General features: G+C 71.6%; 51 protein-coding genes and 1 pseudogene (1 of these 52 running past the window's edge). 36 read left to right on the top strand and 16 right to left on the bottom strand.

What is annotated here, in order from left to right:
- Nucleotides 1–984 carry the 3' portion of a hypothetical protein gene (locus ACWGPF_RS09255; protein WP_452332547.1) on the top strand. 252 nt of this gene lie to the left of the window's left edge, so 984 of the gene's 1236 nt are visible here — the last part of the coding sequence; its start codon lies beyond the left edge, outside the window; it ends in the stop codon at nt 982–984.
- Nucleotides 985–1319: 335 nt separating this feature from the next.
- Here the strand turns inward: ACWGPF_RS09255 and ACWGPF_RS09250 are convergent, their stop codons facing one another.
- Both ACWGPF_RS09250 and ACWGPF_RS09245 read right to left on the bottom strand, forming a co-directional pair.
- Nucleotides 1320–2552, bottom strand: coding sequence for a hypothetical protein (locus ACWGPF_RS09250; RefSeq protein ID WP_452332546.1), 1233 nt, complete (start codon nt 2550–2552; stop codon nt 1320–1322).
- Between the two features lie 34 nt (nt 2553–2586).
- A complete protein-coding gene (locus ACWGPF_RS09245) occupies nt 2587–4023 on the bottom strand; it encodes a polysaccharide biosynthesis tyrosine autokinase (protein WP_452332545.1) in 1437 nt (478 codons plus the stop codon).
- Between the two features lie 233 nt (nt 4024–4256).
- On the opposite strand from ACWGPF_RS09245, the gene ACWGPF_RS09240 reads away from it, so the two are divergent.
- The 4 genes from ACWGPF_RS09240 to ACWGPF_RS09225 all read left to right on the top strand — a co-directional run bounded on the left by ACWGPF_RS09240 (nt 4257) and on the right by ACWGPF_RS09225 (nt 7837).
- The gene (locus ACWGPF_RS09240) at nt 4257–5087 is read left to right on the top strand and encodes an HAD hydrolase family protein (RefSeq protein ID WP_452332544.1); all 831 of its coding nucleotides are present in this window, start codon (nt 4257–4259) and stop codon (nt 5085–5087) included.
- A gap of 17 nt (nt 5088–5104) precedes the next feature.
- Entirely contained in the window at nt 5105–5623 is a 519-nt protein-coding gene (locus ACWGPF_RS09235) for a hypothetical protein (RefSeq protein WP_452332543.1), read from the top strand.
- Between the two features lie 568 nt (nt 5624–6191).
- Entirely contained in the window at nt 6192–6314 is a 123-nt protein-coding gene (locus tag ACWGPF_RS09230) for a hypothetical protein (RefSeq protein WP_452332542.1), read from the top strand.
- Entirely contained in the window at nt 6311–7837 is a 1527-nt protein-coding gene (locus tag ACWGPF_RS09225) for a DUF222 domain-containing protein (protein WP_452332541.1), read from the top strand. Before ACWGPF_RS09230 ends, ACWGPF_RS09225 begins: the two co-directional genes overlap by 4 nt.
- 974 nt (nt 7838–8811) lie before the next feature.
- Here ACWGPF_RS09225 and ACWGPF_RS09220 read toward each other — a convergent pair.
- The gene (locus ACWGPF_RS09220) at nt 8812–9408 is read right to left on the bottom strand and encodes an arsenate reductase/protein-tyrosine-phosphatase family protein (protein ID WP_452332557.1); all 597 of its coding nucleotides are present in this window, start codon (nt 9406–9408) and stop codon (nt 8812–8814) included.
- 29 nt (nt 9409–9437) lie between these two features.
- Between ACWGPF_RS09220 and ACWGPF_RS09215 the strand changes: the two genes are divergently transcribed.
- On the top strand, nt 9438–10256 hold the full coding sequence (locus ACWGPF_RS09215; RefSeq protein ID WP_452332540.1) for a CPBP family intramembrane glutamic endopeptidase: 819 nt from the start codon (nt 9438–9440) through the stop codon (nt 10254–10256).
- 535 nt (nt 10257–10791) lie between these two features.
- Here ACWGPF_RS09215 and ACWGPF_RS09210 read toward each other — a convergent pair.
- A complete protein-coding gene (locus ACWGPF_RS09210; RefSeq protein ID WP_452332539.1) occupies nt 10792–12348 on the bottom strand; it encodes a sugar transferase in 1557 nt (518 codons plus the stop codon).
- Nucleotides 12349–12600: 252 nt separating this feature from the next.
- A complete protein-coding gene (locus ACWGPF_RS09205) occupies nt 12601–13956 on the bottom strand; it encodes an NtaA/DmoA family FMN-dependent monooxygenase (protein WP_452332538.1) in 1356 nt (451 codons plus the stop codon).
- A 200-nt stretch (nt 13957–14156) separates the two neighbouring features.
- Here ACWGPF_RS09205 and ACWGPF_RS09200 point away from each other — a divergent pair, with 200 nt between their 5' ends.
- The 15 genes from ACWGPF_RS09200 to ACWGPF_RS09130 all read left to right on the top strand — a co-directional run bounded on the left by ACWGPF_RS09200 (nt 14157) and on the right by ACWGPF_RS09130 (nt 33078).
- Nucleotides 14157–15770, top strand: coding sequence for an ABC transporter substrate-binding protein (locus ACWGPF_RS09200; RefSeq protein WP_452332537.1), 1614 nt, complete (start codon nt 14157–14159; stop codon nt 15768–15770).
- Between the two features lie 519 nt (nt 15771–16289).
- Nucleotides 16290–16736, top strand: a complete 447-nt coding sequence (gene rplM, locus ACWGPF_RS09195) for a 50S ribosomal protein L13 (RefSeq protein WP_345439350.1) — start codon at nt 16290–16292, stop codon at nt 16734–16736.
- Nucleotides 16737–16771: 35 nt separating this feature from the next.
- A complete protein-coding gene (gene rpsI / locus ACWGPF_RS09190) occupies nt 16772–17239 on the top strand; it encodes a 30S ribosomal protein S9 (RefSeq protein ID WP_425562981.1) in 468 nt (155 codons plus the stop codon).
- 15 nt (nt 17240–17254) lie between these two features.
- A complete protein-coding gene (gene glmM / locus ACWGPF_RS09185; RefSeq protein ID WP_452332536.1) occupies nt 17255–18610 on the top strand; it encodes a phosphoglucosamine mutase in 1356 nt (451 codons plus the stop codon).
- Nucleotides 18611–18636: 26 nt separating this feature from the next.
- Nucleotides 18637–19692, top strand: a complete 1056-nt coding sequence (locus ACWGPF_RS09180; RefSeq protein WP_452332535.1) for a hypothetical protein — start codon at nt 18637–18639, stop codon at nt 19690–19692.
- Nucleotides 19693–20091: 399 nt separating this feature from the next.
- A complete protein-coding gene (locus ACWGPF_RS09175; protein ID WP_452332534.1) occupies nt 20092–20727 on the top strand; it encodes an alpha/beta hydrolase in 636 nt (211 codons plus the stop codon).
- A gap of 77 nt (nt 20728–20804) precedes the next feature.
- On the top strand, nt 20805–22190 hold the full coding sequence (locus ACWGPF_RS09170) for an ABC transporter substrate-binding protein (protein ID WP_452332533.1): 1386 nt from the start codon (nt 20805–20807) through the stop codon (nt 22188–22190).
- Entirely contained in the window at nt 22187–23161 is a 975-nt protein-coding gene (locus ACWGPF_RS09165; RefSeq protein ID WP_452332532.1) for a carbohydrate ABC transporter permease, read from the top strand. Before ACWGPF_RS09170 ends, ACWGPF_RS09165 begins: the two co-directional genes overlap by 4 nt.
- Before the next feature lie 5 nt (nt 23162–23166).
- Complete coding sequence (locus ACWGPF_RS09160; RefSeq protein WP_452332531.1) at nt 23167–24096, top strand: carbohydrate ABC transporter permease; 930 nt, start codon at nt 23167–23169, stop codon at nt 24094–24096.
- Between the two features lie 30 nt (nt 24097–24126).
- Nucleotides 24127–27258: a sugar-binding protein gene (locus ACWGPF_RS09155; protein WP_452332530.1), complete on the top strand. Its 3132-nt coding sequence runs from the start codon at nt 24127–24129 to the stop codon at nt 27256–27258.
- Nucleotides 27255–28634 carry a Gfo/Idh/MocA family protein gene (locus ACWGPF_RS09150; protein ID WP_452332529.1) on the top strand — a complete coding sequence of 460 codons (1380 nt, stop codon included), beginning with the start codon at nt 27255–27257 and terminating at the stop codon, nt 28632–28634. The genes ACWGPF_RS09155 and ACWGPF_RS09150 overlap by 4 nt, the downstream gene beginning before the upstream one ends.
- Before the next feature lie 9 nt (nt 28635–28643).
- Complete coding sequence (locus ACWGPF_RS09145) at nt 28644–29639, top strand: LacI family DNA-binding transcriptional regulator (protein ID WP_452332528.1); 996 nt, start codon at nt 28644–28646, stop codon at nt 29637–29639.
- 154 nt (nt 29640–29793) lie between these two features.
- On the top strand, nt 29794–30408 hold the full coding sequence (locus ACWGPF_RS09140; RefSeq protein ID WP_452332527.1) for a GTP cyclohydrolase II: 615 nt from the start codon (nt 29794–29796) through the stop codon (nt 30406–30408).
- The gene (locus ACWGPF_RS09135) at nt 30405–30875 is read left to right on the top strand and encodes a MarR family winged helix-turn-helix transcriptional regulator (RefSeq protein ID WP_452332526.1); all 471 of its coding nucleotides are present in this window, start codon (nt 30405–30407) and stop codon (nt 30873–30875) included. Before ACWGPF_RS09140 ends, ACWGPF_RS09135 begins: the two co-directional genes overlap by 4 nt.
- Nucleotides 30876–31113: 238 nt before the next feature.
- Entirely contained in the window at nt 31114–33078 is a 1965-nt protein-coding gene (locus ACWGPF_RS09130) for a hypothetical protein (protein ID WP_452332525.1), read from the top strand.
- Nucleotides 33079–33242: 164 nt separating this feature from the next.
- Here the strand turns inward: ACWGPF_RS09130 and ACWGPF_RS09125 are convergent, their stop codons facing one another.
- The 4 genes from ACWGPF_RS09125 to ACWGPF_RS09110 form a co-directional block, all read right to left on the bottom strand.
- The gene (locus tag ACWGPF_RS09125; RefSeq protein WP_452332524.1) at nt 33243–33581 is read right to left on the bottom strand and encodes a DUF202 domain-containing protein; all 339 of its coding nucleotides are present in this window, start codon (nt 33579–33581) and stop codon (nt 33243–33245) included.
- Entirely contained in the window at nt 33578–33931 is a 354-nt protein-coding gene (locus ACWGPF_RS09120; protein ID WP_452332523.1) for a YidH family protein, read from the bottom strand. Before ACWGPF_RS09120 ends, ACWGPF_RS09125 begins: the two co-directional genes overlap by 4 nt.
- 52 nt (nt 33932–33983) lie before the next feature.
- On the bottom strand, nt 33984–34913 hold the full coding sequence (locus tag ACWGPF_RS09115) for a Ppx/GppA phosphatase family protein (protein ID WP_452332522.1): 930 nt from the start codon (nt 34911–34913) through the stop codon (nt 33984–33986).
- A 294-nt stretch (nt 34914–35207) separates the two neighbouring features.
- Nucleotides 35208–35618, bottom strand: coding sequence for an arsenate reductase ArsC (locus tag ACWGPF_RS09110; RefSeq protein WP_452332521.1), 411 nt, complete (start codon nt 35616–35618; stop codon nt 35208–35210).
- 106 nt (nt 35619–35724) lie between these two features.
- On the opposite strand from ACWGPF_RS09110, the gene coaA reads away from it, so the two are divergent.
- On the top strand, nt 35725–36669 hold the full coding sequence (gene coaA / locus ACWGPF_RS09105) for a type I pantothenate kinase (protein ID WP_452332520.1): 945 nt from the start codon (nt 35725–35727) through the stop codon (nt 36667–36669).
- A gap of 48 nt (nt 36670–36717) precedes the next feature.
- Here the strand turns inward: coaA and ACWGPF_RS09100 are convergent, their stop codons facing one another.
- The 6 genes from ACWGPF_RS09100 to ACWGPF_RS09075 form a co-directional block, all read right to left on the bottom strand.
- Nucleotides 36718–37395, bottom strand: coding sequence for a FadR/GntR family transcriptional regulator (locus ACWGPF_RS09100; protein WP_452332519.1), 678 nt, complete (start codon nt 37393–37395; stop codon nt 36718–36720).
- A gap of 91 nt (nt 37396–37486) precedes the next feature.
- Nucleotides 37487–38617, bottom strand: coding sequence for an L-talarate/galactarate dehydratase (locus tag ACWGPF_RS09095; RefSeq protein ID WP_452332518.1), 1131 nt, complete (start codon nt 38615–38617; stop codon nt 37487–37489).
- A gap of 106 nt (nt 38618–38723) precedes the next feature.
- Nucleotides 38724–40046 carry an enolase C-terminal domain-like protein gene (locus ACWGPF_RS09090; protein ID WP_452332517.1) on the bottom strand — a complete coding sequence of 441 codons (1323 nt, stop codon included), beginning with the start codon at nt 40044–40046 and terminating at the stop codon, nt 38724–38726.
- A complete protein-coding gene (locus tag ACWGPF_RS09085; RefSeq protein WP_452332516.1) occupies nt 40043–41629 on the bottom strand; it encodes an aldehyde dehydrogenase (NADP(+)) in 1587 nt (528 codons plus the stop codon). The genes ACWGPF_RS09090 and ACWGPF_RS09085 overlap by 4 nt, the downstream gene beginning before the upstream one ends.
- Nucleotides 41626–42564, bottom strand: a complete 939-nt coding sequence (kdgD, locus tag ACWGPF_RS09080; RefSeq protein ID WP_452332515.1) for a 5-dehydro-4-deoxyglucarate dehydratase — start codon at nt 42562–42564, stop codon at nt 41626–41628. The genes ACWGPF_RS09085 and kdgD overlap by 4 nt, the downstream gene beginning before the upstream one ends.
- Nucleotides 42565–42666: 102 nt before the next feature.
- The gene (locus ACWGPF_RS09075) at nt 42667–43539 is read right to left on the bottom strand and encodes a LysR substrate-binding domain-containing protein (protein WP_452332514.1); all 873 of its coding nucleotides are present in this window, start codon (nt 43537–43539) and stop codon (nt 42667–42669) included.
- Between the two features lie 140 nt (nt 43540–43679).
- On the opposite strand from ACWGPF_RS09075, the gene ACWGPF_RS09070 reads away from it, so the two are divergent.
- The 13 genes and pseudogenes from ACWGPF_RS09070 to ACWGPF_RS09010 all read left to right on the top strand — a co-directional run bounded on the left by ACWGPF_RS09070 (nt 43680) and on the right by ACWGPF_RS09010 (nt 55880).
- Nucleotides 43680–44663, top strand: coding sequence for a tripartite tricarboxylate transporter substrate binding protein (locus tag ACWGPF_RS09070; protein WP_452332513.1), 984 nt, complete (start codon nt 43680–43682; stop codon nt 44661–44663).
- A 47-nt stretch (nt 44664–44710) separates the two neighbouring features.
- The gene (locus tag ACWGPF_RS09065; RefSeq protein WP_452332512.1) at nt 44711–45229 is read left to right on the top strand and encodes a tripartite tricarboxylate transporter TctB family protein; all 519 of its coding nucleotides are present in this window, start codon (nt 44711–44713) and stop codon (nt 45227–45229) included.
- Nucleotides 45230–45242: 13 nt separating this feature from the next.
- Nucleotides 45243–46745: a tripartite tricarboxylate transporter permease gene (locus tag ACWGPF_RS09060; protein ID WP_452332511.1), complete on the top strand. Its 1503-nt coding sequence runs from the start codon at nt 45243–45245 to the stop codon at nt 46743–46745.
- Nucleotides 46742–47062 carry a universal stress protein gene (locus ACWGPF_RS09055; protein ID WP_452332510.1) on the top strand — a complete coding sequence of 107 codons (321 nt, stop codon included), beginning with the start codon at nt 46742–46744 and terminating at the stop codon, nt 47060–47062. Before ACWGPF_RS09060 ends, ACWGPF_RS09055 begins: the two co-directional genes overlap by 4 nt.
- A 144-nt stretch (nt 47063–47206) precedes the next feature.
- Nucleotides 47207–49060: a glutamine--fructose-6-phosphate transaminase (isomerizing) gene (gene glmS / locus ACWGPF_RS09050; protein WP_452332509.1), complete on the top strand. Its 1854-nt coding sequence runs from the start codon at nt 47207–47209 to the stop codon at nt 49058–49060.
- A gap of 251 nt (nt 49061–49311) precedes the next feature.
- A pseudogene (locus ACWGPF_RS09045) lies at nt 49312–49662 on the top strand (holo-ACP synthase); the annotation flags it as partial.
- A 158-nt stretch (nt 49663–49820) separates the two neighbouring features.
- Nucleotides 49821–51098: an alanine racemase gene (alr, locus tag ACWGPF_RS09040; protein WP_452332508.1), complete on the top strand. Its 1278-nt coding sequence runs from the start codon at nt 49821–49823 to the stop codon at nt 51096–51098.
- Nucleotides 51095–51598, top strand: a complete 504-nt coding sequence (gene tsaE / locus ACWGPF_RS09035; protein WP_452332507.1) for a tRNA (adenosine(37)-N6)-threonylcarbamoyltransferase complex ATPase subunit type 1 TsaE — start codon at nt 51095–51097, stop codon at nt 51596–51598. Before alr ends, tsaE begins: the two co-directional genes overlap by 4 nt.
- Nucleotides 51595–53046, top strand: coding sequence for an APC family permease (locus ACWGPF_RS09030; protein ID WP_452332506.1), 1452 nt, complete (start codon nt 51595–51597; stop codon nt 53044–53046). The genes tsaE and ACWGPF_RS09030 overlap by 4 nt, the downstream gene beginning before the upstream one ends.
- 185 nt (nt 53047–53231) lie before the next feature.
- Complete coding sequence (gene tsaB, locus ACWGPF_RS09025) at nt 53232–53984, top strand: tRNA (adenosine(37)-N6)-threonylcarbamoyltransferase complex dimerization subunit type 1 TsaB (protein ID WP_452332505.1); 753 nt, start codon at nt 53232–53234, stop codon at nt 53982–53984.
- Nucleotides 53981–54469 carry a ribosomal protein S18-alanine N-acetyltransferase gene (rimI, locus tag ACWGPF_RS09020; RefSeq protein ID WP_452332504.1) on the top strand — a complete coding sequence of 163 codons (489 nt, stop codon included), beginning with the start codon at nt 53981–53983 and terminating at the stop codon, nt 54467–54469. The genes tsaB and rimI overlap by 4 nt, the downstream gene beginning before the upstream one ends.
- A complete protein-coding gene (tsaD, locus tag ACWGPF_RS09015; protein ID WP_452332503.1) occupies nt 54469–55536 on the top strand; it encodes a tRNA (adenosine(37)-N6)-threonylcarbamoyltransferase complex transferase subunit TsaD in 1068 nt (355 codons plus the stop codon). The genes rimI and tsaD overlap by 1 nt, the downstream gene beginning before the upstream one ends.
- On the top strand, nt 55533–55880 hold the full coding sequence (locus ACWGPF_RS09010; RefSeq protein ID WP_452332502.1) for a hypothetical protein: 348 nt from the start codon (nt 55533–55535) through the stop codon (nt 55878–55880). Before tsaD ends, ACWGPF_RS09010 begins: the two co-directional genes overlap by 4 nt.
- Nucleotides 55881–55978: 98 nt before the next feature.
- Here ACWGPF_RS09010 and ACWGPF_RS09005 read toward each other — a convergent pair whose 3' ends face one another.
- A complete protein-coding gene (locus ACWGPF_RS09005; RefSeq protein ID WP_452332501.1) occupies nt 55979–57166 on the bottom strand; it encodes a class I SAM-dependent methyltransferase in 1188 nt (395 codons plus the stop codon).
- Between the two features lie 172 nt (nt 57167–57338).
- On the opposite strand from ACWGPF_RS09005, the gene groES reads away from it, so the two are divergent.
- The gene (groES, locus tag ACWGPF_RS09000; protein WP_067242196.1) at nt 57339–57635 is read left to right on the top strand and encodes a co-chaperone GroES; all 297 of its coding nucleotides are present in this window, start codon (nt 57339–57341) and stop codon (nt 57633–57635) included.
- Nucleotides 57636–57671: the final 36 nt, after the last annotated feature.

Raw genomic sequence — 57671 nt, 5'->3', positions numbered from 1 at the left:
TATGCGCTCCTGTCGGCGGCGGGTAGTGTTCCGATCTTCTTCGCGGTGTCGTTTCCTCTGCAAGCCGTGAACCCCTGGACCTTGGCTGCGGTCTCCATCGCGATCATCATTCCGGTTCTGTTCGAGTGGGCGAAGCACAGGCAGATGAGTGCGGGTTCCAATGTTCGCGTCGCTGTGGCCGAAGCGGCCCGGCTGGTCATCGTGCCGGGCGCGCTCGCCGCGGGTCCTTCCGGCGTCGGCGGCGGGATCGTCGTTGTCCTCCTCGTGCTGATCGTCGGCTACGCGCTCGGACTGCTGATCCTTCTCGGGGCGTTCCCGCGCATCGCGACCGGGGGCACGCGGGTCGGATTCGCCCGGTACCGGCGTGAGGCGTTCGCGCAAGCCGGAGATTTCGGAGTAGCGCAGATGCTGTCCAGCGTTCCTCTGCTCATCGCAGGAATGCTGATGCCGGGTGCCCCGCTGATCGGCGCGATCCGACTCGCGCAGACGATCTTCGGCCCGCTCAACGTGCTGTTCGGAGCGATCACGAACGTCCTCATGGTGCGTGGTGCGCGTGACGGCGCCGAGACGAGCGACGCTCAGCTTCGCGGCGAAGGCCGGAGGCTGGGGTTCGTGTCTCTCGCCCTGGCCCTCATGGTGACGGCTATCGCCTTCGCGCTCGTCGCCACCGGTGCGATTCCCCCAGGAGTGGCGGTGCAAAGCATGCCGATCGCCGTCGGCCTCGTCGGCGCCGTCGCGGTCGCTGCCAGTTGGGCCGGTATGCAGATGATGGTGATGCGACTGATGGGTCATGCGGGCGCGGTGTTCCGACGACGCCTCGTCGTCGTTGTCGCGACCACGATCGGCTACCTGGTCGGATGGATGGTGGGAGGGCTCGAGACCTCGCTCATCGCCGGCTTCCTCCTGCAAGCTGTCGCGCTGCTTGCTGCCTTCCCTCTCCTGAAGCACTCCCGAAGGCCCGGTCACCGGGAGGGAAAGCACTGACACGTCGATCATGGAACGTCTCGTCGGGCTACGGAGGTTCCGTTGGGCTCGGGAGCTTCTTCTGCTCTACGGGATCGAGGTTCAGCCTCGGACGACGATCGGCGCCGGCCTCGTCCTCACCCATCGCGGCATGGGGACGGTCATCTACCCTGATGCTCATATCGGCGACCGGGTGACGATCTACCACCAGGTGACTTTCGGACGCGCGGACGCACACGTCCCGCGCGGGATGAGCCCGATGGAGAGGATCGAGATCGGTGATGAAGCCATCCTCTACCCAGGCTGCAAGGTGCTTGGCGGTCCGGGGGGGGTGACCCGTGTCGGGCGCGGAACGATCATCGCCGCGAATGCTGTTTATCTACTCGGAATTCGGTCGGCGGGGCCGTCAGTGAGGAAGAGCCAGCGACGGATATGGATATCAGGACGGCAACAGCGACGTACGGGCTGTTGAAGCCGCTCACTGAGAAGCTGTTCGCAATTGCTATGCCGACCACCGCGAGCGTTGTTGCCAGTGAACTTCCGCTGCCACGTAACGTTGACCACGCAATGAACAGCGTCAAGAAGAGTCCGAGGAGTCCTGCGTCGAAGATGACGCGCATCATGAACGCATGGAATATGACTGAGTAGCAGCTACCATCACCTGTTGATGAAAACAGATAAACATAGTACGCGAGAGTGTTGCAGCCTTCAGGGCTGAGGGGCGTGATCGGCACGGTTCCGACCATCCACTCGATGAGGTTCCAATCGCTGGTTTCCCGGAGGAAGACGTTCAGGAAGTTGATGCGATCGACCCCACCGCTCTCGGCTCGTGAGACGAAGATCTCGATGATCGCGTAGACGGCGAGAGGGATGATCAGCACCACGAGGTAGCGGAACACAAGCGACGCTTGCCGAGCCTGGCTGATGGCGAAGATGAGGACGACGGCGAAGGCTATCGTGCCGCTTCGCGAACCCGAGAGCACGACAACGGCCGCCAGCAGCGCCAAGGTCCAGCGTCGTTCTCGAGACGAAAGGTGGGGCCAGATCGCAATCGCCGCGGCGCAGTAGAGCGCCAGCTCGAAATTGTTCTCCGTCAACAGCCCTGAGCGCGCCGACAACCCGCGCACGAACAGTGTTGCTACGGCTTTAGCGAATGAGAGTGCCAGGAGCGTCCAGAGCACACGCTTGAGAGGTGTGACGCTGCCCCAGCTCTTTCCGACGGCGAAGCAGAAGGCCGCGAGGTAGAAGACCCATCGGTATGCCTGGAAGAAGTCGCCAAGGGGTGCGCCGATGTAGAGAGCGGGGACGACTCTGGTGAGGAAGTACGCCCCGAGAAGCAGGATCGTTCCGGTCGTTCGCGTCCTGCCCTTGACGATGCAGTATGCGACAAACAGGGCGATCCACGCGTCAAGAAGAGTGCCGACGGGGAGCAACGAATAGCTGCCGATGTTGGGCAGGCTCGCGAGGCCTCCGATGGTGAGTATCGCGTAGAGCAATGTGCTCAGCCATCCGGGGATCACATCGACGTCGCCGAGATCTTCTCGCCGGGGGCGCTCCGCAGCGCCATTTCGGCGGGAACTGGTCTTCATAGGCGTATGTGGAGCACGTCGACGTCGCCTCGGGTTACGCGGCTTGAGCAGAACGTGACGATCGCCGGGGGCCAGCCTTCGGGGGCCGTGCCGGGCGTTCGTCCTCTTCCTCCACGCCGTACCCGTACCCGTACCCGTATCCGTAGTCGTATGCGTCGGGGCCGCGGGTCGGGACCATCGTCACGACCATCCCCGCGATGCGGGCGTCGACGGTCTCGAGGGCGTCCACCGCGGCATCCAGCTGACGGCGATGCGTCTTGCCGGCCGCGACGACGAGGAGTGCGCCGCTCGTGTGCTTCGCGACCACCGCGGCATCCGTCACCGGGAGCAGCGGGGGAGCGTCGAGGATGATGATGTCGGCATCCATGCCGAGGTCGCGCAGCAGCTGAGCCATCTTCTTCGAGCCGAGCAGCTCGCTCGGGTTCGGCGGGATCTTGCCGGCAGGCAGCACGTACAGCGAACGACGGCCCCATCGCTGGATCACGTCGGAGAGCTCGGCACGGCCGATCAGTACGTCGGTGAGCCCGACCCCGCCCTCGATGCTGAGGTACTCGGCCACCTTCGGCTTGCGGAGATCCGCATCGATCAGCACCACTCGCTGGCCGGCGTCGGCGAGCGCGATGGCGAGGTTCGCCGCCGTCGTCGACTTGCCCTCGCTCGGAACGCTCGACGTGATCACGAAGCTGTGCGCGCCGCCCTCGACATCGACGAACTGCAGGTTCGTGCGCAACATGCGGAACGCCTCGCTGCGAGGATTGCGCGGATCGGCCTGCAGGATGATCGGCCGCTCCTTCGCCTTCGGATCGAGCGGGATGGTGCCGATGATGGGGCGATCCGTGATCCCTTCGACATCCTTCGACGACCGGATGCGCGTGTCGAGCACGGTGCGCATCACAGCGAACCCGATGCCGAGCGCGAGGCCGATGAGCCCGCCGAGCGCGAGGTTCAGCGGGATGTTCGGGCTCACGGGATCATCCGACGCGATCGCGGGCGTGATCGTCGTCACCTGGACGGGCGCGCCATCCGTGCCGGGGAGCGTCTCGACGTCGTAGATCGCCTCCGTGAGGCTTGCCGCGACCGCATTCGAGATGTCGGCGGCGAGAGCGGGATCCGCATCCGTCACCGTGACACGCACCACCGTGGTGTTGAGTGTGCTCGCCACATTCACCTCACCGGCGAGGGACGCGGCCGTCTGCGTGAGCCCGAGCTGCTCGATGACGGGATCGAGGACGCGCGGCGACGTCGCGAGCTGCACATACGAGGCCACGCGCGCGAGCGTGTAGGTGTTGCCCTGCTGCTGCTCGGCGATCGTCGTGCCCGCCTGCGACGAGACGAACACCTCGCTCGTCGACTCGTAGAGAGGGGTGCGCGTGAAGGAGTACGCCGCGGCAGCGCCCACACCGACCAGCAGGATCACGGTGATGACGAGCCAGTTCTTGCGCAGGATGCGCAGGTAGTCGCTGAGTTCCACGGCTTCCCTTCGGATTCTGGAATTATCCTCCCACAGCGCACCCCGGGCACCCTGCCCATGCGACGAGACGTAACGAGAGCTTCAAACAAGCGGTGGATGGCGCGGGCGGGGCTGCGAGGGGAGGCTCCTGCTTTCCGACTCGCTGCGCTCGCTCAATGACCTGAGGGTTCCGCGAACGCGAGGTGGCGCGCGGTCCGCGGCCGTGGCCATCCGCTGTGGTGTTCGATAGGAACGTGACGAACACTCCCGCGGCGATCGCGCTCGACATCGACGGAACCCTCATCGGCTCGGACAAGCGCATCCCGGCGTTCACGCGCTCCGAGATCCAGCGGGCGGTCGACGAGTACGGCGTGCGCATCTTCTTCGTCACGGCCCGCGGGCCGCAGTCGACGGCCGTCATCGAGGAGCACCTCGGGGTCGCGGGCTCGTACGCGACGTTCGGCGGCTCGCTCGTGTGGGCACGGACATCCGATGGCGCCTTCGAGACGCTCAGCGAGACGTCGCTCGACGACGACATCGTGCGCGGCATCCTCGCCGCCGCGGCGGACGCCCCCGTGCACAAGGGCATCTACACGCACGAGACCTGGTACGTCAGCGCGCTCGACTACTGGGGTCTGCGCGAAGCGCGCAACACCGCCGTGTGGCCCGAGGTCGCTCCGATCGACGCGGCGCTCGTCGACGCGATCGGGCCCGTGTACAAGATCATGTTCCGTGGCGAGCCGGCCGACCTGGCCATCCTTGCCGACGCGCTCGTGCCGTTTGCCGACCGCGCCTACGCCCACTTCGCCGGACGCGTGCTCGAGATCGTGTCGGCAAGCGCGGTGAAGCTGCCCGCGCTCGAGACCCTCAGTGCTCACTTCGGCATCGACATGGCGGACGTCCTCGCGTTCGGCGACACGTCCGCCGACCTCGGGATGCTCGAAGCCGCCGGCAGAGGAGTGCTCATGGGCAACGCGGTCATCGACGCCGCGCCGCACGTCGAACGCACCCTGACCAACGACGAGGACGGCGTCGGGATGATCGTGCGCAAGTACTTCCCGACGGAACGGCCCTTCCGGCCGTGACACCGTTGCGTCGGCGGATGGCCGTTGCCGCCCTGCTGCCCGCTTTCGCCCTGCTCGCCGGGTGCGCGCCGTTCCCTGCGCTGCCCGACGAGGTCTCCTACCCGGCGGGAGGCATCCCCTCTGACGTCGCATGGCCATCCGACTGGCTGGAGGGCTTCACAAGCGAGTCGGACGCCGTCGGCGGCGACATCGTGGGGATGCGACTCGAGTACGTCGACGACGCGTGGTTCTGGCGGATCCGCAGCCACGACCCCGGGCGGGACGTCTTCGACGAATCGGTGACCGAACCCGATCGCGGGCGCGAGGCGCTCGTCGACGCGGCGACCCTCGAGCTCGTCGTGCAACGGCACGTGACGCTCACCGAGGCGGAGATGGCCGAGAGCGGCGTATCCGCGTACGACGCGGCGCAGCGCTCGGGCGAGGAATGGCCGGCACCGCGCCTCATCGAACTCGAACGGCGGATGGCCGACGGCCGCGCCGTGTGGGACGTCACCGTCTCCGACGAGGGACGGATCACGATGCTGACACTGGAGTGAGGCGCGGGATGGCGGGGCGGCGCGGGGTGGTGCGGCGCGGGGTGCCTCGCTTCGATGGCCGGGGCCATCCACCGTCTCATGTCGCGTCGACGAGGCGACGTCCCCGTGGCGGCGGAGCGTCTGACCGGGTGCCGGCGTCGTAGACGATGGTGAGCCATCGGGCGATGGTCAGTGAGAGCTGTCCAGGGATCTCAGGAAGACGCAAGCGCCCCATTGCTCGCGACGAGTCTGGCTCATCGCGCCGCGCGGGGAGCTGAGTCTCGCCGACGAATCCGACCGGATCCGACTCGGCTGAACCGCTCTCCACGCGCTCGCACGGTCGCAGGTGGCGGTGGTCGGGAGAACGCTGAGGGCATGAGCCTCGTGGCCGGGGCGGCGAGAGGGCGATGCGCCTGGTGCGCGGATGGTGCGGCACGCGAGGGCGCGGGCAGTGTCGGTGGTCGGAAGGATGCTGAAGTCATGGGTTCTTCGCCGGTGTCGACGGGTGGGCGCGGGTCGCGTCGCGGCTCGTGTCGTGCTGCGCGGGCGGGCGCGGAGCAGTGTCGGTGGTCGGGAGGATGCTGAGGTCATGAGCTTCTTCGCCGACGTCGACGCGTGCGCCGAGTGCGCCGCGCGGCTCTGCGCATACGCGGTCGGCGCTGCCGCGGTCCGCGGAGGAGTGTCGGTGGTCGGGAGGATGCTGAGGTCATGAGCTTCTTCGCCGACGTCGACGAGCGGATCTGCGCCATGCGCGGGCTGCTCGGGGCCGTCGTCGAGGCGGTGGACATCCCTCGTGAGATCGGCGCGCTCGACGACGCCGACGTCGTCGCCCTGCTGAACGAGGCGACAGCGGCTGCTCGTGCGATCGAGCGGATCACGACCGTGGCTTCCGCGATCGTCTCGCGTCGATCGAACCGCGACGCGGGGCACGGCGGCATCGCGCAGTCGCGAGGGCACCGCAACGGAGCGGCCTACGTGCAGAGCGTGACGGGCGGCACGCGAGCGGAGGCCGCGAAGCAGATCCGCGTCGGCGAAGACCTGCTCGACACATTCGGGTCGTCGGATGAGCCCGAAGCGGGGGCCGACCGTCCCGAGGCCGATGACGCCGATTCCCCGGACGTCGATGCCGACTCCTCAGACGCCGGCTCCGGCTCCTCAGATGCCGGCTCCGGCGAGCCGAAGTCGCCGCCCCCGCCGTGGCACGCGTCGCTCTCGCGGGCGCTGTTGGATGGCCGCCTCACCGCCGCGCAGCACGACGCCATCCGGCGCGGGCTCGGCGAGCCACCCGACGGCGCCGAAGAGGCGTGGGAGCTCGCGGCGAGCGCACTCGTCGCCGAGGCCGCCTCTCTGCCGCTGGAGGAACTCGCGAAGTCGGCCAGGACCATCCGCGACCGCCTCGATGAAGACGGCGCACTGGCCCGGTTCCGTGCGCGGCACGAGGCGCGGTCGTTCCGGATGTGGACCGATGCAGACGGGGTGCAGCACGCGCACATGGCCTTCGACGATGACGGCGCCCTCTGGATGCGGGCGATCATCGACGCGGCGCTCCGTCCGCGACGCGGCGGCCCCCGGTTCGTCGATTCCGCGGAGCGGGCTGCGGCGCGGTCGTTGACCGACGATCCGCGAACCAACGACCAGCTCGCATACGACCTCGTGATGGACCTCCTGCGGGCAGGGGCCCTCGCCGAGGCCGCGGACGTCTTCGGCGCGCGACAGCCCGGAGTGCGGATCGTGCACGTCGTCGACCGCGACGGCGCAGCGGCTGGTCTCTTTCCGCACGCGGAGGAAGACGGCGTGCCCGTGCCGCCGTGGATCGCGGCCGCAGCCCGCTGCCACGCCGGTACGCGCGAATGCACGGTCAACGGATATGGCAATCCGCTCGACGTCGGACGCGAGCACCGTCTCTTCACGCCGAAGCAGCGTGTGGCGCTCGCGGTGCGCGACGCGGGATGCCGGTGGACCGGGTGCGGCAGACCCGCGTCATACTGCGAAGCGCATCACATCGACGAGTACGCGTCCGGCGGCCGCACCGACATCGATCGGGGCGTCCTCCTGTGCCGGTTCCACCACATGACGCTGCACAACGGCGGATGGACCGTCACCCGTGAGGGGCTCGGCGACTTCCTGCTCCACCCGCCCGGCGGGGGCCCACCTGGCGTGCTTCATCAGCCGCTCGCCACCCGCTACCTCTGGGGCGTCGACCCGCCGCCCCGTCGGTTCCGCCCCGCGGCGTGAGCTCGCGCCGGCGGGTATCGGAGCCATGCGTGCCGGGGATGGATGTGGGATGCATCCGGGGCGGCACGCACCGAGTGCACGGCGGAACCGAGCTTGCACGGATCAGAGGCGGGGGTCCGACGCGGATGGACAGTGCGGCGAGGTGAGGTACGGGGCGAGCGCGCGCCGGCGTGCGTCGGGAAGGCGTCGGGCTGTCTCCCGAGGCGAGCGCGGCCGAGTTGCGGCTGGGGCGGGAGGGTGCCGGGCGCGCGCCTGGAGCGGAGTGCTTCGCGCTTGCGGCTGGGCTGCGGGCGTCGGGGTTGCGGCTGGGCCGGAGGCTTCGGGCTTACGGCTGGGCGGAGCGTGCCGGGCTTACGGCTGGGCGGAGGGTGCCGGGTATACGGCTGGGCGGAGGGTGCCGGGTATACGGCTGGGCGGAGGGTGCCGGGCTTACGTCTGGGCGGAGGACTCGAGCTTGCGCCTCGGGCGGAAGCCACCGGGCTTGCGCATGGGGCGGAGTGCGTTGGGCTCGCGTTTGGGGCGGAGTGCGTTGGGCTCGCGTTTGGGGCGGAGTGCGTCGGGCTCGGGCTTGGGGGCGGAGTGCGTCGGGCTCGCGCCTGGGGCGGAGAACGTCGGGCGCTCGCTCGCGATGCGAGTGTGCCGTGCACGCCTCGGGCGGAGTGCACCGGGCTTGACCGTGGAGCGGAAGCCACCGGGCTTGCGCCTGTGGCGGAGGGCGTCGGGCGCTCTCCCCGGATGCAACTGCGCCGGGCGCGCCCCTGGAGCGGACTGCGCCGGGCGCGCCCCTGGAACGGACTGCGCCGGGCGCGCCCCCGGAGCGGAGTCGGCCGGGCGCGCCGCGGAGGGCGTACTTCGGAAGCGGAGAGCACCCGACGTGAGTCGGAACGAGCGTCGTTGGATTCCCCCCCGGAGAGGCGCGGCAGACTCGCCCACCGCAGCAGAACGCGTCTGGGTGCACCGTCAGCCGAGCCCGATCACGTGCGCCCCGTCGCCATCCGGATCACGCGCGCGGCCTCCTCGACAGCGGGAACCAGCACCGAAGCGGACTTCTCATACGCATCCCAACCGCGTCCGTACGGGTCGGGGATGTCGTCGTCGAACGGGTTGCGCGGCGGCCCCACCTCGCCCCGCAACCCCGCGATGAACGCAGCCGCCCGCTTCACCCGCTGACGCGAACCGCGCGTTTCGCCCATCGCCTCAAGCAGCTCCGCATCACTCGCCTCGCGAGCCAGCCGCGCGAACTCACGCAACGTGAACGTCGACCTCAGCGCCGACGGCACCGCCTCGACAATGGAACTGCGATGCTCCCGCGACATCGCCAACACCAGATCGGCATCCTTCACGACCGGCTCGCTGATCTGGCGCGCACGATGGCCCGCCACGATCTCATCGGCGACGCCGAGCCCCTCCGCCAGGCGCACCGTCTCCGCCGTCATCGGGCGGCCCGTCATCGCCCGCACACCCACACTCTCCACCTGCAGACGGATGTCCGACAGGCGCGTCCGCAGCAGCACCTCCGCCAGCGGCGACCGGCAGATGTTGCCCGTGCACACCGTCAGAATCCTCAACATCTCGTCCACACTCCCGATACTCTGTCCGCGTGCCCCTGGATGCCCGCTTCGACACCAACCTGCCCGGGGAGTCGGACGAGCATTCCGCCCTCCTCGACGAGACGTCGGTCGCGCACCTGACACCGCGCCGCTCCCGCGAACGCCGCGATGCGCGATCCTGGCTCGAGAGCAGCCGCACCACGCGCCGGTGGAACACCGACCTGATCGCCTGGACGGCCGTGTCGCTCGGCGTCGGCGTGCTCGCCTCCCTCAGCGCGAGCCTTCTGCTGCCTGCCGCCACGGCGGCGATCGTGGGCCCGCTCGCCCTCTGGGCGGGGATGGTCGTGCCCATCGTCCTCGCCCTCCGACGCGGACGCCCGACCGGACTGTTCGCTTTCCGCCCCACGGACATCCTCTGGGGCGTCGCACTCGGCCTCCTCCTGCGCACGGTGCAGGGATGGCTCGCGGTCGCCGCCGGTGACAGCGGGGCACTGCCCAGCTATCCGACGCTGGATGGGCAGCTGCCCGCGCTCTGGTGGCTGACGGCCATCGTCCTGCCGGTCGCCGTCGCGCCCCTCGTCGAAGAGCTGCTCTTCCGCGGCGTGATCCTGGTCGCCGTCTACCGCATCGCGCGCCGAGGTCTCGAAGGAGCGGTGCTCGCCGTCATCACCTCCACCGCCCTGTTCGTCGCCCTCCATGCCATCAGCGGCATGGCCCGATGGGATGAGCCCTTCGTGCTCGCCCTCGTGGGAATCGCCTGCAGTGTCGTCGTCCTGCTGACCGGTCGCATCTGGGGTGCGGTGCTCGTGCACGTCGTGTTCAACGGCAGCTGGGTGGTGCTCTCGCTCGCCGGCACGCTGCTCGGCTGACCACGGCGCCTTCTCCCGCGGCAGGGCGATGAGGCGAGGCCTGCGAGAGCACGGGACGCCGGCGCGCGGGATGCCGGTGTGACCCGCAATGCCGAGAGGCTGGATGGCGTGCGGCGACGGCGGCGTGGGGCGTTTCATCTCGCTTCGCTCGCTCTGCGCCCGGGGAGAGAGCGGGTGGCTCTGCGGCCCGGGAGGGAGCGGGGCGTTCGACGATCGGAGGGGGAGTGACTGGCCGGACGGGTGCTGGAAGGGAACACTCGACGGGCCGGGTGCGGTGCAGCGGGCGCCGGTCGGGATCGCCGCAGGACGCACACCGGCGAAGAGGGAGCGGGACGTCGGGAGAGGCAGGGCGGGGCAGTTCGTCTCGCTGCGCTCGCTCAACCGGAGAAGGGGCGGGTCGCTCTGCGGCCGGGGAAGGAACGGCGCGTTGGGCCGGCCGAGACGACGAGCAAGATCCGACGGATGTCGAGACGGCGCGACTGACGTCGATGACGCGAGCCGCGCCATCCGTCTCGCAGGCGACATGCCCGGCGCCTCAGGACGCCGTGTCGCCGGGAGCGAGCGCAGCCCGCGCCGTCTTCGCGATGATGATGAGGTCGCCGACGAGATTCCAGTTCTCGACATAGGAGAGATCGAGACGCACCGTGTCCTCCCACGACAGCGTCGACCGACCCGACACCTGCCACAGCCCCGTGATGCCGGGCTTCACGAGGAACCGGCGATGCACGTGCGTCGCATACTGCTCCACCTCACGCGGGAGCGGAGGACGCGGGCCCACGAGCGACATGCTCCCGCCGATCACGTTGAACAGCTGAGGGAGCTCATCGATGCTGAAACGCCGCATGAAGCGTCCGACGGGGGTGACACGCGGATCGTCCTTCATCTTGAACATCACCGCGTTGCCGTGGTCCTGCTGAGTGCGCAGCGTCTCCAGCCGCGCCTCGGCATCGACCACCATGGAGCGGAACTTGAGCATCTCGAAGGTGCGTCCGCCACGCCCCACACGCGTCTGGCGGAAGAGCACCGGGCCGGGAGACGTCAGTCGCACGCTCGCGGCGACGAAGAGCATCACCGGGCTGAAGATCAGGACGGCGACGGTGCTTCCGAACAGGTCGAGTGCCCGCTTCGCGACGCGCTGACCCGCCGAGAAGCGCGGCGTCTCGACATGGATGAGCGGCAGCCCCGCCACGGGCCGGGTGTGGATGCGGGGCCCCGCGATGTCGGTGATGCTCGGCGCGAGGACGAGGTGCTGACGCCCCGCCTCGAGAGCCCACGAGATGCGCTTCACCTTGTCGGCGGGCAGCTCGTCGGTGCTCGTCACGACGACCGTGTCGGCCTGCACGGAGGCGAGGGCGCGTTCGACGGAGTCGACCGAACCCATGACGGGGATGTCGGTTCCCGCGACGACGTCGGCGATGCGGCCCGTGGGGATGCACGCGCCGACGACGCGGTACCCCGACGACGGGCTGCTGCGCAGCGTCGCCGCCACCTGCGCGACCGACGCGGCGGACCCGACGAGCAGCGCGCGCGACACATAGCCGCCGCGGCGCCGCTGGGCGCGCAGCCACTTCCGCCACGCGAACCGCTCGGCGATCAGGGCGGCGACGCCGATCGGCAGCGACAGCAGCAGATAGCCCCCCTGCAGGTCGAGGCCCAGCGGCAGGCACGCGATCGCGAGCAGACCGAAGAGCGAGACGCTCGCGCTCGTGAGCCGGCGGTACTCCTCGAGCCCCTGTCCGACGATGCGAGGACTGCGCGAGTCGCTGAACGCGAGCGCCGAGAGCCACAGCAGCGTCAGACCGAGGGTGAAGGTCGTGAAGAGGCCGTCGACGCCCGGGACGAGGCGGCTGACGTCGTCGAGCGTCGGCCCGTACGGCGAGAGCAGCTGCACGGCGACGGTCGTGATCACGATGATGAGCGCATCCGTGACGAGCAGGCGCCTCGCGTAGGCGCGCTGCCACGACCGGCGTGCCGGGATCTTCTTGGCGACGGTCGCCACGGGGGCCGTGGCGACGCGCACGCCCGACAGGTCGCCGGAGGAAGCCAGGGCTGTCGCAGGGGAGGTCGAGGGGAGGAACTGCTCCACGGGCATGGGGCCGCCTTGGGGGAGAGACGGAAGAGCGGAGGGTGAAGCAGACGAGCGCATCGCGCCGGAGGTTGGTCGGAGCAATGCGTCGTCAGAGTGCTGTGCGTCGTCGGGATCGCCTGTCGGCGCGCAGCACCCGGTCAGAATATCGGAGTAACACCGGGTACCCGGATACTGCCGTATCGGAATTTCCGTTCTGTGACATCCGGCGAAACGAACATCACATCTTCGGAGACGCCCGGGCCGGCGCGAAACCGATCAGCCCAGGTGTGCGCCCCCACGGTACCTCGCGCCCCAGTGCCCGTCCGGAAGACGGTCGCCCCGGCCGAACAGGCGCTCCCGCAGCGTCGTCGGCTCCCCGTCCTCACGCAGACGACCGCGGCGACGCAGCTCCGGCATCACGAGCTCGGCGAAATCGCGCGCGGTCCCGAACGAGTGGTACTGGCGCAGGTTGATGCCGTCGATTCCCGCGACGTCGAGCCAGGTCTCGATCTCGTCGGCGACGACCGACGGCGTGCCCGCGACGAAGAACCGGTCCTCCCGCGATTCCACGATGCGGTCGACCGTCTCGCCCACGGTCGGCGCCGCGAACGGCAGCGTGAAGCCGGTCTCGGCGGTCACGTCGGCCATGAGCGTCTCGCGCGGGTAGGCGAGCAGGTCGACCGGCACACTGAGATGCGCGAGGATCCCCTCCACGCTCCGCAGCTCCCTCGTCGCGCGCAGCTTGTCGGCCGCCTCCTCTTCGGTGCGGCCGACGATGACGCCCGCCTGCACGATGAACTTCAGGTCGTCGGCGGCGCGGCCCTGCTGCACGGCCGCGTCCTGCATCGCGCGCGCGTTCCGCTGGAAGTCCTCCAGGGTGCGGCCGCCCGTGAAGACGACCTCCGCGTGCTTGCCGGCCATGGCCATCCCCGCCGGCGACCCCGTGGCCTGGTAGAGCACGGGCGTGCGCTGCGGCGACGGCTGCGACAGGTGCGGGCCCTTCACGCGGAACGTCTCGCCGACGTGGTCGATGTAGCGCACCTTCGACGGATCGGTGTAGACGCCGCGCTCGCGGTCGACGACGACCGCGTCGTCGTCCCACGAACCCTCCCACAGCTTGTACAGCACATCGAGGTACTCGTCGGCCATCGCGTACCGGCGGTCCTTCGGGATCTCTCCGTCCAGGCCGAAGTTCTGCGCCGCGTTCGGCAGGTACGACGTGACGATGTTCCAGCCGACGCGACCCTTCGTCAGGTGGTCGAGCGTCGACATCCGCCGCGCGAACGCGAACGGCGGCTCGTACGTCGTCGAAAACGTGACGCCGAAGCCGAGCCGCTTCGTCACCGCCGCCATCGCGGGGATGACGAGCATCGGGTCGTTGCCCGGGATCTGCACGCCCTCGCGCAGCGCCGTCTCGATGCCCCCGCGGAACACGTCGTACGCCCCGACGACATCGGCGAGGAAGATCCCGTCGAACCCGCCGTGCTCGAGCAGCTGCGCCAGCTCCACCCAGTAGTCGAGGTCGTTGAACCGCTCCCGGTTGTTCTCGGGCAGACGCCACAGCCCGTGGCTGATGTGACCCGGCGTGTTCATCTCGAACAGGTTGACGATGAGCTTCTTCGGCTCGGGCATGGGGATCCTTCCGAGGCGCCGCGTGGAGCCGGCGCCGTGCATCCGAGTCTTCCATGCGCGCCGCGCGACGCTGCGTGACGGTGCATTGCGCGACGTTACCGAGCCCGTCCTGCCCGCCCCCGCCCATCCGAGAGCATCGCGGGGCGCGCACAGCACCCTCCCGCGCGATCCCGCCATCCCCCCCACCAGGACGGACCCCCATGCCCTTCACACGTTCCCGCTCGTTCGCGGCCGCGCTCGCCGCGGGCGCCCTCCTTCTCAGCGGCTGCGCTGCGTCGGCCGCCCCTGCCGAAGGCTCGTCGACAGAGCCCGTGTCGGGCGGCACCCTCGTGCACGCCCTGCCGGCGCTCGATGCCGGATGGCAGCAGCAGGCCGCCAACAACTGGTACAAGAGCCAGGTGTGGGCCCAGCTCGTCGAGACCCTCGTCTACGTCGACGCCGACGGCACGGTGCACCCGTGGCTCGCCGAGTCGTGGGAGCAGAGCGACGACGGCCTCGTCTACACGTTCCATCTGCGCGACGACGTCACGTTCTCGGACGGCACGGCGCTCACCGCCGAGACCGTCGCCCGCAATCTCGACGTGCTCGGGCTCGGCGACGTCGATCAGGGCATCGCCCGGTCGCCCATGATCCCGCTGGAGTACGTCGCGGCCGAGGCCGTCGATGCCCTCACCGTCGAGGTGACTCTGTCGAGCCCCAACGGCGGCTTCCTGCCGAGCCTCGGATTCTTCGCCGCGGGCATCCTCGGCGATGCGACGCTCGATCTCCCGCTCGAAGGACAGTCCGACATCGCGAACGTCGTCGGCACGGGCCCGTTCGTCTTCGAGTCGGAGGAGGCCGAGCGGAGCATCGACCTCGTCCGCCGCGACGATTACGACTGGGCGAGCGACGCGTTCGAGCACGAGGGCGCGGCGTACCTCGACGGCATCACCTTCACCGTGCTCTCCGAGGACGGCGCGCGTCTCGGTGCGCTCGAATCGAACCAGATCGACTCGCTCCACTACGTGCAGCCGAGCGAGGAGGAGCGGCTCGAGGCCGACGGGTGGAACGTCGTGCACGCGCCGTACTTCGGCACCCCGATCAACTTCGTGCTGCGGCCGGAGACGGCCATCCTCTCGGATGAGCGCGTCCGCCAGGCCCTGCAGGTCGGCATCGACAGGCAGGAGCTCGTCGACACCGTCTACAACGCGGCGTGGAAGCCCGCGACGTCGTCCATCCAGCAGGCGTCGCCCGGATGGGTCGACCTGAGCGAGCAGCTCGCCTACGACCCGGATGGCGCGGCGCAGCTGCTCGAGGACGCCGGCTGGGAGGAAGGCGCCGACGGCATCCGCGAGAAGGACGGCGAGCGGCTCGTGCTGCCCGGCTACACCTCGCCCAACCTCAACACGACGCCGCAGCTGCTCGAGCTCATCGCGCAGCAGCTGCGCGAGATCGGCGTGGAGCTCGAGATCACGCAGACCGACGCGAGCACGTACGGCGAGATCTTCGCGAGCGCCGAGACGCCGCTCATCCCGACGGCGAACACGTTCCTCGACCCCGCGACGCTGCGCCAGTACTGGGGCGTCGACGCGACCAACCAGTTCAAGCTGACGAGCGACGTGCTCGAGCCGCTGCTCGCGGACGTCGCGCAGACCACGGCATCGACGGCGGAGCGCGACGAAGCGCTGCGCATCCTGCAGGAGACGACGGTGTCGGAGGCGTACACGGTGCCGCTCGTCGACAACTACCAGGTCTACGTCACGGGCGAGCAGGTGCACGGGCTCACGACGAACGCGGTGGGGCGCCCGTACTTCTACGACACCTGGAAGGGTTGAGACCGGGCCGTTCGACGCCCGGCCGAACCCTTCGCTAGTGCGGATGTGGGTCGCGCTGCGCTTCGCCCCGCTGACGTGGGTCCCGCTGCTCGGCGCCGGTGCTGCGCTTCGCCAGTGCGCTGCGCTTCGCCAGTGCGGATGTGGGTCCCGCTGCGCTTCGCCAGTGCGGATGTAGGCGGAGAGGGGGCTCTGCGTCTACATCCGCACTGGCGAAGCGGCGCTGGGGCGAGGCGGCGCTGGGGCGAGGCGGCGCTGGGGCGAGGCGGCGCAGCGGACGGGCGTGAGGCGTCCACCGCGACATCCGCACCGGCGAAGCGCCCGCGAAGCGCCCGCACGAGTTCCCGTGCCAGCGCTCCCATTCGCCATCCGGGGCGGGATCGTCTAAGCTTGACCCTTGGTGCCCGTACCGGGCGCCGCGAACGTGAGCCCTCCACCGCGTGTGCTGGCCGGCATCGACCGTCCAAACCGTCTGGAGCGGGATTCACGAACGTCTCCGTTCGAACAGAAAGCAGCACTACTGTGACGCGCACTTACAGCCCGAAGGCCGGTGAAGCCCAGCGCGAGTGGCTCGTGATCGACGCCACCGACGTCGTCCTCGGCCGCCTCGCCTCGCACGCCGCCGCGCTCCTCCGCGGCAAGCACAAGGCGACGTTCGCCCCCCACATGGACATGGGCGACTTCGTCATCATCGTGAACGCCGACAAGGTCGCGCTCACCGGTCAGAAGCTCCAGCAGAAGAAGGCCTACCGCCACTCGGGCTACCCGGGCGGGCTCAAGGCCGTCACGTACGCCGAGCTCCTCGAGAAGAACCCGGTCCGCGCTGTCGAGAAGGCCATCCGCGGCATGCTCCCCAAGAACTCGCTTGGCCGTGAGCAGCTCGCGAAGCTGAAGGTGTACACCGGTGCCGAGCACCCGCACGCCGCTCAGCAGCCCAAGACGTACACCCTCGACCAGGTCGCCCAGTAAGCGGCTCCCGTAAGGACTTCATCGTGGCGAACGAAATCGAAACCGAAGACTTCCAGAACTTCTCGACCGAGACCCCGGCCAGCGACGTCGTCGTGGCCGAGCGTCCCGTCGTGAGCGTCCCCGGCGCGGCTGTGGGCCGTCGCAAGCAGGCCATCGCCCGCGTGCGCATCATCCCCGGTGCCGGCTCGTTCACGGTCAACGGCCGCACGCTCGAGGACTACTTCCCGAACAAGCTGCACCAGCAGCTCATCACCGACCCGTTCACCATCCTCAACCTGGGTGGCGCGTACGACGTGATCGCGCGCATCAGCGGCGGCGGCCCCTCGGGCCAGGCCGGCGCTCTGCGTCTCGCCATCGCGCGTGCGCTCAACGAGGTCGACCGCGAGAACAACCGCCCGACCCTCAAGAAGGCCGGCTTCCTCACGCGCGACGCCCGCGTCATCGAGCGCAAGAAGGCCGGTCTCAAGAAGGCCCGCAAGGCTTCGCAGTTCTCGAAGCGCTAAGGCGAGATCCACTCCATGCCGCTTTTCGGCACGGACGGCGTGCGGGGGCTCGCGAACGGAGCCCTCACCGCCGACCTCGCACTCTCCCTGGCCCAGGCGACCGCCGTCGTCCTGGGCCAGGGGCGTTCCGCGGAGGCGCGACGGGCCGCAGGCCGGCGCACCTCCGCGGTGATCGCCCGTGATCCGCGCATCTCGGGCGAGTTCCTGAGCGCCGCCGTCGCCGCCGGGCTCGCCGCGTCGGGCGTCGACGTGTACGACGCGGGCGTCATCCCGACCCCCGCGCTCGCGTTCCTCATCGCCGACCGCGACGCCGACTTCGGCGTGATGGTGTCGGCGTCTCACAACCCCGCCGCCGACAACGGCATCAAGATCTTCGCGCGCGGCGGCGTCAAGCTGCCCGACGTCGTCGAGGAGCGCATCGAGCGGTACATGACCCGCGACAAGCTGCTGCCCACGGGTGGCGACGTGGGACGCATCCGCCGCTTCTCCGACGCCGAGGACCGCTACGTCCTGCACCTGCTCGGCTCGCTGCCCGCTCGGCTCGACGGCATCCACGTCGTGCTCGACTGCGCGCATGGGGCGGCCTCCGGCGTCTCGCCCGAGGTCTTCAAGGATGCCGGTGCCCGCGTCACCGTCATCGGCGCTGACCCCGACGGGCTCAACATCAACGACGGCGTCGGCTCCACGCACATCGACAAGCTCGCGGAGGCCGTGCTCGCTCACGGCGCGGACGTCGGGATCGCCCACGACGGCGACGCCGACCGGTGCCTCGCCGTCACGGCCGACGGGACGCCGATCGACGGCGACCAGATCATGGCCATCCTCGCCGTGTCGATGCAGGAGCGCGGGCTGCTCGCGGACGACACCCTCGTCGCGACCGTCATGAGCAACCTCGGCCTGCACGTCGCCATGCGGGAGCACGGCATCTCCGTCAAGACCACGTCGGTGGGCGACCGCTACGTGCTCGAGGAGATGAACGCGCACGGCTACTCGCTCGGCGGCGAGCAGTCGGGGCACGTCATCATGAGCGCGCATGCGACGACGGGCGACGGCGTGCTCACGGGCCTGCACCTCGTGTCGGAGATGGCGCGGCAGGGCAAGGGCCTCGCCGAGCTCGCGTCGATCATGACGGTCTACCCGCAGGTGCTCGTCAACGTGCGCGACGTCGACAAGGACCGCGTCTCGGACGAGGTCGTGCAGGAGACGGTGCGTCGCGTCGAGGCGGAGCTCGGAGACTCCGGACGCGTGCTGCTGCGCGCGTCGGGAACCGAGCAGCTCGTCCGGGTCATGGTCGAGGCGGCCGACGCCGAGACCGCCCAGCGCCATGCCGACGCCCTCGCGGCCGTCGTCGAGGAGCGACTGGGGCAGTAGGAGCCGCGATGCCGAGGGGGAGGACCATGGGCACCGAGGATCTCGAGAGGAACTACCGGCGCGGCCGCGCCGCGGATGCTCCCGCTCTGCGGGTGCGCACGCGACGTCGGCGCATCCGGCCGTGGATGGCGTGGGCCGGGGCCGGTCTCGCCGTGGTGCTCGTCGGCGGGGTGACCGCCGCCGTCGCGCTGTCGGGAGCCGACGACGCTCCGCCCGCGGTCGCCGCAGTCGACACGGCGGAGTACGGGGCGGTGCGCGCGGGGGTCGAGGAGGCCGCCGCGTCGTACGACGCCACGCGGACCGAGGCCGCCGAGGATCTCGCGAGCGGCATCGCGGTCGTCGACGACGCGGTCGCGGCGCTCGACGGCGCGGCCGGCGCCCTCGACGACGCGCTGCGGACTGCGGCGCTCGACGCGGGCGGATCGGCGCGCTCCGCGCTCGCGGGACTGGCCATCCCCGCGTCGGCGGACGACCTGCTGCCCGCCGTCGTCGAGCCGGCGTCGTCCGACGAGCTGAGCGACGCCCTCGCCGCGCTCGACGAGGCGCGGGCCGGGATCGACGACCGGATGGCGGAGCTCGCGCAGGTCTCCGGAACGGCGGATGACACGGTGTCGGCATTCGCCGCGGCGCTCGAGCCCCTCCGCGGCGCCATGAGCGCGCACGCCGCCGCCGTCGGCGCCGAGAACCCCGACGCCGAAGCCTCCTTCCGCACGGCGGTGTCGGATGCCGCCCAGACGGTCGCCGACGCCGACGAACCCGCGGCCTTCGCGGCGTCGCTCGCGGACTACACGGCGGCCGTGGCCGCCCTCCGTGCCGACCAGCTGCGGTTCGCGATCGCGTACGACGAGCAGCGCGCCGAGGAGGACGAGCAGCAGCCCGCGCCGGTGGAGACGCCGGCCCCGGTGGAGACGCCGGCACCCTCCGAGACGCCAGCGCCGTCGGAGAGCCCAGCGCCGTCGGAGACGCCTGTTCCCGAGGAGACTCCGGCGCCCGAGGAGACCGCTCCCGTCGAGACCCCCGCGCCAGACGAGACGACGCCCGTCGAGACCCCGTCTCCCGAGGAGACGCCGGCGGGGGAGTAGGCGCGCGCGGCTGCGAGCGCGCATGCGCTCCGTGACGTCGCCGAGGTCGACGAGCGCGCGGGCGAGCGGATCGCCGCGTCCCCTACCGAGGACCGCGCCGAACCGCGACGAGAGCGCGCCCAGCCGCGGGGCGCGTCGAGCGAGGTCGTCTCGCGACGTCGCTCTCGAGACACGCCGCTCGCGACGCCTCGATCGAGGGCTGTATGCCGCCCTGCGGACGCGGGGGCGTCTCGCATCGAGGATGCGCTCCGCACGGGCGACGTGCTCGCGCCGAGCAGGGCGATGCGCTCGCGCCGAGGGAGGGCCGCCCGGCGCATCCCGCCGTGTCGCCGGGATTGCGCGCACCGGCACGCGTATGCCACCCTGAGCCGATCATAAAACCGGTTTCAAGGATGGTTCATGAGCGTGCACGCCGTCGTGCTCCCCGGTGGGGGATACCGCACCCACGCCCCCCACGAGGCGGAGCCCGTGGTCGACTGGCTCGAGGGTCTGGGGATCCCCGCCGCGGTCTTCCGCTACCCGCTCGGGCGTGCGCATCCGGTCGCCCACGACGCGATCGGCGCGCACGTCGCCGCGCTGCGTGCGCGAGGCGCCGACCGTGTGCTGCTCGTGGGCTTCTCCGCAGGCGGTCACGCCGCGGGGATGGCCGCGCTCGCGCCGACGGGTGCCGCCGCGCGCATCGACGGCGTGATCCTCGGCTATCCGGTGGTCTCGCTGCGAGAGCACGTCCACCAGGACTCCGCGCGGGTTCTGCTCGCCGAGCGAGCCGACGCGGGCACTCGGGCCGACCTCTCGCTCGATGCCCTCGTCTCGCGCGACGCACCGCCGTTCTTCGTCTTCCATTCGCTCGACGACCGCAAGGTGCCCGTCGATCACGCGCTCCTCCTCTCGGCGGCGTTGCGCGGGCGGGACGTGCCGCACGAGCTCCACCTCTATGCCGACGGCGGCCACGGCGCGGGCGTGCACGACGACCGTGTGAGTTGGAGGGGGCCGGCGGAAGCCTGGCTCGAGCGGGAGGGCTGGATCCGGGGTTGACAGCATCCCCCGTGTGCGGCATGGTAATGAAACCGGTTTTAAGAAACCGCATTCTCATGAACTACGAAGGAGTAGGGATGTCACTGCGCAGAGGAGCGATCCCCGGTCTCGTGCTCGTCGGTCTCGTGGCGAGCGGCTGCGCGAGCAGCGCGGCCCCGGATGAGGGCACAGCGGCCGTCGCCTGCGACCCCGAGGCCGACGTGACCATCACGGTCGGCGAGCGTCCGACGTCGGATCAGGCGGCGACGCTCGAGGCGTGGGAGAACGCCGTGGCCGCGTTCGAGGAGGATCACCCGAACATCGCGATCGACGACGAGGAGACGGCGTACGACGTGTCGACCTTCTCGGCGCTGCTCGTCGGCGGCACGCTCCCGACCACCCTGCAGGTGCCGTTCACCGACATCCAGACGCTCATCGAACGCGGGCAGGCCGCCGACATCACGACGTACGTCGAGAGCGACGACGTGCTGAGCCAGCTGAACCCGCAGGTCGCGTCGGTCACCCAGGGGGCAGATGGGCGCACCTACGGCGTCGTCCGCGCGGCCTACACGATGGGCCTCGTCTACGACCGCGCGCTCTTCTCCGCGGCCGGGCTCGACCCCGATGCTCCGCCGGCGACGTGGGAGGACGTGCTCGACGCGGCGCAGACCATCCAGGAGGAGACCGGCGAGACGGGGTTCATCATCCCGACGACCGGCAACGTGGGCGGGTGGCTGCTCACGTCGATGGCCTACTCGAACGGCGACGTCGTGCAGGAGGAACAAGGCGACGAGGTCACCGTGACCCTCGACACCGACGGGATGCGCGAGAGCCTCCGGTTCCTGCACGACGTGCGCTGGGAGGCGGACGCCGCCGGCGCCAACTACCTGTACGACGGCAACGCGATCCGCGACGATCTCGCCGCCGGCGCGATCGGGCAGAGCCTCAACGGCGCCAATCTCTACAACAGCCTCGTCGTCGGCCGGGGGATGCCGCAGGAGGACTTCGGCCTCGCCCCCTTCCCCGCGGGCGACGACCCCGTCGGCGTGCTCGGCGGCGGCAACATCCAGTGGTTCAACCCGAAGGCGACGCCCGACCAGCTGTGCGCGGCGCTGGAGTGGACGAAGTTCTACTTCCTCGACCGGTACGTCGACGAGGAGGCGGCGACGACGTGGGCGGAGGCGCAGGCCGCCGACGGCCTTCCCGTCGGGCTCCCCGAGGTGCCCGTCGTCTCGGAGGAGCAGTACGCGACCTACCTCGAGTGGATCGATCCCTACATCAACGTGCCGCGCGAGAACTACACGGCCTACCTCGAGAGCCTGCCCGACGCGACGATCGTGCCCGAGCCCGCCGCGAAGGCGCAGGAGCTGTACGCGGCCCTCGACCCCGTCGTGCAGGCGGTGCTCACCCGCGAGGACGCCGACTTCGACGCGCTGCTGAGTGCCGCCGAAGCGCAGGTGCAGGACCTCGTCGACGCGGGATGAGAGCCGTGACCCTCACCGCCCCGCCCCGCGCCGACGCCGTGCGGCCCGTGCCCGCGCCCGCCCCGGCCGAGCGCCGCACGCCGCTGCGGTCGGTGGCGCTCTGGACGCGCCGCGGCGGGCTCTCGACGCTCGTGATGTTCCTGCCGCTGCTGCTGTCGTTCGGCTACTTCGCGTGGTGGCCCATCGCCCAGAGCCTCATCCTCGCATTCCAGCGCGCCGACCTCGTGACCGAGCCGACCTGGGTCGGGTTCGCGAACTTCGAGCGTGTGCTCGCCGACCCGCTGCTGTGGACGGCACTCGGCAACACGATCTGGTTCGCCGCCCTCGCCCTCGTGATCGGCTTCCCGCTGCCCATCCTCATGGCGATGGTCATGGCCGAGCTGCGCCGCACTCGCCAGATCGCGAGCGTGCTCGCCTACCTCCCCGTCATCATCCCGCCCGTCGTGAGCGTGCTGCTCTGGAAGCAGTTCTACGACCCCTCGGACGGCGGCCTCTTCAACACCGTGCTCGGATGGCTCGGGCTGCCCGCGAGCGGATGGCTGCAGGAGCCCGGTCTCGCGATGCCCGGCATCGTCGTGCAGGCCACGTGGGCCACGGCGGGCACGGCCACGATCATCTACCTCGCCGCCCTCATGTCGATCCAGGCGGAGCTCTACGACGCGGCAGAGGTCGACGGCGCCTCGATCCTGCAGCGCACGTGGCACGTCACGCTCCCGCAGCTGCGCAGCGTCATCCTGCTCATGCTGCTCCTGCAGATCATCGGCACGATGCAGGTCTTCACGGATCCGTTCGTCATGACGGGCGGCGGCCCCGAGAACCGCACCGTCACGCTCCTCATGCTCATCTACAACTACGCCTTCCTTTCGGGCGACTTCGGCAAGGCGACGGCGCTGAGCCTGCTCCTCGCCGTCGCTCTGAGCATCGTGTCGGCGGTCTACCTGCGGCTGACGAGGAAGTGGGGCGAATCGTGACCTTCGTGACGACGACCGTCCGCGCGATCGGGCGGGGCCGGCCATCCGCGCAGGACGACGAGGACCGGACCAACGTCTCCGCCCTCGACCGTTCGCGGCGCTCCGTGCGCATCGCGACCGCGGTGCTCGCCGCGCTCCTCATCGCCGGTCTGTGCGTCGTGGCACTCGGCCCGCTGCTCTGGCTGTTCAAAGCGGCGCTCTCGACGAGCCAGGACATCCTGCGCGAGCCGTTCGCCTGGTGGCCGAGCGGCATCCAGTGGCAGAACCTCGGCGAGGCGTGGTCGCAGATCCGCATCGGCCAGTACCTGCTCAACACGGTGTGGATGGCCGCGGGCTGCTGGTTCTTCGGCCTCCTCGTCGCGCTGACGGGCGGGTACGGCATCGCCGTGCTGCGGCCGACGTACGCCAAGGCGGTCAACGCCGGAGTGCTCGCCACCCTCTTCATCCCCGGTGTCGTATCGCTCATCTCGCTCTACGTCACGGTGCTCGACGTGCCCCTCGTCGGCGCGAACCTCGTCAACACGTTCTGGGCGGTGTGGCTGCCGACCTCGGCGAGCGCCTTCAACGTGCTGCTCGTGGCGCGCTTCTTCGACCGCCTCCCGCGCGACGTGTTCGAGGCGGCGCGCATCGACGGGGCCGGGGTGTTCCGGGTCTTCTGGGCGATCGTGCTGCCGATGTCGCGCCCCGTCATCGGGGTCGTCTCGCTGCTGACGATCGTGGCGTCGTGGAAGGAGTTCCTCTGGCCGCTGCTCGTCCTGCCGTCACCCGATCTGCAACCGCTGTCGGTCGGGCTCTACCGCGTGAGCGACACGGCCCCGACGAGCCTGCTCATGGCGGGGATGTTCCTGTCGGTCGTCATCCCCGTCGTCCTCTTCCTCCTCTTCCAGCGACAGTTCCTCCGCAGCGCCGGCCAGGCCGGCGCCATCAAGGGCTGACCGACGGCGGTCAGCATGAAGGAGACACCCATGCCCACCTCCCGCAGACGGTCGCGCGCCATCGTCCTCGCCGCCGCCCTCGCCACCGCAGCCGGCCTGCTCGCCGCCGGCCCCGCGCACGCCGGCCTCGCCGAATCGGAGTCGTTCGACGGCTGGACGACGACCGTGTCGGGGACGCCCTCGTTCACGATCGCCGCCGACACCGCCGTCGCCCACGACGGCGACGTGTCCGCGCGCATCGACGTCGACGCCGCAGCGGGGACGACATCGTACGTCGACCTGCGGCAGAGCATCCGGGCGAACGGCGGCACGACGTACGAGATGAGCGCCTGGGTGCGCACCGAGTCGCTCTCGACGGCCGGCGCCGCCTACTTCGTCCTGAGCGGCGACCACTCGCAGCGCGTCGAACTCCCGGTCGGCACGAACGACTGGACGCGCCTGGAATGGACCTACACCCAGCCGGCGGGCAGCATGACGTTCGTCATGCGCCTGCTCGCGCGGGGCGCGGGGACGGTCTGGGTGGACGACGTGCGGATGACAGCGGCCGGCCACGACACGAACCTCGTCGTCAACCCCTCCTTCGAGGACCACCAGCCGCCGCCCGGGACGCTGGCGTTCTCGGACACGGCGCTCGTCTACGAGAAGGGGCACGCTCGCATCGGCCTCACGACGGTCGCCGACGCCGTGGACTGGGAGGTGCGCGCTTCGTCGGGGCAGCGGATCGACACCGGGACGGCTGCCGCGACCGGCGGCGAGGCGGCGATCGATCTCGACGCCCTGCCCGCGGGGTACTACCGCGTCGCCGTCTCGATCGACGCGCCCCTCGCGCTCGCCAGGGAGGCGTCGTTCGTCGTCGTCGAGCCGTCGTCGGACGTTCCGGGCGCCGACCGCCCGATCGGCGTCGCAGCCCACGTCAACCGGTACTCGACGGAGCAGATCGACGCGCTCATGGACCCGCTCGACGTCGGCACGCTCCGCGAGGGACCATCGTGGGACGCGATCGAGACGTCACCCGGGGTCTACGAGTTCCCGGCGCTCTTCGACGCGCAGATCGCCGAGGCGAAGGCGCGCGGCGAACGGCCGCTCGTCATCCTCGCGTACTTCAGCCGCTGGTACGACGAAGGCAAGACGCCGAGCTCGCCCGAGGGGATCGCGGCCTTCGCGGCGTATGCGGCGGCGGCCGCCGCCCACTACGGGCCCGATGTCGACTACGAGGTGTACAACGAGTTCAACCACACCTTCAACACGGGCGCATGCGGCATGACGGCGGCCTGCTACAACGACCTGCTCGTTCCGGCGGCCGCGGCCATCCACGCGGCGGCCCCCGGCGCACGCGTCGTCGGCCCGGTCAGCGCGGGGGCGAAGTGGGACTTCCTGGAGGACCTGTTCGCGCTCGGCGCGCTCGACCACCTCGACGCCGTGAGCTACCACACCTACGATTTCCCGACCGCGCCGGAAGGCCGCACCGAGGCGGGCGTCGCGACGCTGCGCGCCCTCATCGACGAGTACGCCCCCGGCTCCGACATCCCCATCTGGCTGACCGAGCACGGGTGGACGACGACGACGGGCGGGACGACCGAGCGCCAGCAGGCGGCCTACGTCGTGCGCTCCGCGGCGCTCCTCGAGGCGGCGGGTGTCGAGCGCGTCGTCTTCTACGAGCTCATCGACTCCGGTGCGAATCCCGCTGAAACCGAGCACAACTTCGGACTCGCACGTCGACCTGCCGACGGCGGGACGGCCCTCGCTCCGAAGCCCTCGTACGCCGCGCTCGCCGCCTACGACCGGTTCACGGCCGCGCGCGACCTCGTCGCCGTCGAGAGGCTCGACGGCGCCATCGTCGCCGACTTCGCCGACGCATCGGGCGGGATCACGCGGATGGCCTGGAGCACGGGGGACGACCCCGTCGCCCTGTCGATCGGCACGGCCGCGTCGGCTCGGGTGGCCACGGGCGACGGCCGCTCATGGCGGGCGCTTCCGGATGCCCAGGTGGAGATCACGGTCGGTCCCGAACCCGTCTTCGTGGTCGGCGCCATGGGAGGGACGTCGGTCGTCGCCGATCCCGGCGCCCGCATCGATGCGCCCGACGCGATCGCGCGGGGCGCGGGAGCGGATGCCGCCGTGAGCCTGGACCGCACGACGCTGGGCGTCGAGGGCGACCTGGTCGTCGCGGGGCCGGTGGGAGCCGGGACGACGATCGCGGGGACGGCCGGCACGGTCTCCCTCGCACCGATGCGCGAGCTCGGCGACAAGCCGCTCACCTACACCGTGCGCTCGGGAGACGCCGTGGTCGCACTCGTGCAGGAATCGGCCGCGGTGGTCGAGAGCCCGGTCCTCGCCGTCACCCCGACGGCGGACGGCGGCCTCGAGCTGTCGGCATCGAACGTCGCCGGCGCCGGCGACGTCGCCGTGGAGGAGATCGAGTGGTCCGTGGGTGATGAGAGCGGAGCCATCCCCTCGTTCACCGTCGCGGACGGCGCCTCGACCGCGGTCGCCCTGAGCGCTGCGGTCACCCCGTGGACGCCGTACGCGTTCTCGGTCTCCGCCACGGCGGACGGCGAGCCGCGCGCGCTCTCGGGGACCACCGCGTCCGCGCCCGTCGAGCGCAGACCGTCGGATGCGGTCGTCGTCGACTGGCGCACGGCAGGCGAGTACGTCGCGCTGAGCGGGGGTCGGGCCGACGCCGACGATCTCGGCGGCACGTTCTCGGTGTCGTGGAAGGACGAGGGACTGCGGATCCACGCGCGCGTGGAGGACGACGACCACTCGCCCTCGTCGACGGCGGATCGGCTGTGGTCGGGCGACTCCGTGCAGTTCGCGGTCGCCGCGGGGCTCCCGGGGGACGACCCGTCGAGCCGCGTCGAGCTCGGCGTCCATCCGGATGCCTCGCAGCCGAGCGTCTACCGGTACACGACGCCCGTGGGCGCCGTCGACGACGTCGAGCTCGAGATCGAGCGCGAGGGCACGACGACCTCGTACGACGTCGTGGTGCCGTGGGATCTCCTCGGCATCGATCCCGGCGAGCGCGTGTTCTCGTTCTCGCTCCTCGCCAACGACGCCGACGGCGGCGTGCGTGAGGGCTTCCTGGAGTGGGGGAGCGGGATCGGCGCGAGCAAGGACTCGCGGCTCTTCGTGCCCGTCGTGCTCGTGGGCGGCGGCGCATGAGCCGGCCGACCCGCTACGCGCTCATCGGAGCAGGCGCGCGGGCCCAGATGTACCTCCACGCCATGGCGGGGGTGCACGCGGCGCATGCGGAGCTCGTCGCCTGGGGTGACGTCAACCCTGGCCGGCTCGCCTGGAACGCCCGTGCGCTCGCCGCGGCCGGGCTGCCAGAGCCTGCGCGCCTCGATCTCGACGACCTGGGCGCCGCCCTCGCCCGATCCGGCGTCGAGCGCGTCATCGTCACCGCCCCCGACCATGCGCACGCCGACGTCGTCGTGGCGTCTCTCGAGGCGGGAGCGGACGTCGTCGTGGAGAAGCCGCTCACGATCGACCTCGAGGGGGCGCGCCGCATCGCCGACGCGGTCGCGCGCACGGGCGGCGATGTCGTCACCACCTTCAACTACCGGTACTCGCCGCGCAACGCCGCCCTGCGGGAGGTCATCGCGCGCGGCGAGATCGGCGAGGTCACCTCGGTGCACTTCGAATGGCTGCTCGACACCTCGCACGGCGCCGACTACTTCCGCCGCTGGCATCGCCACAAGCGCAACTCCGGCGGGCTGCTCGTGCACAAGTCGTCGCACCACTTCGACCTCGCGAGCTGGTGGCTGGGCGACGAGCCCGTGCGGGTGTTCGCGAGCGGCGGGCTGCGGTTCTACGGGGACGTCAACGGAGCGCGCCGTGGTGCGGGTCCGCGTCCGACCAGGGGGACGACGGATGCGGCGGCGGGCGACCCCTTCGCCCTCGATCTGCGCGAGCACGACGTGCTCCGCGGGCTGTACCTCGAGCAGGAGCATCACGACGGCTATCTGCGCGACCGCGACGTCTTCGACGCCGGCATCGACATCGAGGACAACCTGTCGCTCGTGATCGACTTCGCACGCGGCGCGAGCATGACCTACGCGCTCAACGCGCACGCGCCCTGGGAGGGCTACGCGGTCGCGGTCAACGGCACGAGGGGGCGCGCCGAGCTGACGGTCGTGGAGCGCGGCTCGGTCACGCCGCGCGGCGTCGTCGTCGATCCGTCCGCGCAGAGCGACGCCTCCGCCGTCGACGCGACGCGGCCCGTAGGCGACCGGCTCGTCGTGCAGCCGCACTTCGGCGCGGCGCGGATGGTCGCCATCCCCCACGCCGAAGGCGGTCACGGCGGTGCGGATGCAGCCCTGCTGCGCGACGTGTTCCTCGGACCGATCGACGACGACCTGGAACGGGCGGCGTCCTGGCGCGACGGGCTGCGGGCCGTCTCGGTAGGGATCGCGGGCAACGCCTCGCTCGCCACGGGGATGCCGGTGCGCACCGACGGCATCGTCGCCGCTGCGGACGGCCGTGCACCGTCGCCGCGCGCGTCCGGCACGTCCGGTGTCGGACAGCCCGCTGGATAGGATCACGGGATGGCGACACAACGTGCCGTGCGGCTGAGCGACGTCGCCGCCGTGGCGGGCGTGTCCAAGGCGACGGCCTCGAAGGCCCTCAACGACAGCCCCGTCGTCTCGGTGGCGACGAAGGAGCGGGTGCGGGCCGCCGCGGAGCGCCTCGACTTCCGTCCGAACGCGCTCGCGCTCTCGTTCGCGTCCGGGCGAAGCCGGACCGTCGGCCTGCTCACCCACCGGGCGACCGCGACGTTCTCACGGCCGGTCGTGATGGGGGCCATCCTGCAGCTCGGCAGTCGCGAGCGCGCGGCGCTCGTCTTCGACGGACGCATCGACGCGCATCGCGACATGACCGAGAGCGTCCGCACGCTGCAGGACCGCCGCATCGACGGGTTGCTCGTGGTGGGATCGGGCTACGCGCGCGTGACGCCGTCGATCACGCACCAGTTCGACGTGCCCGTCACATACGCGTTCGCCGCCACGGACGACGAGGGCGACTCGGTCTTCCTGCCCGACAACGAGCAGGCGGGCTACCTCGCCGCCCGTCATCTGCTCGAGCGAGGCCGCACGCGGATCGCCCACGTCACGGCCGATGCCGACGACCTCGCCGTGCGGAGGCGGGAAGCGGGCTTCCGGCGCGCTCTCGAGGAGGCGGGGCTCGCGCCGGCGGCGGTCCTCCACGGCAGCTGGCGGCGGGAGTGGGGAGGTCAGGCGCTCACCCGGCTCGGCGACGAGGGGATCGGCGTCGACGCCGTGTTCTGCGGCAACGACCACATCGCCTTCGGTGTCCTCGACGAGCTGGAGACGCGAGGAGCATCCGTTCCCGACGACATCGCGGTGGTGGGCGTCGACAACTGGGAGGAGGTCGTCATCGATCAGAAGCTGCGCCGGCTCACGACCGTCGACCTCGACCTGATGGGAGTGGGGCGCGTGGCGGCGGACAACGTGATCGAGCCGTCGTCCGAGGGCGGCGAGCGCTTCGTGGCGCCGTGTCTCGTCGAAGGCCCATCCAGCTGAATGCACATCGGCCATCCGGTGTCAACCCGCGAAATGCGCACGACCGGTGACGGACGATGACGGAGTGTGGAACGACCCAGGGAATACGTCTCACCCGTCGACGTTGAACGACGATGTGATTGAGACTTCACATATCGCAGCCCCAGCCGAGGCCGTGGAGCGCGTGCGCGTCGTCGTGCCGCTGCGCTTCGCCGACGGGTACACGACGACCGCCGACGTCTTCACGTTCGACGGCCTCGTCGACGGCAAGGAGCACCTGCTGCTCGGCCTCGGCGACTGGCGCGGAGCGCTCGAGCGCGGCGACGCCCCGCTCGTCCGCCCCCACAGCGAGTGCCTGACGGGCGACGTCTTCGGGTCGGAGCGCTGCGACTGCGGGCCGCAGCTGCGCGAGGCGGTGGAGCGCATCGCGCAGGACGGCGGCTTCCTTCTCTACCTGCGTCAGGAGGGGCGCGGCATCGGGCTCTACGCCAAGCTCGACGCGTACGCGCTGCAGGACGCCGGCCTCGACACGTACGAGGCGAACGTCGCGCTGGGGCGCGGCGAGGACGAGCGCGACTACACCGCTGCCGCGCAGATGCTGCGCGCCGTGGGCGCCGACACCATCCGCCTGCTCAGCAACAACCCCGACAAGGCCGGTCAGCTCGAGCGCCTCGGCGTCGCCGTGGTCGAGCGGGTGCCGACCGCCGTGCACCTCTCGTCGGCGAACGCGCGGTACCTGCGCGCAAAGCGCGATCACACGGCGCACACGCTCGACCTGCCAGCCGCGTGACGCGGTCCGGCACCGACCGCCGCCTCTCCGACGACGAGATGGCGAGCTGGCTGCCGCTCGTCCGGCTCGTCCAGCTGCTCCCCCAGGCGCTGGACCGCACCTTGCGGGAGGAGGGCGGCATCAACCATGCGCACTACGCCATCCTCGTGACGCTCGCCCAGGACGCCGATGCGCCGCCGACGCTCGGCGAGATCGCCCGGATCGCCGGTCTCAGCCGGTCGCGGCTGAGTCACGCGCTGGATGCCCTGCAGAACCGCGGATGGGTCGAGCGCACGTCGTGCTCGACGGACAAGCGCACCGGTTCCGCCGTGCTGACCGAGGCCGGGCGCGACATGGTGCGGCGGGCCGCGCCGGCGCACGTCGCCCAGATCCGCGCGCTCGTGCTGGAGCGGCTCTCGGATGGCGAGCGCGAGACCCTGACGCATCTTCTCGGGAAGCTTCTGCCCGGGATCGAGAGCGCGGTGTAGGCGAGGCGGCGTTCGCGTTCCCCCGGTTCGCCAGTGCGGATGTCGGTCCGCCCGGCGTTCGCCAGTGCGGATGTCGGTCCGCCCGGCGTTCGCCAGTGCGGATGTAGACCCCACCGGCCTCTGACGTCTACATCCGCACTGGCGAAGCGCGCGCACCTCCACATCCGCACTGGCGAAAGGGGACTCCTGCCCGCGGCGACCTCGACCGCATCGCCTCCGGGTGGGGTAGACCAATGGCATGGACTCCACACGCCGTTCTGCGGCCGTCTCCGCGCTCGTGGCGGCGATGCTCCTCTGCGGCTGCACGCCCACCACGGGTGCATCGGACCCCCGCCCGACCGACTCGACCGTGTCGACGGCGTCCAGCCCCGGGGCCGAGCCGGCGCCCGCCCTCGCGGATGGGCCGCTCGAGACCGTCTCGGAGGGCGAGCCCGCCATCCCCGTCGATGAGTCGCTCATCCATCCGGGCATCCTCGTCGCCGACCCGCACGTGTTCATCGTCAGCGCCGACAACGCCCTGCACGCGTACTCGAGCGACACCGCGGAGGAGGAGTGGACGACGACGCTTCCGCGACACTCCCTGGACAGCGGCGTGTGCGCGGGGCCCGAGGTCGCGGAGGACGGCACCGTCGTCGTGCTGCTCGGCATCTCGCTCGGCTGCGAGCGTCGCATCGCGGTGGATCCGGACGACGGCACGATCATCGCGGACGAGCTGATCGTCGACGGCCAGGCGCAGAAGCCTGCCGACCGGCAGGTGAAGCGCGACGGCGAGGAGCAGCTGGGCGGCGATCACGTCGTCGGGATGCTCCACGTCGGGGACGAGCTCTGGTTCTACACCTTCGACAGCATCGGCCGGATCGGCGAGCGCGGGGTCGTCGACCTCGTGATGGACGCCGCGGAGCTGGGCGTCGTCGAGGACGACGACACGGGCGACTACACCGCCGTGTACGACGTCAGCGCGCTCGCGGACGGCCGCACGTTCGTCACCCGGCTCGCGCATGTCCAGGGCGACGGGTCAGACACCTGGTCGGAGTGGATCGGATACGACGCGACGGCGGAGGAGCCGCGCGAGATCTGGCGGGTGTCGGAGCAGGATCCGCTGCGGTTCGGGATCGACGGCGTGGCCGAGGGCGGACCCCTGCAGGTCTTCGCGGACAGGCCCGGCGCGCTCGTGGTGACGCAGACGGCGGATGGCCTCGTGCGTGCGGGAGTGCCGCGGGCGGCCGACGGGCAGGTCGCGGCTGCGACGGTCGAGGAGGATCTCGTCGCGGCGTTCACGCAGCCGTTCGCCGACGCCTCGGAGTGGATGCTGCTCGCCGACGGATTCGTGACGTCGGCGGCGATCGCGGGTGCGGACGCCGGGAACACGCTCATCGTCGCCTATGCAGCGGGAGGCGGCGAGCTGTGGCGCACGGCGTTTCCCGCGATCGACGAGTACGTCGGCGATGTCTCGGGGGATGTGCGCGACGTGCACCGCGATGCCGAGGACGCCATGTACGCGGTGTACTCGGATCTGTTCAGCGGGGCGCGGCTGCACCGCCTCGACGCCGTGACGGGCGAGCTGACGGGGTCGTGGGATCTGCCGGACTGGACGGTGTCGCTCGACGACACGCTCGACATCCGGGTCGTCGGCGAGCACGTCTTCGCCGTGCGGACGAGCGGGGACGACGCGGCGGGCCCTCTCGTCGCGGTGTGGCGGGGCACGGACCCCGATGAGCAGGCGGAGGCCGAGCCCGTGCCGACCGATGTGCCCGCCGCCACCGGGCCGCTGCTCGAGGTGCCGGGAGCTCAGCTGCACCTGACGGACGCGGTCGAGTGGGAGATCCTCCCAGCGGAGGAGATCTCGGAGGGCGTGTTCCAGGCGCAGGGCTTCGCGCGGACCGAGGAAGGCGACATCTGGGATGTCGGGGTGACGCGCTACCCCTGGGAGGACGAGGATGCAGCCTCAGCCGCTGTCACCACGGCCGAGCTGGTCTACAGCGAGGTGGGCGAGCCGGCGACACGCACCATCGCGGGCATCGACGCAGGGTTCGTGGAGTCGATCGGCGTGCTCGATCCGCTCAGCAAGCGGCAGGTCGACGACCTCGGAGTGACGATCGTGATGCCGTGGGAGGGCATGACGGTCGAGATCGCGATCACGGTCCCGCTCGACACCCCGGAGAACCGGATCGCGCTCGAGAGCATGATCGCCTCGATCGCCTGAGGCGAGGCGCGCCCGGGTTCGCCAGTGCGGATGTAGGCCTCAACGGCCGCAGACGTGAACATCCGCACTGGCGAACGGCGCACACCCATCCATCAGCACTGGCGAACAGCGCGAACCCGCGCGCCGGCTCAGCGCAACCCGCGCGCCCGCTCAGCGCCACCCGCTCACCCGCCCAGTGCCCCCTGGACGAGATATGCCGCGCACGCCGCTCCGAGGAGGAGAGCGGCGAGTGTAGCGAGCGCCATCGGCCATCCGCTGCGGCGTAGCCCGCCGGTGGCGTGGAGATCGCGGTGCGCGCGCCGGTAACCGGCGGCTGCGGCCGCGTACGCGGCGACAGCGAGACCTGAGCCGACCACGCCGGCGATGACCGCGACGACGCCAGCGACCTCGACGGTGAAGCGCATGGCGACGACGCTCGCGAGACCGAAGGAGAGGCACGTGCGGCGCCAGGCGAGCAGCGTCCGCTCGGGCTGCAGCCCGGTGTCGAAGACCTCCTGCGTCACACGAACATCCCGATCGTGACGAGCGCGACCGCGGTGATCACGCCCACGACGATCACTCCGCCGGCGGCGAGCCCGGGAAGCGGGCGCCCGAGGCGCAGCGACGTCTCCGTACGCGCCCAGCCGAACCACGCCTGCAGGGCCGCGAGCGTGCCGAGGGCGAGGAACACGCCCGCGGCGGCCAGGCGCCATCCGGTCGCGGTCGGGATCGAGAGCGCCTCGAGCGCGAATGCGCCCGCGTACATCGCGAGGGCCGTCCGCAGCCACGCGAGGAAGGTGCGCTCGTTCGCGAGGCTGAAGCGCGGGTCGGGCTCGTCGCCCTGCCCGTACACGCGGCGCGGGAAGCGGTTCACCCCCTCACGGTAGCCCGCGACGCGGCGTGGAATCCCGGCCGGGTGGGTGGGGCTACCAGCCGAGATCCTCGATGTAGCGAAGCAAGACGCCCTCGCGCAGAGCCCACGGCGACACCTCGAGCTCCTCGACGTCGAGCGCGGCCATCGCCTCGTGCAGGACGACGGCTCCCGCCGTGATCTGGAACGTGCGGTCGGCCGTGATCCCGGGGAGCTCGCGCCGCGCCTTGGCGGGGATGCGCGCGAGCACGGGGATCCAGGAGCCGAGCGACTCGCGGCGAAGGACCATCCGCTCGATGCCCGACCAGCCCGGCAGCGGATGGCCGGCGAGCTTCGCGAGCGAGCGGATCGTCTTCGACGACCCCACGACGTGCTCGGGGCGGGGGAGCGCCCTGAACCGCTCCGCGACGGGGGTGAGGACGGACGCGGCATGCGCCCGGAGCCGGTCGACCTGGTGGTCGCCCGGCGGATCGTCGGGCAGGAAGCCGATGGTCATCCGCCCCGCGCCGAGCTGCACCGACTCGGCGTGATCGGGCAGCTCCTCGCTGCCGCCGGCGATCTCGAGCGATCCGCCGCCGATGTCGAAGAGCAGGATCTGACCCGCCGACCATCCGAACCAGCGGCGGACGGCGAGGAAGGTGAATCGCGCCTCCTGCTCGCCGCCGAGCACCTGCAGCGGCTGTCCGAGCGCCGCCTCGATCTGAAGGATGACGTCGGGCCCGTTCTTCGCCTCGCGCACGGCGGAGGTCGCGGTCGCGAGCAGCTCGTCGACGCCCTCCTGCTCGGCGACAGCGCGTGCCCGCCCGACGGCGTCGACGATCGCCGCGACGCCCTCGTCGGAGATGCGGCCGTCGTCTTCGAGATAGCGCATGAGCCGCAGCACCGACTTCTCGCTCGTCGTCGCGAGCGGGCGTCCGCCCGGATGGGCGTCGGCGACGAGCAGATGGACGGTGTTCGAACCGATGTCGAGGACTCCCAGGCGCACGGACACAGGCTATCGGCCACGAACTGCCACCTGACGGCACCCGCCCCTTGCTCGGGTGGCACTTTCCGTCCTGAGGCCGCCGTTTCGGGCCGTGAACTGCGACCTGGGCGAGATCCGGCCTTGTCCGGGTCGCAGTTTCCGTCCTGAAATCGCCGTTTCGGGCGGCGAACTGCAACCTGGGCGGCACCCGGCCTCGCCCGGGTCGCAGTTTCCGTCCTGAAACCGCCGTTTCGGGCCGCGAACTGCGACCTGGGCGAGAAGGGAAGGGGAACGGGGAGGCGAGGAGACGGAGGGTCAGCGCTCGTCGGGGAGCATCTCGTGCAGGAGTCTCTCGACGCGCGCGCGGATCTCGTCGCGGATCGGCCGCACGGCGTCGATGCCCTGGCCGGCGGGGTCGTCGAGCTGCCAGTCCTCGTAGCGCTTGCCGGGGAAGACGGGGCACGCGTCGCCGCATCCCATCGTGATGACGGCGTCGGACGCCCTGACCGCCTCCGTCGTCAGCACCTTCGGCGTGTTCGCCGCGATGTCGATGCCGACCTCGGCCATCGCCTCGACCGCGACGGGGTTGATCTCGTCCTTCGGCGCGGAGCCCGCCGAGAGCACCTCGACCCGGTCGCCCGCGAGGTGCCGCAGCCATCCCGCCGCCATCTGGGAGCGGCCGGCGTTGTGCACGCAGACGAAGAGGACGGTGGGGGTGGTGGTCATGACGGCTCCTCGGGGTCGCAGCGCCTCCACCCTAGAGGAGTCTCCCGCTGAGGCGGCGGGCCGCCCCGATCCGAGCCCCCGCCGTGCGCGCCGGTACGATGTCACGGTGACGTCGACCGCGGCCCCCGCTTCGCTCTCGCTGTACCGGGAGATCTCCCGCTCGGACTGGGCGCGGATGGCGGCGGGCGTGGACCAGCCCCTCACCGAGACCGAGGTCGTGCAGCTGCGCGGTCTCGGCGACCGCCTCGACATCGCCGAGGTGCGCGACGTGTACCTGCCGCTCAGTCGCACGCTGAGCATCTGGGCGTCGGGCGTGCGCCGCATCGGCGCGGAGGTGTCGGCGTTCCTCCAGGAGGACGACCCCACCACGCCGTTCGTCATCGGCGTCGCGGGCTCCGTCGCGGTGGGGAAGTCGACGGTCGCGCGGCTCCTGCGCGAGCTCATCAGCCGCTGGCCAGACACCCCCCGTGTGGAGCTCGTCACCACCGACGGGTTCCTTTATCCCAACGCCGAGCTCGAACGGCGCGGCATCATGGGGCGCAAGGGCTTCCCGGAGTCGTACGACCGTCGCGCGCTCGTCGACTTCGTCACGAAGGTGAAGAGCGGCGCCGCCGAGGTGCGCGCGCCCTTCTACTCGCACATGAAGTACGACATCATGCCGGATGCGCAGGTCGTCGTGCGCCGGCCCGACGTGCTCATCATCGAGGGGCTCAACGTCCTCCAGCCGCCGCCCACCCCGAACGACGTCGCGGTGAGCGACCTGTTCGACTTCTCCCTCTACGTCGACGCCGACGCCGCGCACATCGAGCAGTGGTTCGTGAACAGGTTCCTCGCGTTGCGCGAGGGCGCGTTCTCGAACCCGTCGTCGTACTTCAACGTCTTCCAGCACCTCAGCGACGAGGAGGCCATCGGCACGGCCCGCGGCATCTGGGGCGACATCAACCTGCCGAACCTGCTCGAGAACGTCGCGCCCACGAAGCACCGCGCGACGCTCGTGCTCAACAAGGGCGCCTCGCACTCCGTCGAGAGCGTGCTGCTGCGCAAGCTGTAGGCCGGGCCGTCCGATCGCCGCGAGGTGCGGATGGCGCTCGGGATGCGCTCAGCCGCTCGCGCGTCGCGCGGCCGACGACGTGAGGTGCGCGCGCATGGCGGCGGCCGCCGCCAGGGGGTCGGCGTGTCGGATGGCCGTCGCCACGGCCGCGTGCTCGGCGAGCACCGCCGCCGCGTCGGCGGCGTCGCGCTCGCCGTCGGCGATGCGCGCCGACGGCAGCACGATCGCCCGGGCGCCGATGCGGTCGAGCACCGCCAGCAGGTAGCGGTTGCCCGACGCGGCGGCGACCGCGCGGTGGAACGCGAAGTCGGCCTCGACCGTCGCGGAGGGGAGCGTCGCCCCGGCGAGATCGGAGAGCGCCGCGTCGATCATCGCGATGCCGGCGGCGGATGGCGCGCGCGCCGCGAGCGCGGCGGCCTCCGACTCGACCGCGACGCGGAGGGCGTGGAGCTCGCCACGCTCGGCCGCGTCCCGTGCGGCGAGCCAGTCGTCCCCGCCCGCCGGGGGCGCGGGCGGGGTCAGCGCGTAGCTGCCCGAGCCCACGCGGGTGCGCACGAGCCCGCGCGACTGCAGGCGCTGCAGCGCTTCACGGACGACCGTGCGGCTGACGCCGAACTCGTCCATCAGGCGGCTCTCGCTCGGCAGCCGCTCGCCCGCAGCGATGGCCCCTTCGACGATGCGCTCTCCGATGAGACGGGCGATCTCCTCGCCGCGTGATGTCGTCATCCGCTCATCGTCCCATCCCCGAGGCGCTGACACCCCGACGCGCCCACGCCCCGACGCGCCCACGCCCCGACGCGCTCACGCCCCGACGCGCTCACGCCCCGATCGTGACGGAGTCGGTCGTCCACGCCCTCGCCTGGTCGCTGAACGTGAAGCCGAGGCCGGGACGGTCCGGCACGATCATGCGGCCGTCGCGCGTCTCGAGTCGCTCCTCGAAGAGCGGGTCGAGCCAGTCGAAGTGCTCCACCCACGGCTCCCGCGGATAGCACGCCGCCAGGTGCAGGTGGATCTCCATGGCGAAGTGCGGCGCGAGGTCGAGGCCCGCCTGGTCGGCGAACGTCATGAGCCGCAGGAACGGCGTGATGCCACCCACGCGCGGCGCGTCGGGCTGGATGATGTCGCACGACCGCGCCGCGATGAGGCGCTCGTGCTCGGCGACGGAGGCGAGCATCTCGCCCGTGGCGATCGGGGTGTCGAGCGCGCGGGCCAGGTCGGCGTGCCCCTCCGCGTCGTACGCGTCGAGGGGCTCCTCGATCCACACGAGGTCGAACTCCTCGAGACGGCGGCCCATCCGCAGCGCCGTGGCGCGATCCCACTGCTGGTTCGCGTCGACCATGAGCGGCACGACGTCGCCGATGTGCTCGCGGACGGCGCGCACGCGGCGAAGGTCCTCCGCGCTGTCGGGCAGACCCACCTTGATCTTGATGCCGCCGATGCCCTCCTCGATCGACTGCGACGCGCGCTCGCGCACCTCGTCGATCGAGGCGTTCAGGAACCCGCCGGAGGTGTTGTAGGTGCGCACCGAGTCGCGATGCGCGCCCAGCAGCTTCGACAGGGGCAGCCCGGCGCGCTTGGCCTTGAGGTCGTACAGCGCGATGTCGATGGCCGCGAGCGCCTGCGTCGCGACGCCCGAGCGGCCGACCGACGCGCCGGCCCACAGCAGCTTCGTGTACAGCTTCTGGATGTCGTTGGGGTCCTCGCCGATCGCGGCGCTCGCGACCTCGCGCGCATGCGCGTACTGGGCGGGACCGCCTGCGCGCTTCGAGTAGCTGAAGCCGTGGCCCGCGAAGCCCTGCGCCGTCTCGATCTCGGCCAGGAGGAACACGACCTCCGTCATGGGCTTCTGGCGGCCCGTGAACACCTTGGCGTCCGAGATCGGGACGGAGAGGGGCAGGCGCAGGGTCGACAGGCGGATGGTGCGGATGGCGTCGGGCACGTAGGTCACGGGATCTCCTCGTCGAGTGGTCGGACAGATACATCATACAGATTAGCAAGCTGTACGACAACAAACGGGCGCCCCTCCGGAGAGGGACGCCCGTCGACGGGGACGCTCAGCGCACGAGGCAGGGGCGCTTCGGGTCGAAGGTCCAGCCATCCACGAGGTACTGCATCGAGGCGGCGTCGTCGCGCGCCCCGAGGCCGTGCTCGCGGTAGAGCTCGTGCGCCGCCGCGAGGCGGTCGCGGTCGATCGTCACGCCCAGGCCGGCGGCCTCCGGCACGCGCACCGCGCCATCCCGGATGACCGGGGGAGCGGTCGTGAGCTCCTGGCCGTCCTGCCAGATCCAGTGCGTGTCGAGCGCCGTGATGTCGCCCGGAGCCGCCGCACCGACGTGGGTGAACATCGCGAGCGACACGTCGAAGTGGTTGTTCGAGTGCGAGCCCCAGGTCAGGTCGAAGTCGGCGCACAGCTCGGCGACGCGCACGGATCCCGCCATGGTCCAGAAGTGCGGGTCGGCGAGCGGGATGTCGACGGCGTTCTCGCGCACGGCGTGCGCCATCTCGCGCCAGTCGGTCGCGATCATGTTCGTCGCCGTGCGCAGCCCCGTCCGGCGGCGGAACTCCGCCATGACCTCGCGGCCCGAGAAGCGGCCCTCGGCGCCGCACGGGTCCTCGGCGTACGCGACGACCCCGCGCAGCCGCTCGCCGAGGCGCACGGCGTCCTCCAGCAGCCATCCGCCGTTCGGGTCGAGCGTGATGCGCGCGTCGGGAAAGCGCCGCGCGAGCGCCGTGACGACGTCGACCTCGGCGTCGCCGCCCTGCACGCCGCCCTTGAGCTTGAAGTCGGCGAAGCCGTAGCGCTTCTGCGCGGCCTCCGCGAGGCGCACGACGCCGTCGGCGGTCATCGCCTCCTCGCGGCGCACGCGCTCCCAGTCGTCGGCGCCGCCCGGCTCGCGCAGGTACGGCAGGTCGGTGCGGTCAGGGTCGCCGACGAAGAACAGGTAGCCCAGCATCGGCACGGCGTCGCGCTGCTGGCCGGCGCCGAGGAGCTCCGCGACGGGCACACCCAGCTCCTGGCCGTGCAGGTCGAGTAGTGCAGACTCGAGAGCGGTGACGGCGTGCACGGTGGTGCGCAGATCGAACGTCTGCAGGCCGCGCCCGCCCGCATCGCGGTCGGCGAAGCGCCGGGCGACGTCGCGCAGCAGCGACCGGAACCGCGCGACGGGCTGCCCCACGAGCAGCGCGCCGGCCTCGTCGATCGTCGACCGGATGGCCTCGCCGCCGGGCACCTCGCCGAGCCCCTCGCGGCCGTCCGAGTCGGTGAGGATGACGATGTTGCGCGTGAAGAACGGCGCGTGCGCCCCCGACAGGTTGAGCAGCATCGAGTCGTGGCCGGCGACCGGCACGACCTCGACCCGCGCGACGGTCGCGGTCATCCCGCGGTCCCCGGCTGGAGCACGCCGTCCACGCGGCGCGTGAGGTTCCACGGGTTCGCGTCGCGGAGCGCCGCGGGAAGCAGCGCGTCGGGGATGTTCTGGTAGGCGACGGGGCGCAGGAACCGCTCGAGCGCGAGCGTGCCGACGCTCGTCGTGCGCGAGTCGCTCGTCGCGGGGAACGGCCCGCCGTGCACCATCGCGTGCCCCACCTCCACGCCCGTCGGCCATCCGTTCGCGAGGATGCGTCCGGCCTTGCGCTCGAGGACGGGCAGCAGCGCCGCCGCGAGCGCATGGTCGCGATCGGCGAGCTGGATGGTCGCGGTCAGCTGCCCCTCGAGCCGCTCGGCGGCCGCGGCGAGCTCGTCGGCCGTCTCGTACCGGATGACGAGCGACGCGGCGCCGAAGATCTCCTCCTGCAGCACCTCGTCGGCGACGAACGCGTCGGCGCTCGCACCGTGGATGACGGGGGCCGGCGCGTTGTCGCCGGGGCCCTCCGACCCCTGCGCGAGCACCTCGGCGCGCTCCGACCGCGTCGAGACGCCCTCGCGCCAGGAGCGCGCGATGCCGGGGGTCAGCATGACCTGGCCCGCGGCCTCGTCGACGTTGCGCGTCGTCGCCGCGAGGAAGCGGTCGCCCGCCTCGCCGCGCGGCACGAACACGACGCCCGGCTGCGTGCACAGCTGGCCGCTCGAGCCCGTCACGCTCGCGACGTAGGCCGACGCGAGCGCGTCGATGTCGCCATCCAGCGCCCCGGGCAGGAGGAAGACCGGGTTGACCGAGCTCATCTCGGCGTAGACGGGGATCGGCACGGGGCGCTCCTGCGCCGTGCGCACGATCGAGAGGCCGCCGCCGCGCGAGCCCGTGAACCCCACCGCCTGGATGGCGGGATCGGCGACGAGCGCCTGCCCGACGGCTGCGCCGGGGCCGTAGACGAGCGAGAAGACGCCGGGGTGCAGACCGTGCTCGGCGATGGCCTCGGCGATGGCCGTCGCGACGAGCTCGCTCGTGCCGGGATGGGCGTTGTGCGCCTTGAAGACGACGGGGCATCCGGCCGCGAGCGCCGAGGCGGTGTCCCCTCCGGCCGTGGAGAACGCGAGCGGGAAGTTGGAGGCGCCGAACACGGCGACGGGGCCGAGCGGCACCTTCCGCTGGCGGATGTCGACGCGCGGGAGGGGCGTGCGGTCGGGGATGGCCGGGTCGATGCGCACGCCGCGGTGGTCGCCCTGGCGCACGACCTGCGCGAACAGCCGCAGCTGGTTCGTCGTGCGGGCGCGCTCGCCCGTCAGCCGGGCCGCCGGCAGCCCCGTCTCGAGCCCGGCGCGCTCGATGAGGTCGTCGCCGAGCGCGTCGATGCGATCCGCCACGCTGTCGAGGAACGCCGCGTGCACGGCGGGCTCCAGCGTCGAGAACGAGGGGAAGGCGTCGGCGGCCGCCGACGTCGCGGCCGCGACCTGGGAGACGTCGAGCAGCGTGTAGGCGGGCTCGAGCCTCTCGCCCGTCGCGGGTGAGATTCCGTGCGTCGTACCGGCGGTGCCGGGCACCCGTGCGCCGGCGATGAAGGAGTGTCCGGTGAGCGTGGTCATGAGGCGATCCTCTCGGGGGCGACGCCCGCGGTCTCGATGAGGGCGGACAGGTCGGCGAACTCGGCCTCGCGCAGATCGTGCAGCGGCGGGCGGACGGGGCCGGCATCGCGTCCGACGGCGCGCAGACCCGCCTTCACGATCGAGACGCCGTAGCCGCGCCCGCGGTCGCGGATCTCGAGGTACGGCAGCACGAAGCGGGTGAGCTTCTCGGTGACGGCGGCGCGATCCTGCGCCCGCACGTCGCGGTAGAAGTCGAGCGCGAACTCGGGGACGAAGTTGAACAGCGCCGACGAGTAGGTGCTCATGCCCATCTGCAGGAGGGGGAGCGCGAACGTCTCGGCCGTCGGCAGGCCGCCGAGGTAGAAGAGGCGGTCGCCGTTGCGCGCATACACCTTCGCGAGGTGCTCGATGTCGCCGATCGCGTCCTTGAAGCCGATGAAGTTCTCGTGCCGGTCGGCGAGGCGCGCCACCGTCTCCGCCGAGTAGATCGCGTTCCCCCGGTTGTAGACGATGATCGACAGCGACGTCGCCGAGGCGATGGCGTCGACGTGCGCCTCGAGGCCCTCCTGGTCGCATTCGGTGAGGTAGGGCGGCAGCACGAGCAGTCCCTCGGCACCCGCGGCCTCCGCGGCCTCCGCGTTCGCCACGGCCTGCCAGGTCGCGCCGCCCGCGGAGGCGAGCACGGGCACCTCGGGGCGCGACGACTCCACGGCCGCGCGCACCACGGCGGCCGACTCGGCCGGGGTGAGCGAGAAGCCCTCGCCCGTGCCGCCGGCGGCGAACAGGCCGGCGACGTCGTAGCTCGACTGCCACTCGACATGCGCCCGGTACGCCGCCTCGTCGAACGCGAGATCGGCGGTGAACGCCGTGACGGGGAAGGACAGCAGGCCGTCCTTCAGGTGCGCCGCCAACTCGGCGGGGGTGAAACGTGCCACGAGTGCTCCAACGTCGGATCGAACGGGTCTGATCGACACGCTAGGACGCGCGATCCATACCTGTCCAAGACGACTTCTGGATGATTCGATGCCCTGCGGGTATCACGAGAGCAGGGCGACGACGCGCTGCAGCGCAGGGTTCGTGCTGGATCGATTCCAGATGGCGTGCAGCTGCACGACGTCGTGCGCGGGTGGCCCGAGGTCGAGGTACGCGACGCCGTCGATGCCGAGCAGCCGCGCCGACTCGGGGACGAACGCGATGCCGCGACCGGCCGCGACGAGCGCGACCATCGTCGCGATCTGGCTCACGACGTGCACGGCGCCGGCGTGGTCGACGGGCAGCATGCGCACGGCGAGATCGTGGAAGTAGCGGGCCTTCGTCGCCGAGTGCATGATGAGCGGCTCGGCGCGCAGCGCCTCCCGCGTCGGCGGCGCGCCCGACGCCGCGAGCGGATGGGCCGCGGGAACGGCGAGCACGAGGTCCTCGGCGAGCACGAGGCGCGAGTCGAACAGGCCCGGATCGAACGGCGGACGCGCGAGCCCCAGGTCGAGGGAGCCGTCGGACAGCGCGTCCTTCTGCTGCCCCGTGACGAGCTCCTCGAGCTCGATGCGCACGTGCGGCAGCGCCTCCGAGACGGCCGCGAGCAGGGGGCCGAGCACGCTGTAGCCCGAGGCGGCCGTGAAGCCGATGCGCACGACGCCGCTGCGTCCCGCCGCGACCTCGCGCGCCGTCGCCGGGGCGCGCTCGACGGCGGCGAGGATCTCCCTCGCCTCCCGGAGGAACGCGTGGCCGGCCTCGGTGAGGACGACCCTCCGGTTGTCGCGATCGAGCAGGACGACGCCGAGGAGCGCCTCGAGCCGCTGGATCTGCCGGCTCAGCGGAGGCTGCGTCATCCGCAGGCGCTCGGCGGCGCGTCCGAAGTGGAGCTCCTCTGCCACCGCGACGAAGCAGCGGACCTGGTCGAGCGTGAACATGATGCCTTCAGGGTATCGCGCCATGCGGATTCGGGCTTGGACGTGCATGGATCGTCGTTCCTAGTCTGAACTCCCGTCCACACGGCCGTGCGACGGACAGGAGCAGGGCGACGTCGCCCTGCCCGGAAGGAAGAGCCGACATGAAAGCCACCCGCCTCGCCGGCGTCGCCGCGCTCGCGGTCTCCGCCCTCGCCCTCACGGCGTGCGGCGGCAACCTCCACTGGATGGAGGGGAGCAGCGACTTCCCGACCGGTCCCGTCACGATCACGGTGGGGCAGGCTCCCGGCGGATCGAGCGACCTCGTGGCCCGCGCGGTCGCCGAGGGGATGGCCGAGTCGCTCGGCGTCGCCGTCCCCGTGCTCAACAAGGAGGGCGCAAACGGCGCCCTCGCGACGGAGGAGGTCGCGGCCTCCTCACCCGACGGCTACGAGCTCGTCCTGCTCAACGCCTCGCTCATCACCATCACGCCGCTCGCGGTGAGCCCCGCCGAGGCCGTCGACCTCGACGATCTCACGGTGCTGAAGGGCCTGTCGCAGGACGACTACGTGCTCGTCGCCAGCACGGCGTCGGGCTTCGAGAGCCTCGACGACCTGATCGCGGCCGACGACCTCGACTACGGCACGACGGGCGTCGGCACGGGCTCGCAGCTCGCCCAGGCCATCCTCTTCGCGGAGGCCGGGGTGGCGGGCGAGGCCGTGCCGTTCGACTCCGGCTCCCCGGCGCTCACAGCGGTCATGGGCGACCAGGTCCAGGTGTCGACCATCCAGCTCGGCGAAGCGAAGCCGCAGATCGACGCCGGCACCGTGACGCCCCTCGTCGTGTTCTCCCAGGAGCGGAACGCCTTCCTGCCCGACGTCCCCACGGCCGCCGAGCTCGGATACACCGTGCCCGTCGCGCAGTACCGCGCCATCGCCGGCCCCGCCGACATGCCCGACGACGTCCAGGACGCCCTCGTCGCCGCGATCGACGACGCGCTCGCCACGGACGCCTACACCTCGTTCAACGAGACGAGCCTGCTCACGCCGCGCGAGATCTCCGGCTCCGAGGTCGTCGAGGAGTGGACGGAGCTCGCCGAGACCTACCGAGCGCTCGTCGACGAGCACGGCATCTCGCTCACGGGCTGACCCCGGTCGCCCCGCTCCCGCTCATCCGAACCCGAGGAGGCCGTCTCATGGCAGACCAGCCGATCACGAAGCCGCAGGCAGCGCTGCCCACGGACACCACGCCCGTCCCCATCGACGACACCCCGCCGCCCGCCGGGCCCGTCGCCAACCTCGCCGCATCGCTCGTCACGGCCGCCGTCGGCGCCGCCGCGATCGCGCTGTCGATCGCCCTCGGCACGGGAACCCCCGCGCAGCCGGGGCCCGGCCTGTGGCCGCTCGCCGTCGGCATCGTCGTGCTCGTCTTGTCGGCCGCGCAGCTCGTCGTCGGCCGCCGCGGCGGGGACGGCGAGACGTTCACCCGCGCATCGTGGATGGCCCTGTGGGGGTTCGCGAGCCTCGTCGCGCTCGTCGCCCTGATGCCGCACGTCGGCTTCGAGATCCCGTCGCTGCTGCTCTGCGTGCTCTGGCTGCGCGTGCTCGGGCACGAGCGCTGGCTCACCACCCTCGTCACGTCCGTCGCCGTCGTCGCGGGGTTCTACCTCGTCTTCGTCGGCGCGCTCGGAACCGCCATCCCGCACCTGATCTGAGGCAGACCACATCATGGATCTCCAGCCCGTGCTCGACGGCTTCGCCACCGTCTTCGAGCCCCTCAACCTGCTCTACTGCCTCATCGGCGTCGTCGTCGGCATGCTCGTGGGCGTGCTGCCCGGGCTCGGCCCCGCGGCGACCATCGCCATCCTGCTCCCGCTCACCTACGGGATCGAGCCCGTCACGGCGATCATCATGCTCGCCGGCATCTTCTACGGGGCGCAGTACGGCGGCACCATCACCTCCGTCCTGCTGCGGCTGCCCGGCGAGGCGAGCTCGGTCGTCACCGTGTTCGACGGCTACGCGCTCGCCAAGCGCGGGCGCGCCGGCACGGCCCTCGGCATCGCCGCGATCGGATCGTTCATCGGCGGCACCGTCGCCATCCTGGGGCTCACGCTGTTCGCGCCCGTCGTCGCCGGCTGGGCGCTGAGCTTCGGCCCCGCCGAGTACGCCGCGCTCGCGCTGCTCGGCATCCTGCTCGTGGCGACGATCTCGAGCGGGTCGAAGCTGAAGGCGATCATCGCGGCGGGCATCGGCCTGCTGCTCGCCACCGTCGGCCGCGACCCGTTCACGGGTGCCGAGCGGTTCACGTTCGAGAGCCTGCAGCTCGCCGACGGGATCGACTTCGTGCCGATCGCGATGGGTCTGTTCGGCCTCGGCGAGATCCTGTACAGCCTCGAGGAGCGCCACCGCGCCGAGACGATGACGCCCGCGCACGTCGCGAACGTCTGGCCGAGCAGGTCGGATCTGCGTCAGTCGTCCGGCGCGTTCGCCCGCGGGTCGGTCGTGGGGTTCCTGCTCGGGCTGCTTCCCGGCGGCGGCGCGACGATCGCCTCCATGGCGGGCTACGCCGTCGAGAAGAAGCGCGCCAAGGACCCCTCGCGCTTCGGACACGGGGCCGTCGAGGGCATCGCCGGCCCCGAGACCGCCAACAACGCGGCCGCGACGAGCTCGTTCATCCCGCTGCTCACCCTCGGCATCCCCGCGAACGCGACCATGGCGCTCATGTTCGGCGCCCTGCTCATCCAGGGGGTCACGCCGGGGCCGCAGCTCGTCGACCAGCACCCCGACCTGTTCTGGGGCGTCGTCAACTCGATGTACATCGGCAACGTGCTGCTGCTCATCATGTCGCTGCCGCTCGTGGGGCTCTTCGTCCGCATCCTGCGGGTGCGCGCGGCCATCCTCGCCCCGATCACGGCGCTCATCACGCTCGTCGGCGCGTACACGATCAACAATTCGATCTTCGACGTCGGCCTCGTCGTGGCCTTCGGCGCGATCGGCTACCTCATGAAGAAGTACGGGTTCGAGCCGGGGCCGCTCGTGCTCGCGTTCGTGCTCGGTTCGCTGCTGGAGTCGAGCATCCGCCGCGCGCTCCTGCTCTTCGACGGCGACCCGACCGGTTTCCTCACCCGGCCCATCTCGGGTGTCCTCATCGTCGTCGCGGTCGTGGTCGTCGTCCTGCCGCTCATCCAGTCGGCCCTGCGGCGCCGGCGCGACCCGGCCCTGCGTCCGTGAGCCCCGCGGCCGGGCCCGTGGTCGTCGTCGACACGGGAGGCGCGGAGGGACGGGCCGCGCTCGCCGCCGGCCGCGCCGCCGCCGACGAGCGCGGCACGCCCCTCGTCGTCGTGCAGGCAGCGATCGTCCCGACCGCCGCCGCCGACCGCGTCGTCGACCCGGACGAGCCGGGGGCGATCTCCGCCGCCATCCGCGACGCGTCGCTCGTCGTCGTCGGGCTGCGGCAGCGCGAGGGCGCGGCGCGGTTCGTCCTGGCGACGCCCTCGATGCGCGTCGTGCTCGGCTCCGAGGCGCCCGTGCTCGTCGCGCGGCCGTAGCGCCGCGGGATCGGGCACGGCCATCCGCACCGGGTCGTCGTGCGGCGTTTCGGCGCGCGCGTTCCTCGCCCGCCCGGAGACCGGGACGGCGCCTCCGGCGGCGCCTGGCGCCCTTCACAGGATGCCGATCCTAGGATTGAGCGCATGTGCGGAATCGTCGGATACGTCGGACCTCGTGAGAGCCAGGACATCCTCCTCGCGGGCCTCGCCCGCCTCGAGTACCGGGGCTACGACTCCGCGGGCATCGCCGTCATCGACCGCGACGGCGCCCTCGGGATGCGGAAGAAGGCGGGCAAGCTGGCGCGCCTGCGCGAGACCCTCGCCGACAGCCCCATCGCCGCGGGCACGACGGGCATCGGCCACACCCGCTGGGCCACGCACGGCGGCCCGACCGACCTCAACGCGCACCCGCACCTGGCCGACGACGACAGGCTCGCCGTCATCCACAACGGCATCATCGAGAACTTCGCGGACCTGAAGGCCGAGCTCGTCGCCGAGGGGCACGTGTTCCGCAGCCAGACCGACACCGAGGTCGCCGCCGTCCTCCTCGGCCGGGAGTACCGGGCGTCCGGCGGAGATCTCGCCGCCGCCTTCCGCGCGGCGGTCCGCCGCTTCGAGGGGGCGTTCACACTGCTCGCGATGCACGAGGACCACCCCGGCCTCGTCGTGGCCGCGCGACGCAACTCGCCGCTCGTCATCGGCCTCGGCGAGGGGGAGAACTTCCTCGGCTCGGATGTCGCGGCGTTCGTCGAGCACACCCGTCGCGCGCTCGCGATCGGCCAGGACCAGATCGTCGCGATCACCCCTGCGGGTGTGGAGGTCACCGACTTCGACGGAGCCGAGGTGGCGGTGGAGCCCTTCGAGGTCTCGTGGGACGCGTCCGCCGCCGACAAGGGCGGATGGTCGAGCTTCATGGCGAAGGAGGTCTCGGAGGAGCCGGAGGCGGTCGCCAACACCATCCGCGGCCGTGTCAAGGACGGCGAGATCGTCATCCCCGAGCTCGACGGCCTCGACGACCTCTTCCAGGGGGTGAGCCGGGTCATCGTCCTCGCGTGCGGCACGGCCTACTACGCGGGCCTCGTCGGCAAGTACGCCATCGAGCAGTGGGCGCGCATCCCGGTCGACGTCGAGCTCGCGCACGAGTTCCGCTACCGCGACCCCATCGTGGGGCCCGACACGCTGGTCGTGTCGATCAGCCAGTCGGGCGAGACGATGGACACGCTCATGGCGGTCAAGGAGGCCGCGCGGCTGGGAGCGCGCACGCTGTCGATCTGCAACACGCAGGGGGCGACCATCCCGCGCGAGTCGGACGCCATCGTCTACACGCACGCCGGCCCCGAAGTCGCTGTCGCGTCGACGAAGGCGTTCGTCGCGCAGATCACGGCGCTCTACCTGCTCGCGCTCCACGTCGGCCGCGTGCGCGGCGCGCTGTCGCCCGAGGTCGCGGCCATGAGCATCCGCGAGCTCGAGGCGCTGCCGGGGAAGATCCAGTGGATCCTCGAGAACGAGCAGGAGCGCATCGAGCAGCTCTCGCGCTGGATGTCGGACACGCGGTCGGTTCTCTTCCTCGGCCGTCATGTCGGATACCCGATCGCGCTCGAGGGCGCGCTCAAGCTCAAGGAGCTGTCGTACATCCACGCCGAGGGGTTCGCGGCCGGCGAGCTCAAGCACGGCCCCATCGCGCTCATCGAGCCGGGGCAGCCCGTGTTCGTCATGGTGCCGTCGCCGCGCGGCGCCGCCACGCTGCACGCCAAGGTCATCTCGAACATCGAGGAGATCCGCGCCCGCGGGGCCCGCGTCATCGCGGTCGCAGAGGAGGGCGACGCCGCCGTGCTGCCGTTCGCCGACGAGGTGCTGCGCGTGCCGCTGGCGTCGCCGCTGTTCGAGCCCATCCTCGCCGTCGTGCCGCTGCACGTCTTCGCGATGGGGCTCGCGACCGCGAAGGGCCTCGACGTCGACCAGCCCCGCAACCTCGCGAAGTCGGTCACGGTCGAGTAGAAGTCGGTCACGATCGAGGAGAAGTCGGTCACGGTCGAGGAGAAGTCGGTCGCGGTCGAGGAGCCGCAGGCATCCCGCCCGCGCCCACCCTCTCTCCGCTTGCCCCTTTCCTTTCTCTCGTCCAACGGATATCCGTTGGACGAGAGCACACGGGATGACGTGAAATCGGATGTGGTTGGGGCAATGGGATATCCGTTGGACGAGAAGGGGCGCGGGACGAGGGGACCCGAGGACGAGGAGGAGATGAGCGCATGATCGTCGGGATCGGCGTCGACCTCGTCGACGTGCCGCGGTTCGAGCGCACTCTCGCGCGCACGCCGCGCCTCGCCGAGCGGCTCTTCACGCCGCATGAGGCCGGGCTGCCGTTGCGGTCGCTCGCCGCGCGCTATGCCGCGAAGGAAGCGCTCATCAAGGCGCTCGGCGGCTCCGACGGCGTCACGTGGACGGAGATCGAGATCGCACGGCTGGGCGAGCGCGAAGCGCCCCGGTTCGAGCTGGCGGGCGCCACCGCGCGCGTCGTCGCCGCACGCGGCATTGCGCGCCTGCACCTGTCGCTCTCGCATGACGCCGGCCTGGCCATCGCGTACGTCGTGGCCGAATCGGATGGCGCTGCCGGATCGCATGGCGCTGCCGGGTCGGATGGCGCGGGCGGGTCGGATCGCGTGGCCGGGTCGGATGGCGGTGCCGGATCGGATGGCGCGGGCGGGCCGGATGGCGTGAGCGAGACGGATGGCATGGGCGCGACCGGGGGAGGACGAGGATGACCGAGGAGCGGGCCATGCGCGAGGCCGTGATCCACCGCGCTGCGATCACCCACAACGTGCGTCGGCTGCGCGAGGTCGCCGGCACGCGGGAGTTCATCGCCGTCGTGAAGGCGGACGGCTACGGGCACGGAGCGCTGACGGCCGCGCTCGCCGCGATCGAGGGGGGCGCGACGCGACTCGGCGTCGCCGAGATCCCCGAGGCGCTCGCGTTGCGCGCCGCGGGCGTCGACGCTCCGATCATCGCCTGGCTGCACGACCCCGTCGCCGATTTCGCGCCCGCCGTGGCCGCGGGCATCGAGCTCGGCGTCTCGCGCATCCCCCAGCTCGCCGCGATCGCGGATGCCGGCTCCGCGCCCGCCGCTGCCGCTGCCGCATCCGCCGCCGCCGCGCCCGCCGCGCCCGCCGCCGCCGCGCCCGCGCCCGCCGACGCCGCCGCCGCTTCCTCGCCGGGGTCGCAGTTCCCGTCCTCAGGAGGCGATTCCGGGACGCGAACTGCGACCCGGACGACGGGAGGCGGCGCCCCGCGCGTGCACCTCAAGCTCGAGACCGGGCTCGGCCGCAACGGGCTCGCTCCCGCCGAGTGGCGGGAGGCCTTCGCCGAGGCGGCACGGCTCGAGGCCGAGGGCCGCCTCGTCGTCGAGGGCGTCTTCAGCCATCTCTCCGGGACGAGTGACGCCGACGACCTCGCGCAGGTCGCCGCCTTCGAACAGGGTCTCGCGCTGGCGTCCGCCGCGGGGCTCCGCCCGGTCATCCGCCATCTCGCCGCCACGGCCGCGGCCATCCGCCTCCCGGCCGCGCGCTTCGACGCGGTCCGCGTCGGGATCGGCATCTACGGCCTGTCGCCGTTCGACGACGTCTCGTCGGCCGACCTCGGCCTGCGTCCCGCCATGACCGTGCGCGGGTGCGTCGCCGCCGTGCGCCGCGTCCCTGAGGGGCAGGGCGTGTCCTACGGATACACGCACCGTACCGCGCGCGAGACGACGCTCGCACTCGTCCCGCTCGGCTACGCCGACGGCATCCCGCGCCAGGCGTCGGGTCGCGCCCCCGTCCAGATCGGCGGGGAGCGCTTCCGGGTGTCGGGGCGCATCGCGATGGACCAGTTCGTCGTCGACGTCGGCGACCATCCCGTCGCGGTCGGCGACACGGTGCTGCTGTTCGGCGACCCGGCGGATGGCGCGCCTCCCGTCGAGGAGTGGGCCGCCGCGGCCGACACCATCAACTACGAGATCGTCACGCGCATCGGACCGCGCGTGACGCGGAGGGTGGAGGGATGATCCCCGACGACCTGCTGGGCGCGCACGACGTGCCCACGGCATCCGACATGGAGGAGCTCGGGCGCCGGCTCGGAGCGACGCTCGCCGCGGGCGACCTCGTCGTCCTCACCGGCCCGCTCGGCGCCGGGAAGACGACCCTCACGCGCGGGCTCGCCGAATCGCTCGGCGTGCGCGGGCCCATCCAGAGCCCCACCTTCGTCATCGCCCGCACGCATCCGTCGCTCGTCGGCGGCGCGCCTCTCGTGCACGCCGACGCCTACCGGCTCTCGTCGTCGCTCGAGCTGGACGACCTCGACATCGACGTCGACGGCTCGGTCGTCGTCATGGAGTGGGGGCGCGACAAGGTCGAGGGCCTGCGCGACACGTGGTGGGACGTCGAGATCACGCGTCCCGTCGGAGGGCGCGGCGCCGACACCATGTGCGGCGATCTGGGCCGGTCGACGGCCGCGCTCGACGACGACGCCCCTCGAGTCGTCGTGATCGAGAAGCGCACGGCATGACCCGCCCATCCCTCGGCGCCCAGCTCGGACGGCGCCGGCCCATCGGCATGCTCGTCGCGGAGGCGGGGCAGGGCACGCAGGGCGACGCGACCCTCGGCCGGCACCTGTCGATGATCCAGCTCGCCATGATCTCCGTCGGCGCGACGCTCGGAACGGGCATCCTCGCGCTGCTGGCCGAGCAGATCCCGCACGCGGGCCCCGGCATCTGGATGAGCGTCCTCCTCGCCGCGATCCCCGCGCTGCTCTCGGCCCTGTCGTACGCCGAGATGGCCGGTGCCGTGCCGGTGTCGGGATCGAGCTACTCGTATGCGTACGTGACGCTCGGCGAGGGCGTCGCGTGGGTCGTGGGATGGTGCCTCGTGCTGGAGTACGGCGTCTCGGTCGCCGCCGTCGCGTCGGGGGCCGGACAGTACGTCGACGAGACGCTGCGGATCTTCGGGCTGTCGCTCCCCGCCGCGATCGCGTCGGATCCGTCGGCGGAGGGCGGCGTGTTCAACCTCAGCGCGTTCGTGCTCGTCGTGCTCGCGATGGTGTTCCTCGTGCGCGGCGTGCGCGAGGCGGCGTGGGTGAACACCGTGCTCGTCGTCCTCAAGATCGCCGTGCTGCTGTTCTTCGCCGCCGTCGCGTTCACCGCGTTCCGCGTCGACCACTTCGCGGGGATGTTCGACGCGTTCGTCCCCGGGATCACGGGTGCGGCGGCCGTGCTCTTCTTCTCGTACATCGGGTTCGACGCGGCCTCGACCGCGGGGGAGGAGGCGCGCGAGCCCGCGCGCGACCTGCCCCGGGCCATCCTGCTGGGCATGGGCCTCGTGACGGTGATCTACGTGGTCGTCGCGGTCGCCGCCGTCGGCGCACGGGAGGCGTCGTGGTTCACGGACAACGGGCTCGTCACGGTGCTCGCCGAGGTGACGGGCGAGCCGTGGTTCGGCGTCGTGTTCTCCGTGGGCGCGCTCATCGCGTTCGCGAGCATCGTCCTCACGGTGCTCTACGGGCAGACGCGCATCCTGCTGACGATGTCGCGCGACGGCCTCGTGCCGCGCGTGTTCGGCCGCATCTCGCCGACCACCCGCACGCCTGTGGCCGGCACGCTCATCACGGGGAGCGTCATCGCGGTCGCCGCCGGCATCGTGCCGCTCGGCGAGCTCGCCAACGCGACGAGCATCGGCACGTTCGCGGCGTTCACGGTCGTGAACATCGCCGTCATCGTGCTGCGCGTGCGCCGACCCGACCTGCCCCGCACGTACCGCGTGCCGCTGTTCCCCGTCGTCCCCGCGCTCGGCGCGCTCACGTGCGTCGCGCTCATGACGCAGCTGTCCGCGGCGACGTGGGTCGCGTTCGCCTGCTGGATGGCCGTGGGCGCGCTCGTCTACGCCGCCTACGGGCGCCGGCACTCGCGCGTCGGAGCGCTCGACGAGACGGGGTACCGCGCCGCGCTCGCCGCGGAGTAGCGCTGGGAGCGGGTGCCATCGCTGAATCGTCGAGGCTAGCCCTGGTCGTCGAGACCAGTGCTCCCGGCGTGGGTTTCGACGACCACGGCTAGTCTCGGAGGGATGGCGGGGGTCGCCGCGCCCGCACACCGCACCGCCGCGGGTTCTCGGCGTTCCGTGACCCGCGGGAAACTACGCTGGATGGCATGATCCTGGCCGTCGACACCTCCATCGGCACGGGCGTCGCCGTCGTCGCGCCCGATGGAGAGATCCGCTCCGAGGCCGTGAGCGAGAACGCCCTCGGGCACGCCGAGGTCATCGGCACGCTCCTCGAGCGCGCGCTCGCCGACGCGGGCATCCGCTCCGACGCCGTCACGCACGTCGCGGCAGGCATGGGGCCCGGCCCGTTCACGGGGCTCCGCATCGGGATCGCCGCTGCGCGCGCCTTCGCGCTCGGCCGCGGCATCCCCGTCTTCGGCGTCGTCAGCCACGACGCCGTGGCGCACGAGCTCCGCGCCGTCTTCCCCGCCGGGGGCTTCGCGGTCGCCACCGACGCGCGGCGCAAGGAGAACGCGATCTCGGTCTACGGGGCTCCGTCGAAGGGTCTTCCGGTGCGCGTCGCCGGCCCCGAGCTGCGCCCCCGCGACGCCGATCTGTCGGCAGACCCCCTGCTCGCGGCACTCGCCAGTGCGGATGTCGCCACCGCCGCGGCACTCGCCAGTGCGGATGTCGCCGCGCCCGATGCCGGGGAAGCTCGCGACGCCCTCGCCAGGGTCGGAGCCGTCGACACGGCACCCGGCGACCGTCTCGTCCTCGCCACGCGCATCCCGATCGGCGTGCTGGGACGCGTGGCGGCCATCCGCATCGCCCGCGGCGAGACGTCCGACGTCGACGAGCCCCTCTACCTGCGCTCGCCCGACGTGAAGGCCCCCGCCCCGCGCAAGAAGGTCGGCTCGTGACCATCCGGCCGGCGACCTCCGCCGACCTCGCCGACATCATGGCGCTCGAGCGCGCCGCGTTCCCGACCGACGCGTGGAGCGAGGCGATGATGCGCGAGGAGCTCGCGTCGCCGTTCGGGCACTACCTCGTGCTCGAGCAGGGGCCGGCGTTCGCGGGCTACGCTGGATTCCGCAGCCTGCCGAAGGCGGCGGATGGCGACGTGCAGACCATCGCCGTCGCACCGGATGCCCGTGGCCGAGGGCAGGGCCGCGCCCTCCTTCGCGCGCTCGTCGCGGAGGCGGATCGCCGGGGCGTGCGCGAGGTGTTCCTCGAGGTGCGCGCCGACAACCCCGTCGCGCAGGCGCTGTACGTCTCCGAGGGCTTCGCCGAGATCGCCCGGCGACCGCACTACTACCAGCCCGATGACGTCGACGCGATCATCATGAAGCTCGACGTCCCCGCCTGGCGCGCGGGCCGCCATCCCGACACCGCAGGAGCCTGCTGATGAACGTGGCCGAACCCCTCGTGCTCGGCATCGAGACGAGCTGCGATGAGACCGGCATCGGCATCGTCCGCGGTCGCACGCTGCTGAGCAACACCATCGCGAGCAGCATGGACGAGCACGCCCGCTACGGCGGGGTCGTGCCGGAGGTCGCCGCCCGCGCGCACCTCGAGGCGCTGCAGCCCGCGATCGCGAAGGCCGTCGCCGAGGCGGGCGTCGCGCTCGCCGACGTCGACGCCGTGGCCGTGACGAGCGGGCCGGGCCTCGCGGGCGCGCTCATGGTCGGCGTCGGCGCCGCGAAGGCCCTCGCCGTCTCGCTCGACAAGCCCCTCTACGCCGTGAACCACCTCGTCGGGCATATCGCCGCCGACATCCTCACCCCGGATGCCGCGCCGCTCGAGTACCCCACGGTGGCGCTCCTCGTGTCGGGCGGGCACACGTCGCTGCTCCTCGTCCGCGACCTCACGAGCGACGTCGTGCTGCTCGGCGAGACCGTCGACGACGCCGCGGGCGAGGCGTTCGACAAGGTCGCGCGCATCCTCGGCCTGCCGTACCCCGGCGGCCCGGAGATCGACCGCGCGGCGGCCGGCGGCGATCCCACGGCCATCCGCTTCCCGCGAGGGCTGTCGCGCGCGAGCGATCGCGAGAAGCACCGCTGGGACTTCTCGTTCTCGGGCCTGAAGACCGCCGTGGCCCGGTGGATCGAGGAGCGCGAGGCGGCGGGCGACGACATCCCGATGGCGGATGTCGCGGCGAGCTTCCGAGAGGCGGTCGTCGACGTGCTCGTCACGAAGGCGCTCGACGCGTGCGCCGAGTTCGGCGTGCCGCGGCTCCTGCTCGGCGGCGGCGTCATCGCGAACCGGCGCCTGCGCGACGTCGCGCTCGAGCGCGGCGCGGCCGCGGGCGTCACGGTGCGCATCCCGCCGCTCAGCCTCTGCACCGACAACGGCGCGATGATCGCCACGCTCGCGTCGGAGCTCATCCAGTCGGGGCATGCGCCATCGAGCCTCGAGTTCGGCGCCGACTCGACGCTTCCCGTCACCGACATCCAGGTCGCCAGGCGGTCATGACGACCGAGCCGGAGGACGCCGCGCAGCTCGCCGACGACGAGCTGCTCAACACTGTGCCTCCGCCACGTCGGCGGGCCCGTCGCCGCGTCTCCGTCTCGAGCCCGTCGATGACGCTCGGGATGTTCGCGCTCACCATGGCCTGGTTCACGCCGTGGGTCGCGCCGCTGGGAGTCGTCGCCGTCGTCCTCGCGCTCGTCGCGCTCCTGCGACGCCAGTCGGATCGTCCTCTCGCGTGGTGGGGGCTGGGGTTCGGCCTCGTCGCCCTCGCCTTCTGCGCGATCTGGGCGATCTGGATCCTCGATCAGCTCGGCGAGGTCCCCGCGATCGAGCTGCCCGTGCCGTAGCGCGGGGTCGCCGGTGGGTGGTTTCGGCCGCTTTCCCGGGCGGTGAGCGGCGGGATCCCCCCACTCGCGGGCGCGCACCGCGCGGGGCGCGCCCGGGGTCAGACGCGGTCGGCGAGGATGGCCGTCCGGCGCCCGTCGATCCGCGTGACGAAGAGGGTGGCCGACTCCTCGCCCCGCAGGTTGAGCCTCTTGCGGAGCTCGGCGGGATCGAGGTCGACGCCGCGCTTCTTGATCTCGAGCGTGCCGATGCCACGGGCGCGCAGGGCCTTCGCGAGCGCCTTCGTGTCGGACGGCAGGGTCTCGCGGACGCGGAACGACGTGACGAAGGGCGTCGTGAGCGGCGCATCCCCCGTGAGGTAGGCGATGCCGGACGCGACGGGGCCGGCCTGCAGCGATCGCGCGACGTCGCCCACGAGGCGCGCGCGGATGACGGCGCCCTCCGGCTCGTGCAGGAAGGCGCCGAGCGTGTGCACCGGCTCGTCCTCGACGTCGGCCGGCGCGGTGAGCTCATGCGACTCGTCGCCGCGCAGCACGAGGGCGGCGCGGCGCACGCCGTCGCGAGCGAGCGCGCCCGACCACAGCACGACCTCGACGGTGGAGCCGTCGACGCTCACCCACTGCGCCTCCACGTCGTCGGGGATCGACTCGCGATCGTGCGCCGGACCGAGCTTCATGCCCACGGGCATCCTCTCGCCGAGCGCATGCGCCCAGTCGAGCGAGGGGGAGTAATCGGATGCCGCGACGCGGCGGGTCTCGGAGTGGCCGGCCGTGCGGCGGGCGGGGTCGAGCCAGACGGCGTCCCAGCCGGCGACGTCGACGTCCTCCGCGCGTGCCGAGCGCACCTCGACGGCGTCTCCGAACGGGCGCAGGTTGTAGGCGGCGAGGGCGGCCGTGACGGGATCGGCGTCCACGGCCAGCACATCGAGCCCGACGCCCGCGAACGCGAGGGCGTCGCCGCCGATGCCGCAGCCGAGATCGGCGACCCGGGCCATCCCCGCCCGTCGCATGCGCGCGGCATGGTGCGCGGCCACGGCCATCCGCGTGGCCTGCTCGACGCCCGCGCGCGTGAAGAGCATGCGCGAGGCGAACGGGCCGAACTTCGCCGCGGCGCGCGAGCGCAGGCGCACCTGCCCGACGACGGCCGACACGAGGTCGGGGGAGTGCCCGGCGGCGCGGAGGCGGGAGACGGCGCGCGCGACGTCGGCCGTCGTCTCGACGGGGTCGAGGGCGTCGAGCAGCGCGAGCCCCTCGGAGGTGAGCAGCGCGTCGAGTTCTCCCTGTTCCATGGTGACCATTCTCCCGTGTCGCTCCGTGTCTCTCCCGTGTCGCTCCGTGTCGACGGATTGGCACTCGCGTTGCGAGAGTGCCAGGGGCGGGCATACACTGGCGTTAGCACTCTCACCATGAGAGTGCGAACACTCAGTCTTCCGTCGAAGCACACGAAAGAAGAGGTGAACCGTGTCGGTTTCCATCAAGCCGCTCGAGGACCGCATCGTCATCCAGCAGGTCGAGGCCGAGCAGACCACCGCGAGCGGTCTGGTCATCCCCGACACCGCCAAGGAGAAGCCCCAGGAGGGCGAGGTCGTGGCCGTGGGCCCCGGCCGCATCGACGACAACGGCAACCGCGTTCCGCTCGACGTCGCCGTCGGCGACCGCGTCCTGTACAGCAAGTACGGCGGGACCGAGGTCAAGTTCGGCGCCGACGAGTACCTCGTGCTCTCGGCCCGCGACGTCCTCGCGGTCGTCGTCCGCTGACGACAGCCTCTCCGGAAGGGCCCGGCGCTTCGGCGC

This window comes from Microbacterium sp. NPDC055683, assembly GCF_053617895.1.
Note: the sequence above shows the minus strand (reverse complement) of the source record. Positions and strands in the feature narration are given on the sequence as shown.

Excerpts from the sequence above, each read along its gene's own strand:
- ACWGPF_RS09110 (WP_452332521.1), bottom strand. The coding sequence starts at position 35,618 with ATGACCACCACCCCCACCGTCCTCTTCGTCTGCGTGCACAACGCCGGC.
- ACWGPF_RS09060 (WP_452332511.1), top strand. The coding sequence starts at position 45,243 with ATGGATCTCCAGCCCGTGCTCGACGGCTTCGCCACCGTCTTCGAGCCC.
- ACWGPF_RS09210 (WP_452332539.1), bottom strand. The coding sequence starts at position 12,348 with ATGCCCGTGGAGCAGTTCCTCCCCTCGACCTCCCCTGCGACAGCCCTG.
- ACWGPF_RS09010 (WP_452332502.1), top strand. The coding sequence starts at position 55,533 with ATGACGACCGAGCCGGAGGACGCCGCGCAGCTCGCCGACGACGAGCTG.
- ACWGPF_RS09075 (WP_452332514.1), bottom strand. The coding sequence starts at position 43,539 with ATGTTCACGCTCGACCAGGTCCGCTGCTTCGTCGCGGTGGCAGAGGAG.
- alr (WP_452332508.1), top strand. The coding sequence starts at position 49,821 with ATGACCGAGGAGCGGGCCATGCGCGAGGCCGTGATCCACCGCGCTGCG.
- ACWGPF_RS09165 (WP_452332532.1), top strand. The coding sequence starts at position 22,187 with ATGAGAGCCGTGACCCTCACCGCCCCGCCCCGCGCCGACGCCGTGCGG.
- ACWGPF_RS09130 (WP_452332525.1), top strand. The coding sequence starts at position 31,114 with ATGGACTCCACACGCCGTTCTGCGGCCGTCTCCGCGCTCGTGGCGGCG.
- ACWGPF_RS09205 (WP_452332538.1), bottom strand. The coding sequence starts at position 13,956 with ATGCCCGAGCCGAAGAAGCTCATCGTCAACCTGTTCGAGATGAACACG.
- tsaB (WP_452332505.1), top strand. The coding sequence starts at position 53,232 with ATGATCCTGGCCGTCGACACCTCCATCGGCACGGGCGTCGCCGTCGTC.
- ACWGPF_RS09005 (WP_452332501.1), bottom strand. The coding sequence starts at position 57,166 with ATGGAACAGGGAGAACTCGACGCGCTGCTCACCTCCGAGGGGCTCGCG.
- ACWGPF_RS09200 (WP_452332537.1), top strand. The coding sequence starts at position 14,157 with ATGCCCTTCACACGTTCCCGCTCGTTCGCGGCCGCGCTCGCCGCGGGC.
- ACWGPF_RS09065 (WP_452332512.1), top strand. The coding sequence starts at position 44,711 with ATGGCAGACCAGCCGATCACGAAGCCGCAGGCAGCGCTGCCCACGGAC.
- ACWGPF_RS09220 (WP_452332557.1), bottom strand. The coding sequence starts at position 9,408 with ATGTTGAGGATTCTGACGGTGTGCACGGGCAACATCTGCCGGTCGCCG.
- glmM (WP_452332536.1), top strand. The coding sequence starts at position 17,255 with ATGCCGCTTTTCGGCACGGACGGCGTGCGGGGGCTCGCGAACGGAGCC.
- ACWGPF_RS09090 (WP_452332517.1), bottom strand. The coding sequence starts at position 40,046 with ATGACCGCGACCGTCGCGCGGGTCGAGGTCGTGCCGGTCGCCGGCCAC.
- ACWGPF_RS09250 (WP_452332546.1), bottom strand. The coding sequence starts at position 2,552 with ATGAAGACCAGTTCCCGCCGAAATGGCGCTGCGGAGCGCCCCCGGCGA.
- ACWGPF_RS09180 (WP_452332535.1), top strand. The coding sequence starts at position 18,637 with ATGGGCACCGAGGATCTCGAGAGGAACTACCGGCGCGGCCGCGCCGCG.
- glmS (WP_452332509.1), top strand. The coding sequence starts at position 47,207 with ATGTGCGGAATCGTCGGATACGTCGGACCTCGTGAGAGCCAGGACATC.
- ACWGPF_RS09145 (WP_452332528.1), top strand. The coding sequence starts at position 28,644 with ATGGCGACACAACGTGCCGTGCGGCTGAGCGACGTCGCCGCCGTGGCG.
- ACWGPF_RS09150 (WP_452332529.1), top strand. The coding sequence starts at position 27,255 with ATGAGCCGGCCGACCCGCTACGCGCTCATCGGAGCAGGCGCGCGGGCC.
- ACWGPF_RS09155 (WP_452332530.1), top strand. The coding sequence starts at position 24,127 with ATGCCCACCTCCCGCAGACGGTCGCGCGCCATCGTCCTCGCCGCCGCC.
- tsaD (WP_452332503.1), top strand. The coding sequence starts at position 54,469 with ATGAACGTGGCCGAACCCCTCGTGCTCGGCATCGAGACGAGCTGCGAT.
- tsaE (WP_452332507.1), top strand. The coding sequence starts at position 51,095 with ATGATCCCCGACGACCTGCTGGGCGCGCACGACGTGCCCACGGCATCC.
- ACWGPF_RS09235 (WP_452332543.1), top strand. The coding sequence starts at position 5,105 with ATGGCCGTTGCCGCCCTGCTGCCCGCTTTCGCCCTGCTCGCCGGGTGC.
- ACWGPF_RS09100 (WP_452332519.1), bottom strand. The coding sequence starts at position 37,395 with ATGACGACATCACGCGGCGAGGAGATCGCCCGTCTCATCGGAGAGCGC.
- ACWGPF_RS09170 (WP_452332533.1), top strand. The coding sequence starts at position 20,805 with ATGTCACTGCGCAGAGGAGCGATCCCCGGTCTCGTGCTCGTCGGTCTC.
- ACWGPF_RS09225 (WP_452332541.1), top strand. The coding sequence starts at position 6,311 with ATGAGCTTCTTCGCCGACGTCGACGAGCGGATCTGCGCCATGCGCGGG.
- ACWGPF_RS09030 (WP_452332506.1), top strand. The coding sequence starts at position 51,595 with ATGACCCGCCCATCCCTCGGCGCCCAGCTCGGACGGCGCCGGCCCATC.
- ACWGPF_RS09085 (WP_452332516.1), bottom strand. The coding sequence starts at position 41,629 with ATGACCACGCTCACCGGACACTCCTTCATCGCCGGCGCACGGGTGCCC.
- ACWGPF_RS09230 (WP_452332542.1), top strand. The coding sequence starts at position 6,192 with ATGAGCTTCTTCGCCGACGTCGACGCGTGCGCCGAGTGCGCCGCGCGG.
- ACWGPF_RS09175 (WP_452332534.1), top strand. The coding sequence starts at position 20,092 with ATGAGCGTGCACGCCGTCGTGCTCCCCGGTGGGGGATACCGCACCCAC.
- ACWGPF_RS09070 (WP_452332513.1), top strand. The coding sequence starts at position 43,680 with ATGAAAGCCACCCGCCTCGCCGGCGTCGCCGCGCTCGCGGTCTCCGCC.